This window comes from Neisseria sp. N95_16 (assembly GCF_002551535.2).
Taxonomy (GTDB): domain Bacteria; phylum Pseudomonadota; class Gammaproteobacteria; order Burkholderiales; family Neisseriaceae; genus Neisseria; species Neisseria brasiliensis.
In genome coordinates, this window is the sequence record NZ_PDBT02000009.1 from 1 (window position 1) to 47915 (window position 47915).

General features: G+C 49.4%; 49 protein-coding genes and 1 pseudogene. 20 read left to right on the top strand and 30 right to left on the bottom strand.

What is annotated here, in order from left to right; all coding sequences use genetic code 11:
* From CRG49_RS13825 to pstS, 7 genes are all read right to left on the bottom strand, one after another.
* A partial coding sequence (locus CRG49_RS13825; protein ID WP_157807888.1) for a helix-turn-helix domain-containing protein occupies positions 1–171 on the bottom strand: 171 nt, incomplete at its 3' end.
* A 110-nt stretch (positions 172–281) separates the two neighbouring features.
* A complete protein-coding gene (gene phoR / locus CRG49_RS02375) occupies positions 282–1598 on the bottom strand; it encodes a phosphate regulon sensor histidine kinase PhoR (RefSeq protein WP_095502633.1) in 1317 nt (438 codons plus the stop codon).
* Entirely contained in the window at positions 1591–2286 is a 696-nt protein-coding gene (gene phoB, locus CRG49_RS02380) for a phosphate regulon transcriptional regulator PhoB (RefSeq protein ID WP_095502632.1), read from the bottom strand. The genes phoR and phoB overlap by 8 nt, the downstream gene beginning before the upstream one ends.
* Before the next feature lie 151 nt (positions 2287–2437).
* Complete coding sequence (gene pstB, locus CRG49_RS02385; protein ID WP_095502631.1) at positions 2438–3193, bottom strand: phosphate ABC transporter ATP-binding protein PstB; 756 nt, start codon at positions 3191–3193, stop codon at positions 2438–2440.
* 55 nt (positions 3194–3248) lie between these two features.
* Positions 3249–4091, bottom strand: a complete 843-nt coding sequence (pstA, locus tag CRG49_RS02390) for a phosphate ABC transporter permease PstA (RefSeq protein WP_095502630.1) — start codon at positions 4089–4091, stop codon at positions 3249–3251.
* The gene (pstC, locus tag CRG49_RS02395; RefSeq protein WP_095502629.1) at positions 4088–5047 is read right to left on the bottom strand and encodes a phosphate ABC transporter permease subunit PstC; all 960 of its coding nucleotides are present in this window, start codon (positions 5045–5047) and stop codon (positions 4088–4090) included. Before pstC ends, pstA begins: the two co-directional genes overlap by 4 nt.
* A gap of 116 nt (positions 5048–5163) precedes the next feature.
* Complete coding sequence (gene pstS / locus CRG49_RS02400) at positions 5164–6297, bottom strand: phosphate ABC transporter substrate-binding protein PstS (RefSeq protein ID WP_095502628.1); 1134 nt, start codon at positions 6295–6297, stop codon at positions 5164–5166.
* Positions 6298–6557: 260 nt separating this feature from the next.
* Here pstS and rpsF point away from each other — a divergent pair, with 260 nt between their 5' ends.
* From rpsF to CRG49_RS02435, 7 genes are all read left to right on the top strand, one after another.
* A complete protein-coding gene (gene rpsF / locus CRG49_RS02405) occupies positions 6558–6929 on the top strand; it encodes a 30S ribosomal protein S6 (protein WP_095502627.1) in 372 nt (123 codons plus the stop codon).
* Positions 6926–7228 (top strand): primosomal replication protein N, encoded by a 303-nt coding sequence (gene priB / locus CRG49_RS02410; protein ID WP_195690074.1) that lies wholly within the window; start codon positions 6926–6928, stop codon positions 7226–7228. The genes rpsF and priB overlap by 4 nt, the downstream gene beginning before the upstream one ends.
* A 6-nt stretch (positions 7229–7234) precedes the next feature.
* Positions 7235–7465 carry a 30S ribosomal protein S18 gene (rpsR, locus tag CRG49_RS02415; RefSeq protein WP_054599043.1) on the top strand — a complete coding sequence of 77 codons (231 nt, stop codon included), beginning with the start codon at positions 7235–7237 and terminating at the stop codon, positions 7463–7465.
* 14 nt (positions 7466–7479) lie between these two features.
* Positions 7480–7932 carry a 50S ribosomal protein L9 gene (gene rplI, locus CRG49_RS02420; protein ID WP_095502625.1) on the top strand — a complete coding sequence of 151 codons (453 nt, stop codon included), beginning with the start codon at positions 7480–7482 and terminating at the stop codon, positions 7930–7932.
* 190 nt (positions 7933–8122) lie between these two features.
* Positions 8123–9208 (top strand): lytic murein transglycosylase B, encoded by a 1086-nt coding sequence (gene mltB / locus CRG49_RS02425; RefSeq protein ID WP_095502624.1) that lies wholly within the window; start codon positions 8123–8125, stop codon positions 9206–9208.
* Between the two features lie 175 nt (positions 9209–9383).
* Positions 9384–11408: a DNA polymerase III subunit gamma/tau gene (dnaX, locus tag CRG49_RS02430; protein ID WP_095502623.1), complete on the top strand. Its 2025-nt coding sequence runs from the start codon at positions 9384–9386 to the stop codon at positions 11406–11408.
* A gap of 166 nt (positions 11409–11574) precedes the next feature.
* Positions 11575–11910, top strand: a complete 336-nt coding sequence (locus CRG49_RS02435) for a YbaB/EbfC family nucleoid-associated protein (protein WP_095502622.1) — start codon at positions 11575–11577, stop codon at positions 11908–11910.
* A gap of 152 nt (positions 11911–12062) precedes the next feature.
* On the opposite strand, the gene CRG49_RS02440 is transcribed toward CRG49_RS02435, so the two are convergent.
* Positions 12063–13544, bottom strand: coding sequence for an aldehyde dehydrogenase family protein (locus CRG49_RS02440; RefSeq protein ID WP_095502621.1), 1482 nt, complete (start codon positions 13542–13544; stop codon positions 12063–12065).
* Between the two features lie 451 nt (positions 13545–13995).
* Here CRG49_RS02440 and adhP point away from each other — a divergent pair, with 451 nt between their 5' ends.
* Positions 13996–15036 (top strand): alcohol dehydrogenase AdhP, encoded by a 1041-nt coding sequence (gene adhP / locus CRG49_RS02445; RefSeq protein ID WP_195714669.1) that lies wholly within the window; start codon positions 13996–13998, stop codon positions 15034–15036.
* Positions 15037–15353: 317 nt separating this feature from the next.
* On the opposite strand, the gene CRG49_RS02450 is transcribed toward adhP, so the two are convergent.
* Positions 15354–16094 carry a pseudouridine synthase gene (locus tag CRG49_RS02450; RefSeq protein ID WP_095502620.1) on the bottom strand — a complete coding sequence of 247 codons (741 nt, stop codon included), beginning with the start codon at positions 16092–16094 and terminating at the stop codon, positions 15354–15356.
* 266 nt (positions 16095–16360) lie between these two features.
* Between CRG49_RS02450 and CRG49_RS02455 the strand changes: the two genes are divergently transcribed.
* The 3 genes from CRG49_RS02455 to CRG49_RS02465 all read left to right on the top strand — a co-directional run bounded on the left by CRG49_RS02455 (position 16361) and on the right by CRG49_RS02465 (position 21533).
* Positions 16361–17950 (top strand): ABC transporter ATP-binding protein/permease, encoded by a 1590-nt coding sequence (locus CRG49_RS02455; RefSeq protein ID WP_369832012.1) that lies wholly within the window; start codon positions 16361–16363, stop codon positions 17948–17950.
* A 396-nt stretch (positions 17951–18346) separates the two neighbouring features.
* On the top strand, positions 18347–18649 hold the full coding sequence (locus CRG49_RS02460) for a hypothetical protein (RefSeq protein ID WP_095502618.1): 303 nt from the start codon (positions 18347–18349) through the stop codon (positions 18647–18649).
* A 118-nt stretch (positions 18650–18767) separates the two neighbouring features.
* Positions 18768–21533, top strand: coding sequence for a M16 family metallopeptidase (locus tag CRG49_RS02465; RefSeq protein WP_095502617.1), 2766 nt, complete (start codon positions 18768–18770; stop codon positions 21531–21533).
* An 87-nt stretch (positions 21534–21620) separates the two neighbouring features.
* Here CRG49_RS02465 and guaA read toward each other — a convergent pair whose 3' ends face one another.
* The 11 genes from guaA to CRG49_RS02500 form a co-directional block, all read right to left on the bottom strand.
* A complete protein-coding gene (guaA, locus tag CRG49_RS02470; RefSeq protein ID WP_095502616.1) occupies positions 21621–23186 on the bottom strand; it encodes a glutamine-hydrolyzing GMP synthase in 1566 nt (521 codons plus the stop codon).
* Positions 23187–23392: 206 nt separating this feature from the next.
* Positions 23393–24559, bottom strand: a complete 1167-nt coding sequence (locus CRG49_RS02475) for a nucleotide sugar dehydrogenase (protein ID WP_095502615.1) — start codon at positions 24557–24559, stop codon at positions 23393–23395.
* Between the two features lie 11 nt (positions 24560–24570).
* Positions 24571–25014, bottom strand: coding sequence for a hypothetical protein (locus CRG49_RS13255; RefSeq protein WP_100563017.1), 444 nt, complete (start codon positions 25012–25014; stop codon positions 24571–24573).
* Between the two features lie 34 nt (positions 25015–25048).
* Positions 25049–26872 carry a phosphotransferase gene (locus CRG49_RS02480; RefSeq protein ID WP_198515137.1) on the bottom strand — a complete coding sequence of 608 codons (1824 nt, stop codon included), beginning with the start codon at positions 26870–26872 and terminating at the stop codon, positions 25049–25051.
* 15 nt (positions 26873–26887) lie between these two features.
* On the bottom strand, positions 26888–27124 hold the full coding sequence (locus CRG49_RS13260; RefSeq protein ID WP_198515138.1) for a hypothetical protein: 237 nt from the start codon (positions 27122–27124) through the stop codon (positions 26888–26890).
* Positions 27076–27723: an ABC transporter ATP-binding protein gene (locus tag CRG49_RS13265; RefSeq protein ID WP_198515139.1), complete on the bottom strand. Its 648-nt coding sequence runs from the start codon at positions 27721–27723 to the stop codon at positions 27076–27078. Before CRG49_RS13265 ends, CRG49_RS13260 begins: the two co-directional genes overlap by 49 nt.
* Positions 27645–28835, bottom strand: coding sequence for an ABC transporter ATP-binding protein (locus tag CRG49_RS13270; RefSeq protein WP_198515140.1), 1191 nt, complete (start codon positions 28833–28835; stop codon positions 27645–27647). The genes CRG49_RS13265 and CRG49_RS13270 overlap by 79 nt, the downstream gene beginning before the upstream one ends.
* Before the next feature lie 19 nt (positions 28836–28854).
* Entirely contained in the window at positions 28855–29577 is a 723-nt protein-coding gene (locus tag CRG49_RS02490) for a glycosyltransferase family 4 protein (protein ID WP_229436981.1), read from the bottom strand.
* Positions 29528–30043: a glycosyltransferase family 4 protein gene (locus tag CRG49_RS13465; protein WP_229436874.1), complete on the bottom strand. Its 516-nt coding sequence runs from the start codon at positions 30041–30043 to the stop codon at positions 29528–29530. Before CRG49_RS13465 ends, CRG49_RS02490 begins: the two co-directional genes overlap by 50 nt.
* A gap of 11 nt (positions 30044–30054) precedes the next feature.
* Entirely contained in the window at positions 30055–31293 is a 1239-nt protein-coding gene (locus tag CRG49_RS02495) for a glycosyltransferase family 4 protein (protein ID WP_095502614.1), read from the bottom strand.
* 32 nt (positions 31294–31325) lie between these two features.
* Positions 31326–32504, bottom strand: a complete 1179-nt coding sequence (locus tag CRG49_RS02500) for a glycosyltransferase family protein (protein WP_198515142.1) — start codon at positions 32502–32504, stop codon at positions 31326–31328.
* Between the two features lie 466 nt (positions 32505–32970).
* On the opposite strand from CRG49_RS02500, the gene CRG49_RS02505 reads away from it, so the two are divergent.
* Positions 32971–34098 carry a porin gene (locus tag CRG49_RS02505; protein ID WP_095502612.1) on the top strand — a complete coding sequence of 376 codons (1128 nt, stop codon included), beginning with the start codon at positions 32971–32973 and terminating at the stop codon, positions 34096–34098.
* A gap of 233 nt (positions 34099–34331) precedes the next feature.
* On the opposite strand, the gene arsB is transcribed toward CRG49_RS02505, so the two are convergent.
* The 6 genes and pseudogenes from arsB to CRG49_RS02535 all read right to left on the bottom strand — a co-directional run bounded on the left by arsB (position 34332) and on the right by CRG49_RS02535 (position 37181).
* On the bottom strand, positions 34332–35345 hold the full coding sequence (gene arsB / locus CRG49_RS02510) for an ACR3 family arsenite efflux transporter (RefSeq protein ID WP_095502611.1): 1014 nt from the start codon (positions 35343–35345) through the stop codon (positions 34332–34334).
* Between the two features lie 63 nt (positions 35346–35408).
* A pseudogene (locus CRG49_RS02515) lies at positions 35409–35755 on the bottom strand (hypothetical protein).
* A gap of 191 nt (positions 35756–35946) precedes the next feature.
* Entirely contained in the window at positions 35947–36393 is a 447-nt protein-coding gene (gene smpB, locus CRG49_RS02520; RefSeq protein ID WP_095502610.1) for an SsrA-binding protein SmpB, read from the bottom strand.
* Between the two features lie 96 nt (positions 36394–36489).
* Complete coding sequence (locus CRG49_RS02525) at positions 36490–36711, bottom strand: DUF1653 domain-containing protein (protein ID WP_095502609.1); 222 nt, start codon at positions 36709–36711, stop codon at positions 36490–36492.
* Entirely contained in the window at positions 36708–36950 is a 243-nt protein-coding gene (locus CRG49_RS02530) for a branched-chain amino acid ABC transporter (RefSeq protein WP_232727244.1), read from the bottom strand. The genes CRG49_RS02525 and CRG49_RS02530 overlap by 4 nt, the downstream gene beginning before the upstream one ends.
* Before the next feature lie 27 nt (positions 36951–36977).
* Complete coding sequence (locus CRG49_RS02535; RefSeq protein ID WP_016687461.1) at positions 36978–37181, bottom strand: cold-shock protein; 204 nt, start codon at positions 37179–37181, stop codon at positions 36978–36980.
* A 305-nt stretch (positions 37182–37486) separates the two neighbouring features.
* On the opposite strand from CRG49_RS02535, the gene clpS reads away from it, so the two are divergent.
* The 4 genes from clpS (at position 37487) to CRG49_RS02560 (ending at position 41433) form a co-directional block, all read left to right on the top strand.
* The gene (gene clpS / locus CRG49_RS02545; protein WP_095502607.1) at positions 37487–37798 is read left to right on the top strand and encodes an ATP-dependent Clp protease adapter ClpS; all 312 of its coding nucleotides are present in this window, start codon (positions 37487–37489) and stop codon (positions 37796–37798) included.
* A 3-nt stretch (positions 37799–37801) separates the two neighbouring features.
* Complete coding sequence (clpA, locus tag CRG49_RS02550) at positions 37802–40087, top strand: ATP-dependent Clp protease ATP-binding subunit ClpA (RefSeq protein WP_095502606.1); 2286 nt, start codon at positions 37802–37804, stop codon at positions 40085–40087.
* A gap of 268 nt (positions 40088–40355) precedes the next feature.
* Complete coding sequence (locus CRG49_RS02555) at positions 40356–40847, top strand: DUF4189 domain-containing protein (RefSeq protein WP_095502634.1); 492 nt, start codon at positions 40356–40358, stop codon at positions 40845–40847.
* 100 nt (positions 40848–40947) lie between these two features.
* Entirely contained in the window at positions 40948–41433 is a 486-nt protein-coding gene (locus CRG49_RS02560; RefSeq protein WP_095502605.1) for a DUF4189 domain-containing protein, read from the top strand.
* Positions 41434–41540: 107 nt separating this feature from the next.
* Here the strand turns inward: CRG49_RS02560 and CRG49_RS02565 are convergent, their stop codons facing one another.
* Positions 41541–41978, bottom strand: coding sequence for a YiiD C-terminal domain-containing protein (locus CRG49_RS02565; RefSeq protein WP_095502604.1), 438 nt, complete (start codon positions 41976–41978; stop codon positions 41541–41543).
* A gap of 146 nt (positions 41979–42124) precedes the next feature.
* On the opposite strand from CRG49_RS02565, the gene CRG49_RS02570 reads away from it, so the two are divergent.
* Positions 42125–42514: a hypothetical protein gene (locus CRG49_RS02570; protein ID WP_095502603.1), complete on the top strand. Its 390-nt coding sequence runs from the start codon at positions 42125–42127 to the stop codon at positions 42512–42514.
* Between the two features lie 41 nt (positions 42515–42555).
* Here CRG49_RS02570 and CRG49_RS02575 read toward each other — a convergent pair whose 3' ends face one another.
* The 3 genes from CRG49_RS02575 to CRG49_RS02585 form a co-directional block, all read right to left on the bottom strand.
* Positions 42556–43419 (bottom strand): pirin family protein, encoded by an 864-nt coding sequence (locus CRG49_RS02575; RefSeq protein ID WP_095502602.1) that lies wholly within the window; start codon positions 43417–43419, stop codon positions 42556–42558.
* Positions 43420–43570: 151 nt separating this feature from the next.
* Positions 43571–44233, bottom strand: coding sequence for an NAD(P)H-dependent oxidoreductase (locus CRG49_RS02580; RefSeq protein WP_095502601.1), 663 nt, complete (start codon positions 44231–44233; stop codon positions 43571–43573).
* Between the two features lie 102 nt (positions 44234–44335).
* Positions 44336–45205: a LysR family transcriptional regulator gene (locus CRG49_RS02585; protein ID WP_095502600.1), complete on the bottom strand. Its 870-nt coding sequence runs from the start codon at positions 45203–45205 to the stop codon at positions 44336–44338.
* Positions 45206–45309: 104 nt separating this feature from the next.
* On the opposite strand from CRG49_RS02585, the gene CRG49_RS02590 reads away from it, so the two are divergent.
* The 3 genes from CRG49_RS02590 (at position 45310) to CRG49_RS02600 (ending at position 47777) form a co-directional block, all read left to right on the top strand.
* Positions 45310–45984, top strand: coding sequence for a nitroreductase (locus tag CRG49_RS02590; RefSeq protein ID WP_095502599.1), 675 nt, complete (start codon positions 45310–45312; stop codon positions 45982–45984).
* 129 nt (positions 45985–46113) lie between these two features.
* On the top strand, positions 46114–46527 hold the full coding sequence (locus tag CRG49_RS02595) for a MarR family winged helix-turn-helix transcriptional regulator (RefSeq protein WP_095502598.1): 414 nt from the start codon (positions 46114–46116) through the stop codon (positions 46525–46527).
* Between the two features lie 122 nt (positions 46528–46649).
* Positions 46650–47777, top strand: coding sequence for an NADH-dependent flavin oxidoreductase (locus CRG49_RS02600; protein ID WP_095502597.1), 1128 nt, complete (start codon positions 46650–46652; stop codon positions 47775–47777).
* Positions 47778–47915: the final 138 nt, after the last annotated feature.

Sequence of the window (47915 nt, forward strand, 5' to 3'; positions counted from 1 at the left end):
CTGTTGTGCTTTTCGGTAACAGTAGGTTCCGTTGACGGAATGCCGTCTGATTTCCCGACTGACGGTGGCGGGATGACAACCGATGTTCTGTGCGATTTGGTTTAGGGGTAGGTTGCGGTAATGTCTGGAAATGTAGTATCTTTGGTGTGAGGTCAGTTGTGTGTAGGCCATATTGCAATCTTTCTTGTCAGGAAAGGCAGTATACTACCGCATACTGGCCTTTTCTGTTATTGGAAATTGCACTTGTTAGGCGAATGTAAGGGCCTTTGCTTTATGCAAACCTACAATTTAATGTCAATCGGCATTTCAGCTGCCAATTCAAACAATACGGAAAACGTGCTGCCTTCGCCCAATGCACTTTCCACTTCGATTTTGGTGTCGTGCGCGGCCAAGGCATGTTTGGCGATGGCGAGCCCTAAGCCGGTGCCGCCGCTTTGGCGCGAGCGGCTGGTGTCAACACGGTAGAAGCGTTCGGTCAGACGCGGAATGTGTTCGGGGGCGATGCCGGGGCCGGTGTCACTGACGCTGAAGCGGACATGGTGTTCGCCTTCGGGTTTCAGGCTGATGTGTACTTTGCCGCCTTCGGGTGTGTAGCGCACGGCGTTGAACGCGAGATTGCTTAAGGCGCTGTACAACACAGGCTGAATGCCGCGAATGCTTAATTCCGGTTCGATGTCTTCGGTGATGTGGTGGCGGCCGTCTGAAAAGGTTTTGGTGCTTTCAAACAATTGTCGGCTCAGCAGGCTTAGGCTGATCAGCTCTTTGTTTTGCTCTTGGTGGTGCTGGCTTTCAAGCTTGGATAGGGTGAGCAAATCGTTGAGCAAATCGAGCATGCGGCTACCTTCTTTTTGCATCAGGCTGATGAATTGCTGGCGCTGCTCATCGGGAATATCGGGCATATCGCGCATGGTTTCCAAAAAGCCGTTGATGACGGTTAGCGGCGTGCGCAATTCGTGTGATACGTTAGCCACAAAGCTGGTGTGGCTGGCTTGCACCTGCTCGACGGTGCTGACGTCTTGGCTGATGAGCATTTGGGTGTTTTTTTCAAATGGGCAGCGGGTAATTAGCAGCGTGCGCGGAATCGGGTGATTTTGCGGCACGGCCAAGCGGATTTGTACCTGCTCGGTTTGTTCCATAAAGGCATGAAACTCGGGCAGGCGGATGAGGTTGAGCAAAATGCCGTTGCGGTCACGCTCGCGGTTGAGGTTGAAATGGGTGGCGGAAAGGCGGTTTTGCCATTCGATGCGCATGTCTTTATCCAAAATCATCACGCCGGTGGGCAGGGCTTCGGCAGCGCGGTTGAAACGCATCAAGGCATTTTTCAGTTTGCGCTTTTGCTTGCGGCGGTTGCGGCTTTGCTTGAGCAGGGTGGAAAACACTTCGTCCCAAATGCCGCTGGCAAAGGGAATGGATTCCGGCTCGGGATTTTTCAGCCAGTCGAGCAGTTTGTACATCTGGCGGATGTGCAGCAAACTGATGAAGCTGAGCGTGGCAAAGGCGACAATAAACGCGCCGGACACGCCCCAAAAGGCCAGTCCGGCGGCTGCGGCAAACAAAATGCCGAGTATGGAAGGAATCAGGTAAACGAGATTATTCATTGTTGTTGCCGAAACGGTAGCCGCCGCCGCGGACGGTTTGCACTAAATGTGACAGTTGGGCTTTTTCCAAGCCTTGACGCAAACGGCGGATGTGCACGTCAACGGTGCGCTCTTCAATAAAAACGTGATCGCCCCAAATCATGTCGAGCAATTGGCTGCGGCTGTAGAGGCGGTTGGGGTGTGCCATGAAAAAGTGTAAGATTTTGAATTCGCTTGGGTTGAGTTGCAATTCAATGCCTTCGGTGGTGCTAACTTTGCGGTTTTCTGCATCCAAGCGGATGCCGAAAATTTCTAAAACCTGTTTGCTTTTTTGCGGTGCCATGCGGCGTAGCAGGGCGTTGATGCGGGCGATGAGTTCGCGCGGTGAGAAAGGTTTTGTGATGTAGTCGTCGGCGCCGATGTTCAGGCCCAGCTCTTTGTCGCTTTCCTCGCTGCGGGCAGTGAGCATGATGATGGGCAGGTTTTGCGTGCGGGTCTGGCCGCGCAATTGTTGAATGTATTCGACGCCGGACACGTCGGGCAGCATATAGTCCATCAAGATAAGATCGGGCAATTCGTTTTTCAAAAGCTTCTCGGCATCGCTGACGCGCTCGGCGGTGGCCACGCGGTAACCGGCGGCTTCGAGATTGAAACGAATCAAGGTGGCAATCGCAGGCTCGTCTTCTACAATCAGGATATAGGCGGACATGTTTTTCTCTCTTTGTTGGGTTGCGTTTGGCTTTCAGACGGCCTTGCAATCGGTTTGAAACAGCATACGCAACATGGTTTTCATCAGGCCGTCTGAAAGGTATGGCTTCGGTTTCAGACGGCCTATTATTAAAGCGTTAAGCCATTCAAGTTTAACCGAATTTACCGGTAATATAGTCTTCGGTTTCTTTTTTGCTCGGCTTGGTGAAGATGGTTTTGGTGTCGCCCACTTCGACCAATTCGCCCAAATACATATACGCCGTGATGTCGGACACACGCGCGGCCTGCTGCATATTGTGGGTCACGATGGCGATGGTGTAATCGTGTTTGAGTTCGGTCACCAATTCTTCAATATAGGCGGTCGAAATCGGGTCGAGCGCGGAAGTGGGTTCATCCAGCAGCAAAACTTCGGGCTTGGTGGCAATCGCGCGGGCAATGCACAAACGCTGCTGCTGGCCGCCGGATAATGAATTGCCGCTTTGCTTGAGCTTGTCTTTCACTTCGCCCCACAGAGCCGATTTGTTTAATGCCCATTCTACACGGTCGTCCAATTCGCTGCGACTGAGTTTTTCATACAGTTTTACGCCGAAAGCGATGTTGTCGTAAATCGACATCGGAAACGGCGTTGGCTTTTGGAACACCATGCCGACTTTGGCACGCAGCAGGTTCAAATCGACGTTTTTATCGAAAATGTTGCGGCCGTCGAGCAAAACTTCACCTTCGCCGCGGTTGCCCGGATACAGGTCGTGCATGCGGTTGAGTGCGCGCAGCAGGGTGGATTTGCCGCAGCCCGATGGGCCGATGAAGGCGGTGACTTGTTTTTCCGGAATTTCTAAATTGATGTTTTTCAACGCATGGAACGAGCCATAGTAGAAGTTGAAATCTTTTGTCACGATTTTGGCGGTCATTTTGTTTCCTTAATAGGATGAATGGTGTGGAGGGCGTATCGCCGGTCGGCTGACCTTATGATTTTTTCGCCGCCCCTAAATAGCGTGCCAGAATGTTGGCGACTAATACCGTTACGGCAATCAGCAAGGCCGCAGCCCAAGCCAGTTGGTGCCAGTCTTCATACGGGCTCATGGCAAATTGGTAGATGACGTTGGGCAAGTTGGCAATCGGCTGATTCATGTTGGTGCTGAAAAACTGGTTGTTCATTGCGGTAAACAGCAGCGGGGCGGTTTCGCCGGTGATGCGGGCAAAAGCCAAGATAATGCCGGTCAACACGCCTGCTTTGGCGGATTTCAAGGTCACCATCGTCACCAGCTTCCATTTCGGCGCGCCGAGTGCAAAGGCCGCTTCGCGCAGGCTGTTTGGCACCAGCTTCAGCATGTTTTCGGTGGTGCGAACCACGACCGGAATCACCAATAACGACAGCGCCAACGAGCCAGCCCAGCCGGAAAAGTGGCCTTGTTTCACAACAACCAATTCATAGATAAACAAACCGATCACAATCGATGGTGCCGACAGCAAAATATCGTTCATAAAACGCGTGGCTTGTGCCAGCTTGCTGTTTTGGCCAAATTCCGCCAAATAAATGCCGCACATCAGGCCGATGGGTGTGCCGACCAACAGGCCAAACAAGGTGATCATAAAGCTGCCCAAAATGGCGTTGCGCAAACCGCCTTCCATGCCCGGCGGCGGGGTGTCGAGCGTAAACAGCGTGCCCGACAAACCGCTGAAGCCGTTGCTCAATAAGGTGTAGAAAATCCACGCCAGCCAAAATAAGCCGAATGCCATGGTGACGTAGGCCACGCCCAGATAAAAGCGGTTTTGCCACAAGCGGCGTTGGTAAATGCTGTTGCTCATGATTTTTTCCCTTCAGATTGCTGCATTCTGAGCAATAAGATTTTGGCGAAACACAGCACCACAAAAGTGATGAAAAACAGAATCAAGCCCAAGTAGAGCAGTGAGGATAAGTGCAGCGGGTCAACCGCTTCGGCAAATTCGTTTGCCAGCGCGGAAGTAATCGATACGCCGGAATTAAACAGGCTCGGGCTGATGTTGAAAGTATTGCCAATCACGAAGGTCACCGCCATGGTTTCGCCCAAAGCGCGACCCAAGCCCAAAATAATGCCGCCAATGACACCGGCTTTGGTGTAAGGCAAGACCACGTTGCGGATGACTTCCCATTGTGTGCTGCCCAAGCCGTAAGCCGCTTCTTTCAAAGGCTGCGGCGTAATTTCAAACACATCGCGCATCACGGAAGCAATAAATGGAATAATCATAATCGCCAAAATCAGCGAAGCGGTGAAAATGCCGATACCCATCGGCGCGCCTTGAAACAGCGAACCAATCACCGGAATCGCACCGAAATATTCAATGAAAAACGGCTGAAAGTGCTCGGCAAAGAAGGGCGCAAACACAAACAAACCCCACATACCGTAAATAATCGAAGGAATACCGGCCAATAATTCCACGCAAATGCCCAAAGGCTTACGCAGCCAAACCGGACAGAGTTCGGTCAAAAACACCGCAATACCGAAGCTCACCGGTACGGCAATCAGCAAGGCTAAGCCGGATGTCACAATCGTGCCGTAAATCGGTGCCAGTGCGCCATATTCGCTGGCCACGACATCCCAGTTGGAAGAAGTAAAAAAGCCGAAACCGAATTTTTCAATACTCGGCATCGCGCCCAAAATCAGCGAGAGCAGAATCCCGCCCAAACTGGCCAAAACCAGTATGGCAAAAAAACGCGTCGAGCCGACAAACAGCGCATCAAGCTGCTGCTGGCGTTTGAGTTTCTGTGCGGAAGAGGTTTGCATGAGTGTGCCTTTTATAGATTTAATGAGGCCGGATACGCAGGGTGTGATGTAAAGAGGCCGTCTGAAAAAATGTATTGGCTAAAGAATACATTTTTTCAGACGGCCTGATTCATACATTATTTAGTGAAAACCGCCTGACCGTTTTCATCTTGGATGTTGGCCCATTCTTGACGTACCAAGTCTTTCACTTCGGCAGGCAACGGCACATAATCCAGTTTTTGAGCCGCTTCGTCACCGCTGGTGTAGGCCCAATCAAAGAATGCCAAAGCTGCTTTTGCTTTCGTCGCATCCGCATTTTTCTTGTGCATCAAAATGAATGTTGCCGCCGCCAAAGGCCACGCGTTGGCATCAGGCTGGTTGGTCAACACCAAGCTGAAGCCTTTTACGCTCTTCCAATCCACTTTAGAAGCCGCAGCGAAAGTTTCTTGCGAAGGCTGCACGAAATTACCGGCCGCGTTTTTCAATTGGATGTGCGACATATTGTTTTGTTTGGCATAGGCATACTCAACATAACCAATAGAGTTGGCCACGCGTGATACATAGTTCGCTACGCCTTCGTTGCCTTTACCGGCTACGCCGCTGGCAGCCGTCGGCCATTTCACGGTATTGGCCGCGCCGACTTGGTCTTTCCAGCCGCTAGATACTTGACTCAAGTAAGTGGTGAAGATGAAGCTGGTACCCGAGCCGTCTGAACGGAATACAGTGGTAATATTCGCGTCAGGCAGTTTCACATCGGCGTTTAATTCTTGGATTTTCGGGTCGTTCCATTTGGTGATGGTGCCCAAGTAGATTTCGGCCAATACTTCACCGGTTAATTTCAATTGACCGGCTGCTACGCCTTCAACATTTACCACAGGCACCACGCCGCCAATTACGGTAGGGAATTGAACCAAACCTTCTTGTTCCAATTTTTCCGCATCCAAAGGTGAGTCGCTGGCGCCGAAATCAACGGTTTTCGCGGTAATTTGTTTCACACCGCCGGAAGAACCGATTGATTGGTAGTTGATGCGGTTGCCGCTTGCTTGTTGGAAAGCATTGGCCCATTGCACATAAACAGGTTGTGGGAATGATGCGCCGGCACCGGTTACATCCAAGCCCACCGGCTGCTGCTGACCGTCAGCCGCTTTAGGCACTTCATTTGTTGTTGCCGCCGCACCGGCTTTAGGTGCTTCAGGCGCTTTAGATTCGCCGCCGCAAGCAGCCAATGCCAAAACAGTTGCGATACTTACCACGAAAGCAGATTTTTTCATTTTAGGAGTCCTTGTTAGGAGGGTTGTTTGGATAACGCGGCCAGTTTATCCAGCAAGTATTACAACTTCATGACAAATTCAAGGAAATGTTACAAACTGTTACATCATTCTGAAATGATACAAATCCGCCACGACGCAGCATTTAAAATCATCAATAGCTTGTGTACTCAATCCATAAACGTTATAATCGAATGTTTTCCAACCTTGCCTTTTACTTTTCGCATGGTAGAAGGCTGTTTATGAATCCATAAGGAGATAACATGCGTCATTACGAGATCGTGTTTATCGTTCATCCTGATCAAAGCGAGCAAGTGCCTGCGATGGTTGAACGTTACAAAGCCATGATTACCGAAGCCAACGGTACCATTCACCGTTTGGAAGATTGGGGTCGTCGTCAATTGGCTTACCCAATCAACAAAATTCACAAAGCACACTATGTTTTGATGAACGTAGAAACCACACCTGAAGTTGTGGCTGAGCTGGAAACTGCTTTCCGCTTCAATGATGCCGTATTGCGTCACCTGACCATCAAAACCAAAAACGCTGTTACCGAGCCATCTGTCATGATGGGCGGCGAGAAAACCAAAAACTTGCTGAACGGTGCGGCTGAAGAAGTTGCAGCAGCCGAATAAGATTGAATAATCTTATCCGCCTTACCGCCCGGCTCGCCGAAATCGGCACGCTGAGGTACACGCCGGCAGGCATTCCTGTATTGGATATTGTGCTCAAGCATGAATCATGGCAGGAAGAAAACGGACAACAATGTCTGGTCAAATTCGACATGCCCGCGCGGATTTTAGGTAAGCAAGCTGAAGAATGGCAGTATCGGCAAGGCATGATGGTTGAAGCAGAAGGCTTTTTAGCGCAACGCAGTCAACGCTTCCCGCGACCGATACTCCGCATACAGAACATTAAAGAATATAAAGGTTAAACGACAATGGCTCGTCAATCATTCAAACGTAGAAAATTCTGCCGTTTCACGGCTGAAAAAATCCAAGAAGTTGATTACAAACAAGTTGACTTGTTGAAAGACTTCATTTCTGAAAACGGCAAAATCATCCCTGCCCGCATCACCGGTACTAAAGCACACTACCAACGTCAATTGGCGGTTGCTGTGAAACGCGCACGTTTCCTGGCTCTGTTGCCTTACACCGATCAACACAAATAATTGGAGCTTAGAACATGCAAATTATTCTGTTAGAAAAAATCGGCGGCTTGGGTAATCTGGGCGACATCGTGACCGTGAAAAACGGCTATGCCCGTAACTTCCTGATTCCAACCGGTAAAGCCAAACGCGCTACCGAAGCCAACATGAAAGAATTCGAAGCACGTCGTGCCGAATTGGAAGCCAAACAAGCCGAAATCTTGGCTGATGCTAAAGCGCGTCAAGAAAAATTGGACGGTCAAACTGTTACCATCGCTCAAAAAGCCGGTGTTGACGGTCGTCTGTTCGGTTCTGTAACCAATGCCGACATCGCTGAAGCCATCGTTGCTTCAGGCGTTGAAGCTGCTAAAGCCAACGTACGTTTGCCAGAAGGCCCATTGAAAGCCGTTGGCGAATACGAAGTTGAAGTGGCTCTGCACACTGACGCTGTTGCGAAAATCAATGTTGTGGTGGTTCCTGCTGCCGAATAATCATTGATGAATCGTGATTGATTAAAAAGGCCGTCTGAAATTCAGACGGCCTTTTTTTATGGGTTTTATAAAGGCATTATTTTCAGATGGCCTGAGATAAATCCAAATATTCCACGTTTAATCTCAAAGGGTTTATCTAAGCGCTTAATTTTGTTACACTCAAGCCCTTTCTCACATTTACGGATATCCCATGAAAAAGTCTCTTGTATTCCTTTCCGTTGCCGTTATCGCGGCATTGGCTGCGTGCAGCACATCGAACAAGCCGAGCATCACCCGCGATGCGCAAGCAGTGAAACCGGTGAAGCAAGCCGAGAAGCGTCCGACTTTCGATGCTGCTGCCGAATCAGTGGCGAGCAGCGGTTTCAATGCCAATCCGAATGTGCAGAATTTTATCCGTTACGAAGCCGCTAAAGGCCGCTTGAGCGCTGCCGAATTGCAAAATTTCTTTGATGGTGTGGTGTACAAAGGCAACATCATCAATATTGTGTACCGCCCGGGCACATCGCGCCCATGGTATGAATTCCGCACCGGTAATTCGGGCGCGGCTAAATTCAACAATGGCCGCCAATTCTATGCCGACAACCGTGCAGTGATTGACGATGTGGCGCGCAAATACGGCGTACCGGCTGAGTTGATTGTGGCGATTATCGGCATTGAAACCAATTACGGCCGCAACACAGGCAGTTTCCGTGTGGCCGATGCCTTGAGCACGTTGGCGTTTGATTATCCGCGCCGTGCTGAGTTTTTCCAAAACGAATTGAGCGAATTACTGCTGATGGCGAAAGAAGAAAACCGCGATGTATTCAGCTTTAAAGGCAGCTACGCCGGTGCGATGGGTATGCCGCAATTTATGCCGTCGAGCTTCCGCAAGTGGGCGGTGGATTACGATGGTGACGGCCGCCGTGATATTTGGAACAACATCGGCGATGTGGCCGCATCGGTGGCCAATTACATGAAACAACACGGCTGGCAGACCGGCAGCAAAATGGTGGTGCCTGTGCGCCTGAACATCACGCCACACTTGCAGGCGATTATCGATGAGAAAACCGCGCTTACCCGCACCGTGGCTGATTTCAAAGCCTTGGGGGTGATGCCGCAAACGCCGGTAGCCGACCATGAAAAAGCAGTGTTGTATCGTTTGGAAACCAGCCCGGGTGTGTACGAATATTATTTGGGCTTGAATAATTTCTACAGCGTTTGGAAATACAACAACAGCCGCATGTATGTGACCGCCGTGCGCGATATTGCCAATGCCGTTGGCGCTGCCGGTTTGTAATCTCACTTACGCCAAAACCACTTTGTTGCCGCAACAAAGTGGTTTTGTTTATGGCGGCAAACAATGCATTTGCACGTTTATGCGCCAAAAATGTTAAAATGCATCATCTTTCAATAGGCCGTCTGAAAGAATAGATTGTTCAGGCGGCCTGATTATTATGAAGTAGAGAAAAGACATGGCTTATCAAGTGCTTGCCCGTAAATGGCGTCCGAAAACATTTGCCGATTTAGTCGGCCAAGAACACGTTGTCAAAGCATTGCGCAACGCTTTGGACGAAGGCCGTCTGCACCATGCCTATCTCTTGACCGGTACGCGCGGTGTCGGCAAAACCACTATTGCGCGTATTTTGGCCAAAAGCCTCAACTGCGAGCATGCCGATCACGGCGAACCGTGTGGCGTGTGCCAAAGCTGCACGCAAATTGATGCCGGCCGCTATGTCGATTTGCTGGAAATCGATGCCGCCTCAAATACCGGTATCGACAATATCCGCGAAGTATTGGAAAACGCGCAATACGCGCCGACTGCAGGCAAATACAAAGTTTATATTATCGATGAAGTGCATATGCTGTCGAAAAGCGCGTTCAACGCCATGCTGAAAACGCTGGAAGAGCCGCCTGAGCATGTGAAATTCATTTTGGCGACTACCGATCCGCATAAAGTGCCGATTACCGTGTTGAGCCGCTGCTTGCAGTTTGTATTGCGCAACATGACCACGCAGCAAGTGGCCGACCACTTGGCGCATGTGTTGGACAGTGAAACCATTCCTTACGAAGCCACTGCTTTGCAACTACTGGGCAGGGCGGCGGCAGGCTCGATGCGCGATGCCTTGAGTTTGCTTGATCAGGCGATTGCAATGGGTTCGGGTAAAGTGGCCGAACACGATGTGCGCCAGATAATTGGTGCGGTGGATAAACGCTACCTGTATGAATTGCTGCAAAGTGTAGTCAATCAAGATGGTCAAGCCTTGCTCAACAAGGCGCAAGAAATGGCCGCCCGCGCAATTGGTTTCGACAGCGCATTGAGCGAACTGGCAATGCTGTTGCAACGTTTGGCGCTGATTCAGGCCGTGCCCTCTGCCGTGGGCAATGACGACCCCGAGCGCGAAGCCTTGCTGCAATTGAGCCAAGCCATGAGCGGCGAGCAGATTCAGCTGTATTACCAATGCGCGATTCACGGCAAACAGGATTTGAGTTTGGCACCCGATGAATACGCCGGATTTGTGATGACTTTGCTGCGTATGCTGGCGTTTGCGCCTTTGGCCGCTCAAGCGCATGGCGTGAATGATGTGGTTGAACACACGCAATTGCAGGAAGTGGAACATAAGGAAACCGCTGCAAAAAAGCCGCTGATGATTCCGACGCCGTTTGAAAATCAACCCAATATTCAGACGGCATCAACTGCTGCGATCATGCCGTCTGAAAAAGAACCGCAAGCAAAAGACATTCCGCCGTGGGAGGAGCAGCCGGAAAATGAAACGGCAGAAACCGAGCCGTTTCAGACGGCCTCTGTTTCAAATGAGCTGCCTGCTGTTGCAGAAGAAACTCAGCCGCAACACATTGAAACGGAAAGCATTCCGATTCAACACTCAGCAGAAATTCAGACGGCCTCTGACGAATCTTATCAGCCGTCTGAACCCGATGAAGAAGACATGCCACCGCCTTATTTCGGCGAAGATTCGTATGATTTTGCGGTAGAACCGGATACGCTGCCTGTGCCGCCGATTACGGATGAAAGCGCTGAAACTGATGATGAGGAAGAGGACGAGCCGCAATTTATCGCCGTGCCTGATTTCCAGCCGGAAAATTGGGCATTGTTGGTACAGCGTTTTGCGAAAAAGCTTGGTGCCGCGCAAATGTTGGCGCAGCATGCCGCTTGGGTGAATTACAATCCTGATACGCATTTGATGACCTTGTCGCTCACCAGCGAAGCCAAAGCCACCACCAACAAAGAGCGTTTGGACAAAATCCAAAACGTGTTGGCCGCAGCTTATAATTTGCCGCTGAAGCTGCAAACCCAGCCGTGGCAAGATGATCAAGGTTGGGAAACGCCGACCATGCGCCGCCGGCGTTTGCAGCAAGAAGGGCGGCAACAGGCACAGGATTTGTTGGATGCCGATCCGACCGCGCAGCAGATTTTGCAAACCTTTGAAGCGCAATGGCTGCCGGATACGCTGGAATTAAAGCAAACCAACGAATCTTGATACTAAGGAATCAATACTTGAATCAGGCCGTCTGAAACCGATTGTTGGAAATATACGTTCAGACGGCCTTGAATCCTATTTCATCATTAGCCCGTGCAAGCAGGGGCAAAACCTGATAGGATTCGCCTTGAATAATTTTCTCATACACGCAAATTAGGAGCATACGATGTTCGGAAAAGCCGGATTAGGAGGGCTGATGAAGCAAGCCCAACAAATGCAGGAAAACATGAAAAAAGCCCAAGCCAAATTGGCTGAAACCGAAGTGAGTGGCGAAGCGGGCAACGGTTTGGTGAAAGTAACCATGACTTGTGCGCATGTGGTACGCAAACTCGACATCAGCGAAGACTTGATTAAAGAAGCGGCTGATGACAAAGAAATGTTGGAAGATTTGATTTTGGCCGCAGTAAACGATGCGTCTGCCAAAGCCGAAGAAACCAGCAACAAAACCATGGGCGCGTTTACCCAAGGTTTGCCGGCCGGTATGGGTGATTTTTTCCGTTAATCGGCCAAAGGGTTTGCTCAAAAATAACAAAACCGCTGTTTTGCTTAGGCAGAAACAGCGGTTTTGTTATTGATGAGTTTAAAGAGCGAAATGATAAAAGGCCGTCTGAAAGATTATCTTTCAGACGGTCTCATTCAATCAATCATGGAAAATCAATACATGCCTTCGCGCTCTTCGCGGGTAGAAATGTAGATGTTTTTCACTTGAGTGTAAGCAGCCAACATCATTTTGTGGGTTTCACGGCCGATACCGGAAGTTTTGTAGCCGCCAAACGGTGCGTGTGCAGGCAGGCGGTTGTAGCAGTTTACCCAGACGCGGCCGGTTTCCAAGGCGCGTGATACGCGCAAGCAACGGTTGATGTCTTTACTCCAAACACCGCCGCCCAAGCCGTATTCTGAATCATTGGCCATTTTGATGACTTCTTCTTCAGTTTTGAACTTGATGACAGTCGCTACCGGGCCGAAGATTTCTTCTTGGGCAACGCGGGCATCGTTGTCTTTGGCTTCGATCAAAGTTGGCTCCAAGAATGCGCCACCGGCCAAATCGCCTTCGGCTTTTTTACCGCCGGTAATGATGCGGCAGCCTTCTTGTTCACCGATTTTCACATATTTCAAAATGGTTTCCAATTGGCCGGCGTTGACTTGCGCGCCCATTTGGGTATCGTCTTCCCAAGGCAGACCGACTTTGACTTTCTTGAATTCTTCTGCCAAAGCTTCAACGAATTTGTCGTAAATACCTTCTTGCACGAAAATACGCGAACCGGCACAGCACACTTGGCCTTGGTTGAATAAAATACCTTTTTGCGCACCTTCAAGCGCTTTGTCAAACGGCATGTCGTCGAAGAAAATGTTGGCTGATTTACCGCCCAATTCCAAAGTGGCCGGAATCAACATTTCTGCAGCTGCGATACCGATGCGGCGGCCGACTTCGGTCGAGCCGGTAAAGGCCAGCTTGTTGAAGCCTTTGTGATGCAGCATGTATTCGCCGGATTTCGAACCTTTACCGGTGATCACGTTGAACACGCCTTTTGGCAACACATCATTCACTTTTTGCGCGAAAGACAGCAGGCTCAGTGAAGTGCTGGAAGAAGGGTGCAATACGATGGTACAACCGGCCGCCAATGCAGGCGCGATTTTCCAAGCAGCCATCAAGAATGGGAAGTTCCACGGAATGATTTGGCCAACTACGCCGATTGGCTCGCGCAAAATCAGCGACAAATCTTCTTCGTCCAATTGGGTGGCCGTGCCTTCTTCGCCGCGAATCACACCGGCAAAGTAGCGGAAATGATCGGAAGCCAACGGAATGTCGGCAGCACGGGTCTCGCGGATTGGTTTGCCGTTATCGAGGGTTTCTTGCAGGGCGAACAATTCGGCGTTTTCATCAATGATGTCGGCGATTTTGTTCAAGATTGCGGCGCGTTCGGTAACGGTGGTTTTTTTCCAGGTTTTGAACGCTTCTTGCGCAGCGGCAACGGCAGCATCCACGTCAGCATCGCTGGCATCAACGAATTTAGCCAATTCTTCGCCATTGGCCGGGTTAGTGGAAGTCAATAATTTACCTTCGCTTCCCTTGGTCCATTCGCCGTTGATTAATAAGCCGTATTCTTTGTCAAAAACGTTTAAATCTTTTGCCATGTTGCTGTCTCCTGTATTTTTTAGCAGTTGTAGTTGACTGTAAGCGAAACGCTTAAGGGCTAGCATAGTATTTTTTGCTATTGAGTTCAAGCGTTAAAAATGCAAAGAAATATGAATTAACAAAGCGAAAGAATGCGGAAGAAAATCAATTAATTCAATAAAATCAATTGGTCAGGGATTGAGGCCGTATGAAAAAATAAATTTTATTTAAATATAATCAGTTGCTTGTTCGATTGGAAAATACATCAATAAATATGTTATGTTATAACAAATTTTAATAAATTCAATACGATGCAGCTTGACGGAACTAATTTTGAAGTACATACTTAAATCGTGATGTAACGAGCGAAATCATCATGTGTATGGTTTGTTTATGTATGATTGAATGCGTGCATCCCGTTATTGCAATGAAATACCATTCTATCAGTTAAGCCAAACAAGGAGTGTTACTATGAAAATGCGTGCAGTGGTAGTGAATCAAGCTGTTGAAGGTGATGTAGAAGTTGTAGAGCGCGACATCCGCGAATTGGAAGCGGGCGAAGCTTTGGTAGAAGTTGAATATTGCGGCGTGTGTCATACTGACTTGCACGTTGCTGCGGGTGATTACGGCGAAAAACCGGGTCGTGTTTTGGGTCACGAAGGCATCGGTAAAGTCAGCAAAGTAGCTGATGACGTAAAAAGCTTGAAAGTCGGCGACCGTGTGAGTATCGCGTGGCTGTTTGAAAGCTGTGGCTCTTGCGAATATTGTAATACCGGCCGCGAAACCTTGTGCCGTAGCGTCGTAAACGCGGGCTATACTGCGGATGGCGGCATGGCGACACACTGTATCGTTACTGCCGATTATGCGGTGAAAGTGCCGGATGGTTTGGATCCTGCGCAAGCCAGCTCGATTACTTGCGCCGGTGTGACCACTTATAAGGGCGTGAAAGTATCGAATGTGCGTCCGGGTCAATGGATTGCCGTGTATGGTGCCGGCGGCCTGGGTAACTTAGGCGTGCAATACGCGAAAAAAGTATTTGGCGCACATGTGATTGCTATCGATATCAATGACGACAAACTGGAATTTGCCAAAGAAAGCGGCGCTGATTTGGTGATTAATCCGCAAAAAGAAGACGCAGCCAAAGTGATTCAAGAAAAAGTTGGTGGCGCGCATGCCGCGATTGTGACGGCGGTTTCTTCTGCTGCATTTAATTCTGCTGTTGATGCCGTGCGTGCCGGTGGCCGCGTGGTGGCTATCGGTTTGCCGCCAGAGTCTATGGATTTGTCGATTCCGCGCTTGGTATTAGACGGTATCGAAGTAGTCGGCTCTTTGGTGGGTACGCGCCAAGATTTGGCTGAAGCCTTCCAATTCGGTGCCGAAGGTTTGGTGGTACCAAAAGTACAATTGCGTGATTTGGATGAAGCGCCTGCGATTTTCCAAGAAATGCGTGAAGGTAAAATTACCGGCCGCATGGTAATTGACATGAAATGCGCTTGCGGTCACGAGCATTAATCTGACTTATTTATGAAGATTAAAAGTCGTCTGAATTGTTTTCAGACGGCTTTTTTGTTGGGGAATGAATAGAATCAGGCCGAGATCTTTGCGAGACTAGTCAATTTTTAGAAATCTTTAAACCGTCATTCCCGCGTAGGCGGGAATCTAGGACTATCGGATTCAGAAATATTAACTATATCAGCAGTTTGACGTACTGGATTCCCGCCTACGCGGGAATGACGAGCATAGTTTTCTTGGTTTAAATTAAGTTTTACAAAGGTATCAGGCCGTCTGAAATATTGAATATTTCAGACGGCCTGATTCATGTCATTGAATCAAAACGATTCATTGGCTTTCAAATAGCGCCATTTACCCGGTGGCAGTTTGCCCAATTTCACTTTGCCCATGCGGATACGTTTCAAACCGACCACGCGTAAACCCACCAGCTCGCACATACGGCGGATTTGGCGTTTCTTACCTTGTTTCAAAATAAAGCGCAGTTGGTCTTCATTTTGCCATTCTACTTTTGCTGGGCGCAGCTTTTCACCATCCAAGCTCAAGCCGTGGTTGAGTAAGGCCAAGCCTTTGTCATCCAGCTTGCCACGTACACGCACTAAATATTCTTTTTCGCTGTTGCTGGTTTCACCGATTAGTTGCTTGGCGATGCGGCCATCTTGTGTCAACACCAGCAAACCCACCGAATCAATATCCAAACGTCCGGCAGGGGCGAGGCCGAATTTGTGTTTCTCGCTAAACGCAATGCGGCTGTCGTCACCTTCCCATTGATTTTCGGCAGTAATCAATTCAGCCGCTGCTTTATAGCCTTTTTCCGCTTGCGCGCTGACATAACCCACCGGCTTATTCAGCAAAATCGTCACACGGTTTGCCTGCTGCTCATGCGCCAGTTTGTTTAAATCAATGCGGTCGCTTTCGGTCACTTTTTGGCCGAGCACGGCGGTTTGGCCGTTGACTTTGACCCAGCCTTGTTCGATGTAGCTGTCGGCTTCGCGGCGCGAGCAGAGACCGAGTTGCGCCATGCGTTTCGACAGGCGCATGGGTTCGTTGGTGGATTCCATGGTCTTTCACTTTAAAAAATATTGCCGAATTATAGCATTAACGTGCTTTCCACGCTGCGTGAGAAACAGCGTTTCAGACGGCCTATCAAATAATATGCCGTCTGAAAAATTACATCAAACAACAAATTTTAAGCGTGTATAATCCGCGGTTAATATTCATTTTTATCTACAAGTTTTATAGCAATAATATGTTGACGATTCTCAAACAATTCTATTAGTTTCTCAAAGATTACTGGTTTCGCAAAGACAATCTGCTTTCGTGGCTGATTCTGATTGTTTTGGTTGCACTCGGGTTTGGTGTGGTGGAAATCAATGTCCGTATTAATGAGTGGAGCAAGTCTTTTTACGATACCTTAGAAGCCTTTAAAGCAAAAGAACTCTATGTTTTAATTCAAGAATATTTGGTTTATGTAGCGATTTTTGTGGTGGCTGCTGTCTATCGGGCGTGGCTGCGTAAGCTATTGATTATCCGCTGGCGCACACATTTGACCGAGCGTTTACTGGCCAATTGGTTGCACAAGCGCGCTTATTACCGCATTGCTTTGAAGCAGACCACTGACAACCCCGACCAGCGTATTGCCGAAGACGTGAATATTTTTGTGTCGCGCACGATTGAGCTGTTCATTTCTTTGCTAACTAATTTAGCGCAGCTTTATTCATTTATTGCGATTTTGTGGCGGCTATCCGGCACGCACACTTTTCATATTATGGGGCACAACATCACGGTAACCGGCTATCTGGTTTGGATTGCAGTGGTGTATGCCTTATTGGGCAGTATGTTCACGCAAATCATCGGCCGTAAATTGCATGCACTGAATTACCGTCAACAAAAATTTGAAGCTGATTTCCGTGCTTCGCTGGTGCGTAAAAATGATCATGCCGAGCAAATTGCGCTGTATCACGGTGAGGCGCGTGAACACACAACCTTACGGCAGGAGTTTAACGAAATCATCAACAATTGGCGCGCTTTGATGAACCGCGAGCGTAATCTTGGTTTCTTTACCACCGGTTACGACCGTTTTCCCTTAATGCTGCCGGTGTTGGCAAGTGTGCCGCTGTTTATGGCCAAAGCCATTACGTTAGGTGGCTTGATGCAGATTCGCAGCGCTTTCTCGGCGGTGTTTAATTCATTGAGCTGGTTTGTGTTTGCCTACACCATTCTGCCGGAATGGAGCGCAACGGTGCAGCGTTTGTACCAATTCCGTGAAAACATCTTAAAAGAGCAGGCCAACGATAAAACACCGCCTCAAGCTGACTCCCTTGCCATCAATGGTTTGAATATTTACACCCCAAGCGGTGAACCGATTTTGTGTAATGTAGCAGCCAATGTCAGCACGCAAAAATGGACGCAATTGGCCGGTGAAAGCGGTTTGGGTAAATCAACACTGTTGCGCACCATTGGTGGTTTATGGGCAGATTATGACGGTAACTGGCAGGCGCCGAAGGGCAGTAGTTTGTTGTTGCCGCAGCGTACTTATTTGGGCAGCGGTACCTTGGCTGATATCATCAGCTATCCGTCGCACCAACGCCATGATGACCCTGTTTATCAGCAGTTGCTTGTTGATGTCGGTTTGGAAAAATGGCAAAACCATCTGCACATTGCGCAAAATTGGGCGCAGACCTTATCTGTAGGCGAACAGCAGCGCATTGCCATTGCCCGCGCTTTACTCACGCAGCCGGATTATCTGTATTTGGATGAGAACACATCGGCGCTGGATATGAAGTCGGCGCGCCACTTGCTGAATTTGCTTAAAGCACGGTTGCCGCATACCACAGTAGTGATTGTGAGCCATCAGCCGGAATTAACGGATATGTATGACGAAGTATTGGATTTGACGCCGTTTAAAGCGGCTTAATGTAAGTAAAAGGTCTCAGGCCGTCTGAAAATGTTGATTGTAAGCATTTTCAGACGGCCTTTTGAGTTGAGAACCTGTTTGCACTTGATTAAGAAGTAATATATTGAAATGTAAATCAAATATAAATTATTTAACAAAAATGCAACATATTATTATCTCAAATATTTATATTTAATTGATAAGCAATTCACTAATAGTAAAATTGCATGAATTATTAGCTCAAATATTTTTGATTTTTGAAAGTAATTACCCTGTTTAATCAGTAGGGTAAATATTTTTTTGAGTTAGAGAATAATAAGAACCATTATCTATTTTCAGCGAGCTTGGATGGATATTAGGGTCAAGGCCGTCTGAAAGATTTTTTACATTTTATAGCCTAAAAAAAGAGATTGAAACATGAAACCCAACGCAATCATGCTGGCCTTGCTGCCGGTTTTTGCTGCTTCAAATGGTTATGCTGCGGATGAAGTCCAGCAGGCAGAGCAGCAGGCCAATTTGAATGAAATTGTGGTTTACGGTACGTTTGCCCAAGAAAAAGGCACGCAACGTGTGACCCAAAAAGACATTCAAAACCGCGTAACCGGCAATGGAACCATCAGCGAAGTATTGAAAAACAACCTGAATGTTCAGTTTAGTAATTCCAATCATACCAGTAACACTGCAAACTGCCCCAAACTAAATCAAAGGCCGTCTGAATGATTGCTTGGCTTTTCAGACGGCCTTTATTGCATTGAGATTGATTTATTAATCTATTAAAAACATAACGTTCAGACAATTCAGCCGAATATAGGCCGTCTGAAATTTAAGAAAAGCAACCATGAATTCCCTTATTCCTCAAATCATTCTCACCGCAGCACTTTCAACCGCTGCATTTTCCGTTTGTACCGCCAATACCTATTCCACAGGCCGTCTGAATAATGGCTTGGTTTATCATGTATTGAATGTGCCGTCTGAACCCGGTCGCATTGATGTACGCATTCAAGTGGGCGTGGGTGCCAGCGATGAAAACGGCACCAGCGAAATCGGTGTGGCGCATATGGTCGAGCATATGGTATTCCGCAGTGCACCCGAATTTCCCAATGGGATAGGCGATACTTTGATTGCACAAGGCTGGCGGCACGGTGCGAATTTCAATGCCATGACCAATTACGAGCGAACGCTGTATATGTTCAGCCCCAATCAGGGTGTGAAGCAATTGGATGATACGCTTCACGCCTTATCGGCCATGATGTCGCCGCATGAATTTTCTGCCGAAGATTGGCAAAAAGAGCAGCAGGTGATTGAAGCCGAATGGCGCAACGGTTTGGGTGTGAACGAGCGGATGAACCGCCGCCGCAATGAAGTCAACCGCAGCGGCAGCCGCCAAGCACGTTTTGCCATTATCGGCACACAAGAAAGCATACGCAACACGCCGGTAGAAGTGTTGCAGGCATTTCATCAGCGTTGGTATGTGCCGAACAATATGCAGGTTATGATTTCCGGTGACATCACGCCGAAGCAGGCGCGAGCTGCATTGGAAAAACATTTTGGCCATCTGAAAGCAGGGGCATTGCCTGACCGCAGTGGTGATTATTACGAGCCGAAATTGCAAAAAGGCTTTCACATCGACCAACTGCAAGACCGTGACAGCGGTGGCAGCTTTGTGGCGCTGCTGTTCCGCCAAAACGACCGGCCATCACGCAATTATGCTACCGACAACGGCATCCGCGAGCGCTATATCGACCGCTTTGCCAGCCGAATCTTGGCGCAGCGTGTGAAAAATGAGATTCACGATTTACCCAAAGCCGTCAGTACCATCACCGCCCGCAAAGCCGACATTGGCCGCGAAACGGTTGCGGTGGGCTTTGTCGCTTCAGTCGCACCCGACGGCCATCAGCAAGGCTTGACCGAAATCCTGAAACTTCGCGAGCGCATCCTGCGTGCGCCGGTGACGCAAGCCGAATTTGATGAATATAAGGCAACGTTGCAAAGTGCCATCGAACGGGCGAAAAAGAAAACCACTCTGCCTGAAGCCTTTGGTGATGCGATTCAAACGGTCAGCGAAAATGCCTTTGCCGGTAAGCCCGTTCGTACGCAGGCAGAAAATGCCGCTTTAGCAGCAAAAGTATTGCCGACCATTGCGCCTGCCGACATCAGCGCACGTTTACAGCAATGGCTGAATGCCGACGATAAATCGGTGCAAATCCAAGCACCGAGCCTGACTGAAATCAAAAGTTTTCCCAATGCCGCGCAAATTCAGGCTGAAGCAGATAAATGGCAGCAAGCCGATTTGCCTAAATTGCGTGCCAAAGTCGAATATGGCAAAGGTGTGTTTATTGCCAAACCGATTGACGGAAAAATTGTTGCCGAACAATATGATAAAAAACTCAATATCACGCGTTGGACATTGCAAAACGGCGATAAAGTGGTGGTGTTAAATCATCCTATCGCCGATGGCGAAACCTATTTGCGCGCATTGAGCGAAAACGGCTTCATGAGCCCGAATCTGAATCCGTGGCAATCGCAGCTGGCACAGCAAATCGTGTGGCAGTCGGCACCGCAAGGTTGGCGCAGCGAGCAGCTTGATGATTGGAAAAAACAGCACAAACTCAGCTTAAGCATGAGCATGAAAGCAAATGAAACCAAGTTGGAAGGCAGTGCGCCGGATAAGGCAGCAGAAAATCTGTTCCGTCTGTATCACGCTTATGTGGCCACGCCGCAAGTAAGTGAGGATTACCGCGATGCCATCATACCGATGATTCGCCGCATTCCGATGGAGCAAACATCCAGCCGTGCGGCTAAAGACAAAGCACTGACCGATATCCGCTTTGGCGGCAAAGCATATGCCTCGCCGGGCCAAGCTGATTTGGAAGCAACCGAAGAGACCGAAATTTTGGCGCAATGGCAGATTTTAAGCCGGGCGCCGATGACGTATTATCTGCTGAGTGAGCAGAAACCGAGCCAACTGAAACCCTTGGTGGCAAAATATTTGGCCGCCATCGAGCGCAGGCCGTCTGAAAAGCCGCAACCTTATTTGGCCTTGAGCGGGCAAAAAGTTGAGCGTAAAGCAGTGAATCCGGTTAAGCAGCGCAGTGATGTAGCCGCATGGTTGTTTACCCCGTACGCATGGTCGCCGCAAACCGCCGCGCAGATTTCGATTTTGCGCACACTGGCTTATGAGCAGCTTAAAGCCCAATTGCGCGACAAGGCTTTGGGTGTGTATAGCTTAAAATTTGAAACCTCACTCAATCCAGATAACGACCGCGTGGAAAGTGAATTACGGTTTGCGACCACTGCTGAAAAAGCAGATGAATTATGGCAACTTGGTGAAGCGACTTTGGCTAAATTGCCGCACACCATTATTGAAAAACAAATCGCACCCTTACGCCGCAATTTTATCCAACAGGAAAAAGGCCGTCTGAAACGAGCTGAAACGTGGTTGAACCGATTGGTTTTGAGCGAGCAGCATTTAGGTGATGCACGTTATTTGCAGCAAATGCATCATTTGGCCGATGAATTGACGGCTGAAAAATTGCAGCAAACCGCGCATCTGGTGTGGAATCCTCAAAACCGCCGTGTGTTGATTGCCGATCCGGTTGAGTGATTGGGAAAGATAAAGGCCGTCTGAAAGCATTTGTTGTGAATGTTTCAGACGGCCTTTTTAGTATTTAATGATTAAAAAATCAAATGCCTATTCCCATTCGATTGTGGCGGGCGGTTTGCCGCTTACGTCGTACACCACGCGGTTGATGCCTTTGACTTCGTTGATGATGCGGTTGGATACGCGGCCGAGCAGTGAGTATGGCAGCTCTGCCCAATGTGCGGTCATGAAGTCGCTGGTAACCACAGCGCGCAAGGCCACGACGTAATCGTAGGTGCGGCCGTCGCCCATTACGCCCACGGATTTGACCGGCAGGAATACGGCGAAGGCTTGGCTGGTGAGGTCGTACCATGAGGTGCCGTTTTCATCGGTGGTGTTGCGCAATTCTTGGATGAAGATGTCGTCAGCTTGGCGCAGCAAGTCGGCGTATTCTTTTTTCACTTCGCCCAAAATACGCACGCCCAAGCCCGGGCCCGGGAATGGGTGGCGGTACACCATTTCGCGTGGCAGACCGAGCGCAACGCCCAGTTCGCGTACTTCGTCTTTAAACAAATCGCGCAATGGCTCCAGCAATTTGAGTTTCATGTTTTCCGGCAAGCCGCCGACATTGTGGTGCGATTTGATGGCGTGGGCTTTTTTGGTTTTTGCGCTGGCGCTTTCAATCACATCAGGGTAAATGGTGCCTTGTGCCAACCATTTGGCATTGGTGAGTTTTTTCTCTTCGGCATCAAAGACTTCAATAAATTCACCGCCGATGATTTTGCGTTTTTTCTCAGGGTCGGTTTCGCCGGCGAGTTTGGCCATGAATTGGTTTTCGGCATCAACGTGAATCACGCGCACGCCTAAGTTGCGGGCGAACATGTCCATCACGTTTTTGCCTTCGTTCAGGCGCAGCAGGCCGTGATCGACGAAGACGCAGGTGAGTTGGTCACCGATGGCACGGTGAATCAGTGCGGCGGCTACCGATGAATCGACACCGCCGGACAAGCCCAAAATCACTTCGTCGCTACCGACTTGCTCGCGGATTTTGGCCACGGCTTCTTCGATGTAGTTTGGCATGGTCCAGCTAGGTTGCGCGCCGCAGATGTCGAGCACGAAGCGGTTAATCAGCGCACGGCCTTGCTTGGTGTGGGTGACTTCCGGGTGGAATTGAATGCCGTAGAATTGTTTCTCGGCGTTTTCCATCATGGCAATCGGGCAAGACGGAGTATCGCCGATCACGGCAAAACCTTCCGGTAATTTAGATACTTTGTCGCCGTGACTCATCCACACGTCAAGCGTGTTGGGCTGGCCGTCGAAAATGTCGCGGGTCAGTTCGCTGTCGATGGTTTTCACTTGCGCGTAACCGAATTCGCGTTGGTTGCCCGGAGACACTTCGCCGCCCAAGTGGTGCGCCATAAACTGCATGCCGTAGCAAATGCCCAATACTGGCACACCCAAATCAAACAGGCCGGTGTCGGCTTGGTAGTCGGATTCGTAAACGGAATTAGGGCCGCCTGAAAGAATAATGCCTTTCGGATTAAAGGCTTTGATGTCTTCCAATGGCATGTCAAACGAATGCAGCTCGCAGTAAACATGGGCTTCGCGCACGCGGCGGGCGATGAGCTGGGTGACTTGTGAACCGAAGTCGAGAATCAGGATTTTGTCTTGGGTCATGATGTTGGGCTTTGTGGAATGAAAAGAGAATGCGGCGCAATAAAAGGCCGTCTGAAAAATGGCGATATTGTACCAGTTTCAGACGGCCTTTGCATAAGCAAATCGATGGTGAATAGATGAATTGCAATACGGTTTGAAAACTTTTCAGACGGCCTTGATGAGATGAAATAGGCCGTCTGAAAGTAATTTAGATTCAAGTGCCTGCTTTATAAATCGCTGCCTTTCAAATCACGTGTGTACACTTTGTCGGCGACATTTTCCAAGTTTTCATGCAGGCGGTTGGCCAAGATGATGTCGGTGCGTTTTTTGAATTCGTCTAAATCCTGCACCACTTCTGAGCCGAAGAAATCGCTGTCGTGGTATTCGGGTTCGTACACAATCACCGGTACGCCGTGTTCTTTGATGCGTTTCATCACACCTTGAATGCTGGAGCTGCGGAAATTGTCGGAACCGGATTTCATCGTCAGGCGGTAAATGCCGACGGTGGACGGTTGGTGGCGCAATACGTCTTCGGCAATGAAGCCTTTGCGTGTGCGGTTAGATTCGACAATCGCTGTAATCAGGTTTTGCGGAATGTTTTGGTAATTGGCCAGCAATTGCTTGGTGTCTTTCGGCAAACAGTAGCCGCCGTAGCCGAACGACGGATTATTGTAATGCGTCCCGATGCGCGGGTCGGCAGGTACGCCGTCGATGATGTCGGCGGTGTTGAGGTCGAAGGTGGCGGCAAACGAATCCAGTTCGTTGAAAAAGGCCACGCGCAAAGCCAAGTAAGTATTGGAAAACAGTTTAATTGATTCGGCTTCGGTCGGATTAGTCAAAATAATGGGCGTATCCGGCTTCAGGCTGCAATCGCGCAAGGCTTCGGCAAATTTTTGCGCTGCTTCACCGGTGTCACCCATGACGATGCGCGACGGGTAAAGATTGTCGTATAAGGCTTTGCTTTCACGCAAAAATTCTGGTGAGAAAATGATGCGGTCGGTTTGGAACTGCGCGCGCATTTTGTTGACAAAGCCAACTGGAATGGTGGATTTGATGATGTGGCCGTGGCTGTTGGCTGCCAAAGCGGTGGTCAACACGGATTCGACCGAGCCGGTATCGAAATAGTCGGTTTCGGGATTGTAGTCGGTGGGGGGGGCGACCACGATGTAATCGGCATCGGCATATACGGCAGACGCATCGGTGGTGGCGTGCAGCGTGAGCGTGCGTTCGGCCAAATATACGCTGATTTCATCGTCTTGAATCGGCGAGATTTTTTGGTTAATCAAATCCACGCGCTCTTGGTTGACATCCAAAAGCGTGACGTTGTGTTGTTGAGCAAATAAAACGGCGTTGGATAGGCCGACATAGCCTGCGCCGACAACGGTAATTTTCATGGTATTTCTCGTTATGGTTGTTTGAGGTGGGTATTCAGGCGGCTTTCACACAGCAGCAGCTCGGTGGTATGGCTGCGTTCGTCGAACAAAGTGCTGATGCGGATATGGCGCGCCAATGTTAATGTTGTATATGCTTCCACGGTGTTTGCGACTTGTGGGTTGTAGGTTAGAAATTGCCGTCTGAACGCGCTTTCGTGGGCGCACAATGCATCGGTTTTGCCATAGCGGCGCAAGGCCAGCTCTTGAATATGGGCAAGATAATTGCCGGCATCCAATGCGCCATCGCCGCGGCAGGCCAAATCTAAATCCAGCAGCACCATGCGGCCGGGTGTGCCGTAGGGCTCGAGGATTTGGTCTTGGTAAAAATCGCGGTGTAAGGTTTCAGACGGCCTTTCGGGCAGCGAATCAATCAATGCTTTGCACTGCGTGGCAACTTTGGCAATGCGTTCGGCCAAATGCGGCAGCTTGGTTTACGCTTCGGTTAAGGCTTTATTGAGCCCCCCATTCGTCTGCCGGTTGCCAGCAAGGCAAATCCAAATCGTTACCCACACCGCTTTGATGCAAGGCAACCAAGGCATTGGCAGCGGCTCTGCCTAAAAAGGCCAAGCGGCGGTTTTCCTGATACAGCAGCGCGCTGATGGTTTGGCCGTCGATGCGGCTTTGAAACCAAGTGTTTAATTCAGGCAATAAGCCCAACACTTCCGACACACCGGTTTCAGACGGCCTGTTAAAGCCTTTTTGCCACAAGGCTTGTTGAATGCGTGGCGAGCGTTTGTCCAAGCCTTTGGTGCGGTATTTGCCGATAAAACGCCGATTGCCGTGTTGTTTAGGCAAGGCGTATTCCACCAAAGCGCGGCGGCCGAGTTTGTGATGGCGCAAACTGGCAGAAGCAAGGTGTTCTGCGGCACCGATAATGCCGGCTTGTTGCAGCAGCGGCTGCATTTTTGCGGTATCGAGCAAATCGGCGATGATTGTGTCTTGCACCGAATCGTTGGCGAGCGCAGGGGCAGGCGCAGAAACGGTCTGCTCCGCATCCAGCAGGGCTTGTGCGCGTTGCAGGATTTGCAGGGTGTATTGATCCCAATGCGGACTGCGTTTACGAAACGGCTCGGCGGCCAAGCGCAAGAGTGCCGACGCGGTAAACAGGCGCAAGCCGGCTTCATCGATTTCTTGTTTTTTGCGATAACTGTGCAATAGGCCGTCTGAAAGGCGGTTGGCTTCATGGCGTGTTACCGAACCTTCAATCAGCTGCAATTCCAATCGGGCAATGAAGCTTGCCAAATCCAATAGCGGATGGCCTTGCGCAGAACGATCCCAGTCGAGAATGTGCAGCTTGATTTCGCCGCTTTTTCTGGTGCGGCGAATCACTTGGTCGAGCGAAAAATCACCGTGGATTAACGTGGCTTGTTCCGGTAAATGGGTCAGGCCGCAGGTAATACGGTTTTGCAGCGTTTCAAACCAATCGATGCATTCGGGCAGAATGTGGCGGAAGGTATTGGCTACGCCGTTCACCGAGCGGATTTTGTCAGCCAGCGTATAGCGAGTAGGGTGTTGATAGCTGGTGCTGTGGATGCGCGCCAGCTTTTTACCTAATTCCGCAATAAGCTGATCATCAGGCGCATGGCCTTCTTCCGGACACAAGCTGTCGCCTTTCTGCCAGCGAGTGGCTAAGGTGCAACTGGTGCCGTCGGCGCCGGTCAACACCACACCGCCGTGTGAGACGCCGAAGGCATTACCAATCAACATTTTGCTGAATTCGTCAGGTGTGCTGCTGCGCAAGATGGCCACAGGCACATCGCCGTAGCTGACTTTGGCCACTAAGCGGCACTCGGGTTTGTAGCGCAGAATATTGACTTTGGGTTTCCCTGTTTCAAAAGCAGGCAGCGAGCAGGCTTTGAGCATGCGACGTAGGGCGCTGCTGGAAACCAACCAATCCATTTTGCCGATGGGGCGGTCGTGTATCGGGTGTAGTAGCATGATGCAAAATTCAGGCAACGCTACTGGCGCATAAGCGCCGCCTTTTTTCACCGGCTTTTGGCGGGAAGGTTTGTTCCATGATTCTTCGAAACGCTTGGGCGTCAGGGCCTTGGCGTAATAATGCACACAAGAGCCGTCGCCCAATTCAATATACAAAGTGCTTGCGCAGCTATTGCCGGGTTTGTAACGCAGATATTGAATCTCTACTTTGACGGCATGCTGGAAAGGCTCAAGAGTTTTGAGCTTTTCCAATAGCAATTCCGTATCCAGCAATGCAACCAGCCCGGGTAGGCAGTTGTCGCGCGATACAATCCGTTTATCAGCTTCAATCAGCATGATGGTCCTTCTGGTTTAACTAATCTGCATTTTCCACCAGCCGGCATAATGGCCGCCGAGGGCAAGCAGTTGTTCATGGCTGCCTTGTTCCACGACCACGCCTTTTTCAATGAAGATAATGCGGTCGGTGGTGGCGGCAAACGCCAAGTCGTGGGTAATCACAATCGTGGTGCGTGATTTCATCAATTTATGCAGCGCATTGATCACATGGCTTTCGCTTTCACGATCAAGGCCGACGGTTGGCTCATCCAACACCAATATCGTGCTGCGCTGCGGTTGATGGCCGCGCGTGCAATGGCGATGCGTTGGCCGCCTGAAAGCGAACCGCCGCGCTCACTCAATACCGTGTCGTAACCTTCAGGCATGGCCATGATGAAATCGTGCGCATTGGCCATTTTGGCAGCGGCGATGATTTCTTCGTCTTTAACGTCGCCGCTGTTGTGTAACGCACCCAAAGCAATGTTGTCGCGCACACTCAGGCCAAACAGCAGATTGTCTTGCGGCACCACGGCAATGTGTTTGCGCATGCTGGCGATGGTGTAATTGCGGATGTCTTGCCCATCGATACGCACCGCACCGCTTTTCGGCTCATACAAACGAAGCAGTAAGCTGGTCAACGTGGTTTTGCCCGAGCCGGAAGGGTCGACAATCGCCACGCTTTCACCAGAAAGAATGTGGAAGTTCACGTCTTCCAGCACAGCCGTTTCGCTTTGGCCGGGATCTTGGTAGGTAAAGCGCACATGGTCAAAATGGATTTGACCACGGGTATGGGTTAAATCTTCTGCACCCGGTTTGTCGGTAATGTCTGACTGCTGATCCAGCAAATCGACAATGCGCTCACCCGCCGCCAAGGCTTTTGATAAACGTGCGGTGTATTTGGCGTATTCGCGTACCGACGGAACGAATTATTGAGATACGACATAAACACAATCAGTTCGCCCGGTGACATCAGGTTTTTCAAAACCGAATTAGCGCCGTAAAACAACACAAAAGCAGTCACAAACGCCACCAAAATATCGACGCGGCGCTCCAAACCGGCGGCCAGCTCTTTGGATTTAACTTCCTGCTTGTGGCTTTGGCTGTTGTTGCCTTCAAAGCTGCGGATGGTTTCGTCTTCTAGCGACAGCGATTGAATGGTGCGGATAGAGGCAAAATATTCCGAGGCTTTGGAGGCCAGATTGCCTTCTTTTTTACGCTGTTCGCGGCTGACTTGGTGAATACGTTTACCGGAACGTTTGGTCGTCAGCCATAGCAGCGGCAGCGATGCAATCGCAAACAGGGTCAGCTTCCAATCCAAATACAGCATCACGGCGAGCATGCCGCTCAATACGAAAATATTCACCAACATCGGCATCAGTGCCGTCACCACTGCTTCGCGCAGCATGCCCACATCGCTGACCAAGCGCATGGTCAAATCGCCGTTTTTCGCTTTTGAGTGAAAACGCATCGACAAACCGAGCAAATGTGCAAATAAATCGCTGCGCACTTTGGCCAAAATGCGGCTACCCGCCAGCGATAAGCCGATGGTACTGAAATAGCTGCCGGCTGCCATCAACAGCGCAATCAGAATCACGGCCAAGCCGCAGTCTAAAAGCAGGTATTGCGTGTCGATGGATTCCAGCGTCATGCCGAACATCACGTTTTCGACTTGGATATTATTGACCGCCGTTTCATTGGCAACACCATCGTCGATTTTATCGACGTGTTCGACCACCGACACCAAAATATGGTCAACCGCAAACGCCAACGGCAAAGGTTTGAGCAGGCGCACAAAAGTTGCTGTCAGCAGGGCAAGCAGCGAACCGGCAATCAGCCAGCGCTCGGGGCGGATGTAGGCTCGGAAGCGGTAAGCGACTTTCCACCACGAGCTATTGGCCAAACTGCCGGCCGCATCGCTCGGTATTTTCTTGCGCCACCAGCTGAAACGGCGCGGTTTGTCTTGCTGATTATTGTTGTTTTTCATTGATATCAGTCTTGTGGGGTTATGCGTTTTTCAGACGGCCTGTGGCAGCGGCAATGTCTAAAATTTCGTTTACCACCGCCAGCCAACTGTGTGACTGTTCGGCGGTCAGTCGGGCGGTGTGGCCGAGCTGTTGCAAGCGTTCAGGCTGGTTGAGCAAATCATGCAAACATTGCGCCATGGCTTCAGGGTTTTCCGCTTCGACCAACACCCCATTAAGGCCGTCTGAAACCACGCTTTCCAAATGGCCGACACGTGTGGCCACCACCGGAATACCGGCGGCCATGTATTCGTAAATTTTCAATGGCGAGAAATAGAAGTGTTCCATGTGCGGATAAGGCGCGACGGCGATGTCCATTTTGCCCAACCATTGCGGCACTTCATCGGGCTGCACCGCGCCACTGAAGGTCACGCCGTCTGAAAGGCCGAGGCTGTCGATGCGGTTTTTCATCGATTCATATTCAGGGCCGTCGCCGACAATCAGCAGGTCGGCTTGCGGTTTTTGCGCGCGCAACAAAGCCCACGCTTCCACCAGAGTTGCCAAGCCGTGCCATGGTTTGAGTGTGCCTAAAAAGCTGATGGTGGCAGGCGAATCACTGTTCAGACGGCCTAAACGTTCGGTATTTGCCGCAGCGGCAGGGGCGAAGCGCTCTAAAGACACGCCGTTGGCCACCACATGCACGCGACCTTGGGCTTTAGGAAAGGTTTCTAAATATTGTTTCACACCCGGCGATACTGCAAGCATGGCATCGGCATCGGCAAACACCGATTCGGCAATGGCTTGCGCTTCGTTTTCCAAAGGCAATTCGCGGTGTTTCTTCTGCTCTTCGATTAAAGGTGCGTTCACTTCCAAAATGCCCACGCAGCCGTGTTTTTTTGGCAAACTGCATACCGGCATTGCTCCACAAAGAATAACGCTCGTACACCATATCAAAAGGCGCTTCTGCTTCCAGCATGGCAACCAGTTTGGCATTGGCATCCAAGGCGGCGCGGGCACGGATTTTGGCGGAATCTTTCGGTAATTTATCCAAGCGGCGGATGGTGATGTTTTTCAATTCTTCCGGCACATCGCCGTCTAAGCGTTGCGCGAACAGGGTTACATCCAGTCCTTTTTGCAACATGCCTTTAATCACTTCCTGAACATGCACGGAAGCGCCTTTGGTGCCGAAAACGGGAATGCCGGGGTCGGCACAAATATAGGCTACTCTCATGTTTTGCTCCCTTATTTGGCGGCAGATTGTTGGGCAACGGCATCGGCAAACAATGCGCGTAATTTGGCCGCGTTGCGGTCTTCGTCGTATTCTTGCTCGATGAGCTGGCGGCCGTTTTGTGCCAAAGTGCGGCACAAATCATGGCCATCCAGCAAGCGCTGCATGGCTTCGGCCAAGGCTTGCGGATCGCGTTCTGGTACGCATGAACCGGTGTGGCCGTCTGAAACCAATTCCGGAATACCGGCCACTTGCGTTGAAATCACCGGTGTGCCCAAAGCCATGGATTCGAGCAACACGGTTGGTAAACCGTCGCGGTCGCCATCTTCGCTGATGACGCAAGGTGCAACCATCATATTGGCACCTTTTACCATGCTAATAATATCTGGTTGCGGCATAGGGCCAACCATAGTCACCACATCGCCCAAGCCTAAGGTTTCGATTTGCTCGGCCAAAGGAGCTTGCAATGGGCCGCCACCAATCAAGGTGCAGCGGAATGCGACATTTTGTTTTTTAAGCAAAGCCAAGGCATCCAGCAAAACATCAAAACCTTTTTTCGGTACCAAGCGGCCGACGGCGACAATGTGGCGTTCGCGTGAAGCAAATTCGGTATAAGGGAATTTGTCTAAATCTATGCCGTTGTAAACGCGCACGGCTTTAGCAGCATCTTCGCCGTATTGTTCGCGCAGATAGGCCAAGTTGTAATCGGATACAGTTACCGTCGCAGCGGCATCGCGCATTTTTTTATCCAGCTCGACAGATTCAGCATATTGGAAATAAATGTCCTTGGCGTGGGCGGTAAAGGTGTAGCTGATGCCGGCAAAAATAGCGGCTTGTCGGGCGACGGTGGTGGCTTGCGTGCCGAAGTGGGCATGCAGATGTTGAATACCGCGTTTTTTGATTTGTAAAGCCAACATAATGCTTTGCGCCAATTCATGCACATTGCAGCTGACATCGGCTACATGCTTGCCAAAGTCGGGCAACTCTTTAAAGGCCGTCTGAAACAATTGCCATACTGCATCGGGTTTGTGTTGTTTGTTGCTGTAACGGGTAACCGGCGCGCGCACTTTGGAAATGCCGTCTTGGAAATGGGTTTCTTCCACAGGGCCCAAGGCAAAAATATCGATTTTCAAGTTTTCGCGTTCATGCGCCAAAATTTCATTCACGACAAAAGTTTCAGAAAAGCGCGGGTAGCGTTTCAAAACGTAGCCGACGTAAAGGGGAGCGGTAGCGTGTTCAGTATGCGTATTCATGAGGTTTCGCTTATCAATAGTGATGTTAAAAATTAATGGTTTTCGAGAATGGTGCCAATTTCAGCTGTCACACGGTCAAGGCCGTCGAAGCGCAGGCTGGTGCGGGCCTCGGCTTGCGGTTTGGTCGATTGCATAAAGGCACTCAGCGCATCAGGGCTTAATTCATCAGGATGCAGGCATTCGATGATGCCGTTTTTTGCCAGGCGCGAAGCGCGTATCCATTGCTCGGTGCGCGGTTTAATGCGCGGTACAATCAGGGCGCGTTTGTTGAACGACAGGATTTCGGTGGTGGTGTTGTAGCCGCCCATCGAAATAATGCATTCCGCTTCACGCATGATTTTCAAAGGCTCAGGCACAAAATCGACCACTTTGATGTCTTGCAGCGGCCGCTCTTTGGCCATGGCATGCAGTTGGACGCGTTGCTCTTCTGGCATCAATGCGCCGGTAATCAACAGCCCGCGCCAATTTGCAGGCAGGGTAGATTGCATAAAGGCATGCGCCACTTCAAAACCATCTTGCCCGCCGCCCAGAGCGCACAAAGCAAACGGGCTTTCGATTTCAGAAGCACCGACGCGCAGGCCGCGAACTTCCATGCGGCGGCTTTGATCGAGATAACCGACATAACGCAGTTTGTCGACAATATCGGGCGCAATTTGGTATTCATCGGCGAAGTTGTAGAGATTCGGGTCGCCATACACCCAAATACTGGAAAAATACAGACGGATGATTTCGATGTTTTGCAGCTTTTTCCATTGAGCGCGTACGGCTTCCGGTTCATCAATGATGTCGCGCACGCCCAATACGATGTGCGTGCCGCGGCTGGCCAGCTCGGGGAGAATGTTGTCCAGCTCGTTCATCGCACCGCGTGGCACGTTGTCCACCACCATGATGTCGGGTTTGAAGGCTTCTAAAGCTGCGTGAATGATGTTTTTGCGGATATGGGTCAGACGCTTGACGCTTTTGCCCAGCGAGCGTGGAATGTATTCACCCTTCACCGTTTTGAAATAAGTCGGCAGGGTCACACTATCGGCGTCTTTAGGCAGCTTGAATGCGCCGGATTCGCGTACGCCGGAAATTAATAAAACTTCGGCATCGGGATACGCTTCCAAGGCAGATTGCGCCAGCAGAATATTGCGGCGGATGTGTCCTAAGCCCATTGTGTCGTGTGAATAAAAGGCTATGCGGGGGGAGGTTTTACGGTCTCTTGCCATGTTGAATCATTACTTCAGTTGTGGGGTAAAATTGCCGGCAAATGCGCCGGCAGTATGGTGAAATGCTTGAAAAGGGCGCTAATGTAGCATTAACGGCAAATATCGACCATTTCGATAATTTACGGATTGGTTTGTTTTTCTTAACATTTATGCTATTGCGAGCAACTTGATATTGGCACAGGGCAGCAATCAAAACATGGCTGGCATTAGTCAAACCAGCGTTGCGTATATGGTTTGCATAAACTTTATTGCGCTCGGCATTGTTAAAAGAAAGTAAGACGTAAATATAATTTTTCTTTTCTTAGCAAAACTAAAAATAAAACAGGAAATGATTAAGGTAAATCGTTAAATTAACTACAGGTATTGTTTATTTGTTTAAGTTTGGGTATTTCTTTGTCAATAAAACACAGATAGACTTGCGGCAATTTAACCAGATAGCCAACCTATTTTTAAAGGAATCTCAACCATGAATAAAACGGCACTGACGTTTTTATTATCTGCCGCCATCGCTTTACCGGCCGGCGCGGCAACGGTATTCGAAAGCGATGAAACCGGCACCAAAATCGATTTTGTCGGCTCTGCTCGTATCAAATGGGAAACCACAGCCGATAAAGAAACCGATGTTCGCAAAGGCGAGGTCACCAAAGAAAGTAAAAATCATCCGATTACCAACAATGGCTCACGTTTCGGCTTTAAAGCCAAACAGTCGCTGGGTCATGACGATCTTTATGCTTTAGGCCGTGTGGAATGGCGCTTCCGCGGTAAAGACAGTAACGGTGTCGACCGCCCATCTAACCATGATTTTGACCATATCTACACCCGCCAACTATACGGCGGAATCGGTCATAAACGCTATGGTGAACTGACATACGGTAATCAAACAGTGATTACTGATGATGTGAAGCAAACCGACTTGGCCAACACTTTGAGCCTAAGTGATGGCTTGTTGGCATCAGGTGCGCGCCGCTCAGTTCAATATAAATATGAAAACAAAGAGCAAGGCATTAAAACCGGCGTATTTTATGGTGGCCGTAGCCCGCGTGGTAATGATGGCTTGAGTGAAACACGTAAAGATATTATTGGTGCCGGCTTGGTGAAAACATTTGAAGTCAATGATGGTGACGAATGGAATGTTGGTTTAGGTGCAACTCGCGAGCACTATCGCCAAGAAGAGCCGGTAGACTATGTTCGCACCGCTTATGCGTTCGGTACGGCGTACACATTTGACGACACCACCGTTGGTATCGACATCGAACGTCGTATTCGCAAAGATGAAGAAGAAGCGGGCTATAAACGCACCAATAATGAAATCCGCACGGCGATTTACCACAAATTAACCAGTGATTGGCGCGCTTACGGTATGTATGCTTACAAGACTGAAAAACGTGACCAAGTGTCTTCTTCTGACCGCAAAGAGAAACAGCATCAGTTTATGGTCGGCACGGAATATTATCTGATTCCAAAAGGCGAATTGATTGATGTGAAGACATTTGCCGAAGTGCAAACCACACGTTCTAAGCAATATCGCAATGGTGAATTACGCAGCAAAGAACGCAATTACACCACCGTAGTCGGTTTGCGTGCTTCTTGGTAAATCCTGTTTGATGGGACAAATGGAAAGGCCGTCTGAAATGTTCAGACGGCCTTTGTCGTAAATAGGCAGCAAATATATTGCTTGAGACCGTTGCAAAATCCCTATCTTTGGTACATTTCTTCGTTGTGCGCTGCTCGAAAGCTTGCCTATCTTCATGATATGTCTGCGCTTTCTGTGCTGCTACAACTTTGAACTGTACTCAAATCTAGGGTTTTGCAAACGTCTCTGCTTGATTAGGCTGCTGGTGATCGATTGCGGCGGTTAATCCAGGCCACTAACGACAGCATCACCGGCACTTCTACCAACACGCCGACCACGGTGGCCAATGCGGCGCCGGAGTGCAGGCCGAATAAAGAGATGGCAACCGCAACAGCCAATTCAAAGAAATTGCTGGTGCCAATCAGGCAAGCGGGGGCGGCGATTTCATGCGGCAGGTTCAGGCGCTTGGCAACCCAATGACCGAGAAAGAAAATGCCGTAGGTTTGCACCAGCAACGGAATGGCAATCAGCACAATGATAAACGGCTGGCTTAAGATGGTTTGCGCTTGAAAAGCAAACAACAGCACCACAGTCAGTAATAAGCCGAAAATCGAAAAAGGCTTAAGTTTGGCGGTGAACGAGCCAACTGAAAGGCGTTTTCCCAGCAGTATTTTACGCGTGATTAATCCGGCCAAAAGCGGCAGTAATACATATAAAATCGTGCTGTACACCAAGGTTTGCCAAGGAATGCTGATGTCGCTCACGCCCAATAAAAATCCGGCAATCGGTGCGAAGGCAAAAATCATGATGATGTCGTTGACCGAGACTTGCACCAGCGTGTAATTCGGATCGCCTTTAACCAATTGCGACCACACAAAAACCATCGCTGTGCAGGGCGCGACACCGAGCAAAATCATGCCGGCGATGTATTCTTGTGCCGACTGCGGATCAACCCAAGGCGCAAACAGCCAGCGGAAAAACAGCCAGCCGATAAGCGCCATGGTAAATGGTTTCACCAGCCAATTGACCACGACCGTCATCAGCAGACCTTTCGGTTTTTGCCCGGCATCTTTGATGGCCGACCAATCGATTTGAATCATCATCGGATAAATCATCAGCCAAATCAACACGGCGACGGGTAAGTTGATGTGCGCCACTTCCATTAAGGCAATGTATTGTATGGCTTGCGGAAAGAGGGTGCCGATGATGACGCCGGCGACAATGGCGAGCGCCACCCAAATACTGAGAAATCGTTCGAAAATACCCATGTTTATCTAAAAATCATTAGTGGTTAGCAAAGAAAAAGGTCGAGTGATTCTCGGCCTTTCGGTTTAGTGTGACAAACGGTCGGGATGCTTGGGCATTTTATACGGAATCATGCTGCTGCGCGAGAGCAACAACAGGCAGCCCAGCACCATCATGCCTAAGGCAATTAGTGGCGAATAGGCAAACCAGTATTCAGTGCGCAAATAAATGGCTGCACCAATATACATCAAAATCGGGCCGGAAATAATCGATTGCTTGTTGATGCCATCCATGATCATCACGGCCAATCCGGCTACACCTAAGCCGATGGCAATCAGGGTGGCGGTGGCGGGCAGGATGCCGGTGGTTTTTAAAACCAAACCGCGCCAAACAGAATTAAAAACAAAGGCAGGGCAAGTGAGGCTTGTCGCATGGTGTTTTCCTTCGCAGGATAATGAGTTTTCAGACGGCATTATTATTGTGGCAGAAGCGCATCTTGAAAAGCGGATAAAGTGCAATCTTGCGTGTTTTTGAGAAAGGATTGAGGCGGAATATGTAAAACGCTATCCGCTGCAAATATTTCAGACGGCCTTGAAACGATGTTCAAAGGCCGTCTGAAAAATATTAACGCGTTACTTTCATCAAACGCTGTTTTTCACGCTTCCAATCGGCTTCTTTCAGGCTTTGGCGTTTGTCGTGTTGTTTTTTACCTTTAGCCAAGCCGATTTCCATTTTGATGCGGCCGCGGTTGTAATGCAGATTGAGCGGCACAATGGTGTAACCGGCGCGTTCGGTTTTGCCGATAAGCTTGTTAATCTCGGCTTGATTGAGCAGTAATTTACGCGGACGCACCGGATCGGGTTTGACGTGGGTCGAAGCGGTCGGCAAGGCAGTGACGTGGCAGCCAACCAGATAAAACGCGTCTTTTTTCCAGTAGATATAGCTTTCTTCGAGCTGCACACGACCAGCGCGGATGGCTTTTACTTCCCATCCTTCCAGCACCAAACCGGCTTCGATTTGGTCTTCAATAAAGTAATCGTGAAAGGCTTTTTTATTATTGGCAATACTCATAATGCTGATTCTTGATAGGTTTTCAGACGGCCTATTTTATCAGGCCGTCTGAAAAAGGGAAATAATAGGTCAAAGGCTTTGAGGCCGTCTGAAAATTTAAAACGCTTTCACGAGGGCAAAACGTGCCACCGTTTCGCCGTTGAATTCAACGGTTTCGGCAAACATGGCGGCAGGGCGCACCCATAAACCGAATTCGCCGTATAAAGCGCGGTAAACCACCAATTCTTCTTCGGTTTCGCTGTGGTGGGCAAGGCCGGTGACTTCGTACAGATTGCCTTTGTAATGGCGGTAAATGCCTGCAGGAATAGAATGTTTCATGATTGGATATGGCCCTGGTAAAAAAGGTTGATGTTGGCGATGTCTTGGGTGTGCTGCGGTTTTAAATCGATTTTTAAATCCGCCAGCTTGATTAACAGGCGGTCTTCTGCTTCTGCAACAGCACAGGAAACTTCGCCTTGGCTGCGAAAATGTGCAATTAACTCATCGAGTTGCTTTAATGCACGTTGATAATCGTCCATGTCGTACCCACAATAAAAAATGGCGGGAAATCCCGCCATCACATTACGGCTGACGCCGCGCACTCATTAAGCAGCTTGAATGTTAGCAGCTTGTTTGCCTTTAGGGCCGGTGGTCACTTCGAAAGACACGCGTTGGCCTTCTTTCAGGGTTTTGAAACCATCCATGTTGATCGCAGAGAAGTGAGCGAACAAATCTTCGCCACCTTCATCTGGAGTGATGAAACCAAAACCTTTAGCGTCGTTGAACCATTTTACGATACCGGTTGCCATTGAGAACTTCCTATACTTAAAAATTTAACAAAAACAGCAAATAAGGCAATACGTCAAACCAAAAAGTTTCAAGTTTCTCCCTAAAAACAATATGCTTCTTCGAGTGCCGACTCTGCTTAACCGTCTTTTTACATTCGTTAATGTCTGTAGTCAAGTAATGTTTGGGAAAAAGCCAAAAATTTATTAAAATAGTACAAAATACAACAGAAATGACCCGTTTTTTATTTATTAAGCATAGATTTGCGCATGGTGCGTGATATTGTGCTAAGCCCAGTTTAAAAACGGTTTTGGAGCCATATATATACATGAGCAATAGCCATACTCATCACGAATCGGAAACATTAATAAATGACCGACAAACCCAGCCGCCGAAACGTTACGGCGTTTTCCTGTTAAACGACGATTACACGACCATGGATTTTGTGGTGGCGGTGTTGACTGAAATTTTCATGTTGAGCGAAGAACAAGCCGTCGCGGTGATGCTGCTGGTTCATCATGAGGGCAAGGGCTTGTGTGGCACATACACACGCGACATTGCCCAAACCAAACAGCAGCAAGTCATGCAGCGAGCCAAGGCAGAAGGCCATCCGCTGCAATGTATCGTTGAGGAGGTTTAATCCATGCTGTCATCAGAATTAGAACGCATTTTGCAAGTGCTTTATACCGAAGCACGCGGCGAACACTATGAATTCATCAGCCTAGAGCATTTATTGCTGGTGTTGATTGATGAAAACGAAGCTGTCAGAAACACGCTGGCCGAGTGTGGCGCCGATTTAAAATTATTGTCCGACCAGCTCACCGACAGTGTGACCGAAAACACGCCGCAGATTCCCGAGCATTTGTTGGACAACACCGAAACGCAACCGACTTTAGGCTTTCAGCGCGTGATCCAACGTGCCATGGTGCACACCCAATCGGCAGGCAAAAGCGAAGTTTCGCCGCTGGACTTGCTGGTGGCGCTCATGAGCGAGAGCGACAGCCATGCCGTGTATTTCCTGAAACTGCAATCCGTGAGCCGTTTTGAAATTTTGCGCAGCATTGCGCATGGCGGTTTGAATGCCGCCGCGCAAGAATCTTTAGACGGCCAAGATGCCGAAGCAGGCGAGCAGGGAGAAGAAAAAGGTAATCCGTTGGCCAAATACTGCGTGAATTTGAATGACGAAGTGAATGCCGGCCGCATCGATCCGCTCATCGGCCGCAAACATGAAATGGAACGCTTGGTGCAGATTTTGTGCCGCCGCCGCAAAAACAATCCTTTGCTGGTGGGCGAAGCCGGTGTCGGCAAAACCGCCTTGGCAGAAGGTTTGGCGCATCAGATTGTCAACGGCAACGTGCCGGAAACGCTGCAAAATGCCGTGGTGTATTCACTGGACATGGGCGCATTGCTGGCCGGTACCAAATACCGCGGCGACTTTGAAGCGCGCGTGAAAGCCGTGTTAAAACAATTGGAAAAAGTTGAACACGCCATTTTGTTTATCGATGAAATTCACACCATTATCGGCGCGGGCAGCACCAGCGGCGGTACGATGGATGCGTCCAACCTGCTCAAACCGGCATTGGCCAAAGGCCTGTTGCGTTGCATTGGTGCGACCACTTACGACGAATACCGTACCATTTTCGACAAAGACCATGCCTTGAGCCGCCGTTTCCAAAAAATCGATATTGTCGAGCCGACCGTGGACGAAACCGTGCAAATCCTGCGCGGCTTGAAACCGATGTTTGAAAGCTTCCACCAAGTGCGCTACACCCAAGGCGCGTTGGAAGCCGCTGCCGAGCTTTCCGCACGCTACATCAACGAGCGTTTTCTGCCGGACAAAGCCATCGATGTGATGGACGAAGCCGGTGCGGCGCAACGTATTCTGCCGAAATCCAAGCAGAAAAAAGTCATCGGCAAAGCGCAAATTGAATCGGTGATTGCCAAAGTTGCCCGCATTCCGGAGAAAACGGTGTCGCATGATGACAAACAAGTGCTGCAATTCTTGGCGCGTGATTTGAAAAACATGGTTTACGGCCAAGACGATGCCATCGAAGCCTTGGTCGCTGCCGTGAAAATGTCGCGCTCCGGTTTGGGCTTGCCTGACAAACCGATTGGCAGCTTCCTGTTTTCCGGCCCGACAGGTGTGGGCAAAACCGAAGTCGCCCGTCAATTGGCCTTCTCGCTGGGTGTGCCGCTGCAACGCTTTGATATGTCGGAATACATGGAACGCCATGCCGTGTCGCGCTTAATCGGTGCGCCGCCGGGCTATGTCGGCTTTGATCAAGGCGGCTTGCTGACTGAAGCCGTGAATAAGCAACCGCATTGCGTGCTGCTGTTGGACGAAATTGAAAAAGCGCATCCCGATATTTTCAACGTGTTGCTGCAAGTGATGGACGCCGGTCGCTTGACCGACAACAACGGCAAAAGCGCCGATTTCCGCAACGTCATTCTGATTATGACCACTAATGCCGGTGCCGAAAGCTTGAGCCGTCCGACCTTCGGCTTTACCAGCAAACGTGAGCGTGGTGATGAAATGCAGGCCATCAACAAGATGTTTACGCCTGAATTCCGCAACCGCTTGGATGCGATTATTCCATTTGCGCCGTTGTCTGAACCGATTATCATCAAAGTGGTGGACAAATTCCTGCTGCAATTGGAGCATCAGCTGCTCGACAAAAAGGTCGAAGCCGAATTCACACCGGCATTGCGCCGATACTTGGCTGAAAAAGGATTTGATCCGCAAATGGGCGCGCGCCCGATGCACCGCCTGATTCAGGAAAAAATCCGCAAAGCCTTGGCTGATGAGTTGCTATTTGGCAAATTGGCAGATGGCGGCTACGTCAAAATCGACTGGAACCGCGAGAAAGGTGAAGTAGTGTTGAAGTTTCAAAAAGGTGCAGCCAAGAAAAAAACGCAAGAGGCCGTCTGAAAAAGATTGCTGAGCGGGATTGAAAAGCGGTGAATACTCAGGCCGTCTGAAACAGGGATAATCCGTTTCAGACGGCCTGAGACCTTTGTAAAATCCCCATCTTTGGCACTTTTCTTCGTTATGCGCTGCTCGAAAGCTTGCCTATCTTCATGATATGTCTGCGCTTTCTGTGCTGATATAACTTCGAACTGTATTCAAACCTGGGTTTTTGCAAAGGTCTGACTCTTTCATTATATAATTTAAGCTTAGGCAAATATTGTTGATTAATATGATGAAAATCTTGTTTTCCCTATTTATTTTTTCATGCACACCATTGCTTTATGCTACGGATACTCATGGTTATATTGCATTTTGGCAACACCCCGAGCAAACAGAAATTGTGACCGTGACCAAAACCACTGCGGAGAATGCAAGCGCGGAAGAAGCAAAAGCAGAATTAGATGCATTTTGCCAAGCGCAAGACCGTTTGTGGAATGTGAATACGCAAACAGCAAGCGGTTGCCGGAGCGTGACCGCATTGAATAACTCTTGTGCGGCAGCAGCATGGCCGCGTGCGCAAGGATTATTGAAACATGAAAATGTAGTGGTGGCGCAAAATCCGGCGTTTAGTAAGGTGGCGGCACAGGCTTTGCAACAATGCCGTCTGAAATACGGCAGCGAAGGCGAATGTGCGCTTGAAACCGTATTTTGCACATCTTCAGATGCTTATGCTAAGAAAGGGCGCTTGGCTGAAATGTTGCATAAATTCAAGTTAAAATAAATGAAAATGGTTTGAAAATACATCATCTGAGCCCATAATCACTTTCAAACTGATATTTGTTTTATAATTAAATCTGAATTTAAAATCATCGAGAATCACCATGAAGAAAATTCTCTCAGCATTGCTATTGAGCAGCTTGGCTGCTACTGCTGCGGCAGCCGATACCTACGGCTATTTGGCTTTTTGGCAAAATCCAAGCGACAGCAGCGATGTGTTGCATATCAAAACCACACGCGAAAACCTGAACCAGCTTGATGCCAGCAACGAATTGGCTGCTTATTGTCGTGGACAGGATGCGTTGGCCGGTGTCCAAAAAGATCAAGCTACCGGCTGCCAATCGGTGATGCCTTTGCAAAATACCTGTGTTGCCGTGGCTTATCCGCGTGCGCATAACCGCATGACCACCGAAAATGTGGTGGTCATCAGTTCGCCTTTGTTTAAAAACATCCACCAAACAGCGATTACCCAATGCAGCAAGAAATTCGGCACCGAAGGGCAATGCGCTATTGAAGCTTCATATTGCACGTCAAGCGATTATTACGGCGGTGCGATGAAAACTTTATGGAGCAGAATCAAGTCTTTGTAATCCATAAAATAATTTAGGCCGTCTGAAATCTTAAAGATTTCAGACGGCCTAAATTATTTGAAATAGAGATTAAGCAAGAAAGCGTTTAAATAAGGGGAAAATCCTTTTTAATCCTTCAACGCCACAAATTTACCGACAAACACCGCAGCCAGCTCGCCTTCTGAAAATACGTCAATTTCCAATACCACTTTGCTTTTGCCGCGTTTGGCAAACATATCATTCATGTGCTGCCAGCTTTCGGCGGCAACGGGGCGGGTTTGGATGGTTAAATCGCCGCGGGCAGGGCGCAGGTATTGGGTTTCGCCTTGTTGAATCACGATATTACCGGCCGCTTCGGGCAGATGGCTGTGTACCAATGCCCAGCCGCAGGTGGTCGCACCTAAGGCGATGGAGCCGCCGAATGCGGTGTTTTTATGGTTGCGGTTGGGGATGTGTGGCATGGTGAGGACGACATGTTCGCGATCGGCTTCCTGCACTTGAATCTGAAGCGCGGCGGTGGCGGGGATGTGGGTGTGCAAAAATGCTTGTAATAATTGTGATGTCATGATTGGATTGCCTTACGGTTTGGTATAGAATTTCATGATTAATTAGATTGAAAGATTCAATCTTTAAATAGGTCGCCTGATAACGGAATGTGATGATGTTTCAAATGACGGCGGACATAAAATAAAACAAGCTTCGGAGTCAAATAATGCGGACTTTTTTCGGCGTGTGTTTGTTGGTCATCGGCGGCTGGGTGTTGACGCTTTTGGATATGTTGCTGTTTTTTGATATTTTGGCAGAAATCCGTGGCATGTTGTTTGGCATTTTGGCTTTGTCTGCGCTGGTGTTGATTGGTTTGGGCGTGTTGGCGATGAAGGCGCGGCGTTATTATGTGCTGGGTATGACGCTGTTGCTGTCGTCTTTGGTGATGTGGGCAACGGTTATCGGTTTTGGCATGATTGATTCACACCCGCACTGGAGCCGCTATCTTCCGACGGATTTTACCGAATCATTCAGCAATCTTTCGCTGGCGTTTGCGTGGCTGCTGTTGAAAACCGTGGTCGGATTCGGCTTAGTGTGGCGCTATCGTAAAGCCTAATATTTTCAAGGCCGTCTGAATCGTTCAGACGGCCTTGTTGACTAATCAAGCAAACCAAATTCACCGGCTTTAAACGCGCGGATTTTTTCCAAGATTCCTTCGCGCGTGTTCATCACAAACGGACCGTAGCCGACCACCGGCTCATCAATCGGCACACCACCGAATAAGGCCAGCTTCACATCTTCGTCTTGTGCCTGCAAAGTGATTTTGCCGCTTTCGATTTCAAATGTCACCAATTCGGTCGGCTTAACCATGCGCCCATTCACCGACACATTGCCACGCAAGCTTACCAGCATCACGTTGTGATTGGCGGGTAAGTCAAATTCGGCACAGCCTTGGGCGGGCAGGTCAATCGTCCATAAATTGATTTCGCTGAACGTACGCGCCGCGCCTTTTACGCCGTTGAGTTCGCCCGCAATCACGTTCACTTTGGCATCGTCTTGCGGTACCACCGGAATCTTTTCCTTAGGTAAGGCTTGGTATTCGGGGGCAACTTCTTTAAACTCGCGCGGCAGGTTGACCCAAAACTGCAATTCTTCCAGTACACCGCCGCATTCGCTAAAATCTTTGCTGTGAAATTCTTCGTGCACAATACCACGGCCGGCGGTCATCCATTGCACATCGCCTTCGCGGATAATGCCGCCGCCGCCCGAGCTGTCGCGGTGTGCCACTTCGCCTTGCAGCGCGACGGTGACGGTTTCAAAACCGGCATGCGGATGGCTGCCCACGCCGCGCGGTGCACCGAAGTTGGGAGAAAATTCGGTGGGCACGCCGTAATCGAGCATAAGAAACGGGCTGGTCTGTTTGCTGACTTCGTCCATGTGGGAAAACAGCGGCGACACGTGAAAACCATCGCCCACCCAATGTTTCGGCGGCGCTTGGTAGATTTGTCGAATGGTGCGCATGGTGTTCCTTGGTTTTATTTAAATGATAAAGTGATTATAAGGGCTATTTTAAAGAAAACAATCCGGTTATACGAAACGATTGCTTTCTTTAAAAGAAACAAAAGGCCTTCTGAAACCAATTGTTTCAGACGGCCTTAAATAAATATTTGGATTATTTCACCCAAGTCACCAATTCATCGAGCGGACGGCGGAATTTGTGGGTAATCTCTTTGGCGCGGTAGCCAAATGTACACGCCACGGAAACGCCCCATTCTTCGGGATCAAACAGGCCTTCTTCAACCAAAATACGGTTGACTTCCTTATAATCCAAGCCTTCTACCGGACAAGAATCAATGCCGATTAAGGCCGCGCCGGTCATCATATTGGCCAAGGCGATGTAGGTTTGTTTGCCGGTCCAGTCAAACAGGGCGCGTTCGCTGCCGTAGATTTCAATGTCGTGTTTTTGGAAATTTTCATAAATGGCCACGCTTTTGGCCATTTGCTCATCGGTCAGGCCGCGTTTTTCCAAACCGGCGCGCAGGAAATCGGAATCATAAGTGGCGTTTTTCTTCGCCAAATACACCACCAAATGGCTGCATGCATCCAATTGTCGCGCCATGCCCCAGCTGAAGGGCTTGAGTTTTTCACGCAATTCGGGGTTTTGAATCACCAGAAATTTCCACGGTTCAGAGCCGACCGAGCTTGGCGACAAACGAGCAAGCTCCAACAGATAATTAAAATCTTCATCGCTGATTTTGCGCTCGGGATCGTAATAGCGGCAGGCGGAGCGGAAGGTGAAAGCGTCTAATACTTGTTCTTTAGTGATACCAAACATATTGATTCCTTTACGGGTTTGGAAGTTGAGAAAATTGTTTTCATATTATAGACCTATCTAGGCCGTCTGAAAAAGCATCTCAAAAAGATTGTTGTGTAAAGTTCAGACGGCCTCAAGCTGCTGCCCGACAAATTCCACAAACGCCCGCACAATGCTGGAAGGATAGCGGTGCGCCGCGTAAATCATCGAAATGTCGTAGCGCGGGAAATCCACATCAGCCAAAACTTCCACCAAACCATGCTGCGCGATCAACCGATTGGCCGAATAATCCGCCAAATGGCATACCGCTTTGCCCACGATGGCCATATATTCCAAGGCTGAGCTTTCATTGCAGGCAAACACATAAGGCACAAAATGCACCTGTTTGCCCACCATCACTTTAAGCGTGTTTTCGCCATTGCGCGCCCAACCGGCTACGGGCAAAGCGGCCAATTCGGTCAAATTTTGCGGTGTACCGAATTTGGCCAATAAATCTGGGTGCGCCACCCACTTGGCGCCGACTGACAATACTTTTTTGGCAATAAAATTGTCGCCGTGCAATTCGCCCATGCGGAAAGCCACGTCAATGCCGTCTGCCGTCATATCCAGCACGCGGTCAGTCATGGTGCAATGCACTTGAATCAACGGAAACTGCGCTTGAAATGCCGCGATCCAAGCCAGCACCGGCGTGCAATCGGGTGGGGCGGAAATGCGCAATAAACCTTTCAGACGGCCTTGTTCGGCAAACAAGACTTGCTCGGCGTTAACCAAATTATCCATGCTGACATACACCTGCTCATACAGCCGTTGCCCCGCCATGGTCGGCTTCACGCCTGATTTGAAGCGGTCAAACAATTGGATATTCAGTGATTTTTCTAGCTCGCTGATTTGGCGGCTGATGGTGGCAATTGGTACGCCTAATTTTTCTGAGGTTTTCGACAAGCTGCCGTCTTGCACAACGGCAACGAATAAACGTAGGGCATTGAGATTCATAAAATTTCCGTTTATGGAAGGTAGGTTTCCATTTTAGTGGCTTCTTATTTTGTTTTCAACAAAATAAACTGAACGCCATTGCATTGTTCAATCAAGAGAACGCCATGTTAGATTTTGAAACCACCGTCAAAACCCGTCAGTCTATCCGTAAATTTTTGCCGACCGAGATGACCGAAGCGGAAATCAAACAAATTCTTGCTGATGCGCAAAATGCGCCATCTGCCTGCAATACCCAGCCTTGGTTGGTGCATATTGCTTCGGGCGAAACCTTGCAGCGCTTGCATAAAATCATCGGCGAGCGATTCCGCGAGGGCAAATTCAGCCCGGATTTTGAGTTTGATCAAAGCAAATTTACCGGCATTTATGAGCCACGCTGGCGTAATCAATATGCGCACGTGTTCACGACCAGCTTCGGTGTGCCGCGTGAAGACAAAGCCGGCCGCCAGCCGGTGATCGAGCAAAACATCACCGGCTACGGCGCGGCGCACATGGCGTTTTTGTTTATGCCGAGCGTGGATAATCATGATGTCAACATCGCTGCCGACATGGGCATGTATTCGCAAACCTTTTTACTGTCGCTGACCGCGCGTGGCTTTGGCGGCATTCCGATGTTGTTTTTAGGTTTGTTTGCCGATGATATCCGCCGTGAATTGGGCGTATCCGATGAATATAAATTGCTGCACGGCATTGCCTTCGGTTATCCGGATTGGGAAGCGCAACAAAACAAAACCCATTTAGGCCGCGTGCCGATTGAAGAGAGCGCAGTATTGCATTGGTAAGCGTTAGGCAGGCCGTCTGAAACGTTCAGACGGCCTTTATCATGGTCGCTATGGTTATCTTTAGAAAATTAAATTTTGAACAATATAATGATGTGATAGAATTGTCTTTATTTCATCTAGATAACTGCCATGTACGAGCAACTCAAGCTTTCAAACCAATTGTGTTTTCCGCTTTATGCCTTATCCAAAGAAATCACCCGCCGCTATACGCCTTTTCTGCAAGCGCTGGATTTGACCTATCCGCAATATCTGGTCATGCTGGTGTTGTGGGAACACGGCGAACAAAGCGTGGGCGAGTTGGGCGAAAAGCTGCATCTCGACAGCGGCACACTCACGCCACTGCTCAAACGTTTGCAAGCCAAAGAATTGGTCGAGCGCACGCGCAGCATTGAAGACGAACGCAGCGTCATCATTCGCCTGACCAACAGCGGCAGAGCCTTAGAGCATCAAGCAGTAGAGATTCCCGGAAAAATGGGCACATGCCTGAATTTATCGGCTGACGAAATTGCATTGTTGCGCAAAATTGCGACGCAATCTGTGTAACCATCGAAATCAACTATCTAATCATGGCAAACCATGATTTTGGTTTTATTATTAAATTGTAAAAAATATAATTTTACAAAATTATTAAATTGGCACTCAATCAACGTAGCACAGAGGTATTTATGACTGATTTATTCACCCCTTACCCCTTAAACAACGGCGTAACCATCAAAAACCGATTAGTAGTCGCGCCGATGACGCATTTTGCATCCAATTCTGACGGCACATTGGGCGAGCAGGAAGAGCGATTTGTCGGCAACCGCGCCGGCGACATCGGCATGTTTATCACTGCCGCAACCTTGGTGGCGAAAAACGGCAAAGCGTTTGCCGGCCAGCCTGAAGCCATTGACGAACGTCATCTGGCAGGCTTGAAACAGCTTGCGCAAACCTTGCAAAATCAAGGTGCCAAAGCGATTTTGCAAATTCATCACGGCGGTAAAGAAGCAGTCAAAGACTTGCTCGACGGCCAAGCATTGATTGCGCCGTCCGACCATGAGCCAAGCGGTGCCAAAGCAGCGACGGAAGATGAAGTTTTATCGTTGATTCAAGCATTTGCCAATGCCACAGAATTGGCTATTTTGGCCGGATTTGACGGCGTGGAAATTCATGGTGCCAACGGCTATTTGATTCAGCAGTTTTTCTCGGGCGAATTCAATAAACGCGACGATGCTTGGGGAGGCAGCCTTGAAAAACGCTTAAAATTCCCATTGGCGGTGGTCAATGCCGTGGTAAATGTGCGTGAAAAAAATCAAAAGCCCGACTTCATCATCGGCTACCGTTTTTCACCGGAAGAGCCGGGCGAACACGGCTTGACCATGGCGGATACCTTCGCCCTGATTGATGCATTGTGCAACAAGCCCTTGCAATATCTGCATATTTCACTGTGGGAATTCAGCAAAAAAGCCCGCCGTGGCGCAGACACCAATCTCACCCGCATGGAGCTGGTTCACCGCCAAATCGCCGGCCGCCTACCTTTAATCGGCGTGGGCAACTTGCTCAGCGGCCAGCAAATCCGTGAAGCCTATGCCACAGGTTTTGCCGAATTTATCGCCTTGGGTAAAGCCGTGATGATGAATCCAAATATTGGCACGCTGCTGAAAAACGGCCAAGATGATCAAATTGTCAGCACGCTTGACCCGCAAAAAGCCGACCATTACGGCATCCCAGATATGCTGTGGGGCTTCTGCCAGCAAGGCGGCCAATGGCTGCCGCCTGTTCAAGGACAAGATTGGCAACCGGTGGATTTATAAATAGATTTTTGAATTCAATGTTTAAATAAAAGGCCCTTACATTCGCATTTCAAGTGCAACGCTCAAATGCCATTGGCAAGGGCTGCTGAAAACAGATCACCCGGTGTCTCATAGTCCAATGTCTTTCTCGGTCGGCGG

Excerpts from the sequence above, each read along its gene's own strand:
- phoR (WP_095502633.1), bottom strand. The coding sequence starts at position 1,598 with ATGAATAATCTCGTTTACCTGATTCCTTCCATACTCGGCATTTTGTTT.
- phoB (WP_095502632.1), bottom strand. The coding sequence starts at position 2,286 with ATGTCCGCCTATATCCTGATTGTAGAAGACGAGCCTGCGATTGCCACC.
- pstB (WP_095502631.1), bottom strand. The coding sequence starts at position 3,193 with ATGACCGCCAAAATCGTGACAAAAGATTTCAACTTCTACTATGGCTCG.
- pstA (WP_095502630.1), bottom strand. The coding sequence starts at position 4,091 with ATGAGCAACAGCATTTACCAACGCCGCTTGTGGCAAAACCGCTTTTAT.
- pstC (WP_095502629.1), bottom strand. The coding sequence starts at position 5,047 with ATGCAAACCTCTTCCGCACAGAAACTCAAACGCCAGCAGCAGCTTGAT.
- pstS (WP_095502628.1), bottom strand. The coding sequence starts at position 6,297 with ATGAAAAAATCTGCTTTCGTGGTAAGTATCGCAACTGTTTTGGCATTG.
- rpsF (WP_095502627.1), top strand. The coding sequence starts at position 6,558 with ATGCGTCATTACGAGATCGTGTTTATCGTTCATCCTGATCAAAGCGAG.
- rpsR (WP_054599043.1), top strand. The coding sequence starts at position 7,235 with ATGGCTCGTCAATCATTCAAACGTAGAAAATTCTGCCGTTTCACGGCT.
- rplI (WP_095502625.1), top strand. The coding sequence starts at position 7,480 with ATGCAAATTATTCTGTTAGAAAAAATCGGCGGCTTGGGTAATCTGGGC.
- mltB (WP_095502624.1), top strand. The coding sequence starts at position 8,123 with ATGAAAAAGTCTCTTGTATTCCTTTCCGTTGCCGTTATCGCGGCATTG.
- dnaX (WP_095502623.1), top strand. The coding sequence starts at position 9,384 with ATGGCTTATCAAGTGCTTGCCCGTAAATGGCGTCCGAAAACATTTGCC.
- CRG49_RS02435 (WP_095502622.1), top strand. The coding sequence starts at position 11,575 with ATGTTCGGAAAAGCCGGATTAGGAGGGCTGATGAAGCAAGCCCAACAA.
- CRG49_RS02440 (WP_095502621.1), bottom strand. The coding sequence starts at position 13,544 with ATGGCAAAAGATTTAAACGTTTTTGACAAAGAATACGGCTTATTAATC.
- adhP (WP_195714669.1), top strand. The coding sequence starts at position 13,996 with ATGAAAATGCGTGCAGTGGTAGTGAATCAAGCTGTTGAAGGTGATGTA.
- CRG49_RS02450 (WP_095502620.1), bottom strand. The coding sequence starts at position 16,094 with ATGGAATCCACCAACGAACCCATGCGCCTGTCGAAACGCATGGCGCAA.
- CRG49_RS02460 (WP_095502618.1), top strand. The coding sequence starts at position 18,347 with ATGAAACCCAACGCAATCATGCTGGCCTTGCTGCCGGTTTTTGCTGCT.
- CRG49_RS02465 (WP_095502617.1), top strand. The coding sequence starts at position 18,768 with ATGAATTCCCTTATTCCTCAAATCATTCTCACCGCAGCACTTTCAACC.
- guaA (WP_095502616.1), bottom strand. The coding sequence starts at position 23,186 with ATGACCCAAGACAAAATCCTGATTCTCGACTTCGGTTCACAAGTCACC.
- CRG49_RS02475 (WP_095502615.1), bottom strand. The coding sequence starts at position 24,559 with ATGAAAATTACCGTTGTCGGCGCAGGCTATGTCGGCCTATCCAACGCC.
- CRG49_RS02480 (WP_198515137.1), bottom strand. The coding sequence starts at position 26,872 with ATGCTGATTGAAGCTGATAAACGGATTGTATCGCGCGACAACTGCCTA.
- CRG49_RS13270 (WP_198515140.1), bottom strand. The coding sequence starts at position 28,835 with ATGAAAAACAACAATAATCAGCAAGACAAACCGCGCCGTTTCAGCTGG.
- CRG49_RS02490 (WP_229436981.1), bottom strand. The coding sequence starts at position 29,577 with ATGCTTGCAGTATCGCCGGGTGTGAAACAATATTTAGAAACCTTTCCT.
- CRG49_RS13465 (WP_229436874.1), bottom strand. The coding sequence starts at position 30,043 with ATGAGAGTAGCCTATATTTGTGCCGACCCCGGCATTCCCGTTTTCGGC.
- CRG49_RS02495 (WP_095502614.1), bottom strand. The coding sequence starts at position 31,293 with ATGAATACGCATACTGAACACGCTACCGCTCCCCTTTACGTCGGCTAC.
- CRG49_RS02500 (WP_198515142.1), bottom strand. The coding sequence starts at position 32,504 with ATGGCAAGAGACCGTAAAACCTCCCCCCGCATAGCCTTTTATTCACAC.
- CRG49_RS02505 (WP_095502612.1), top strand. The coding sequence starts at position 32,971 with ATGAATAAAACGGCACTGACGTTTTTATTATCTGCCGCCATCGCTTTA.
- arsB (WP_095502611.1), bottom strand. The coding sequence starts at position 35,345 with ATGGGTATTTTCGAACGATTTCTCAGTATTTGGGTGGCGCTCGCCATT.
- smpB (WP_095502610.1), bottom strand. The coding sequence starts at position 36,393 with ATGAGTATTGCCAATAATAAAAAAGCCTTTCACGATTACTTTATTGAA.
- CRG49_RS02525 (WP_095502609.1), bottom strand. The coding sequence starts at position 36,711 with ATGAAACATTCTATTCCTGCAGGCATTTACCGCCATTACAAAGGCAAT.
- CRG49_RS02530 (WP_232727244.1), bottom strand. The coding sequence starts at position 36,950 with ATGGCGGGATTTCCCGCCATTTTTTATTGTGGGTACGACATGGACGAT.
- CRG49_RS02535 (WP_016687461.1), bottom strand. The coding sequence starts at position 37,181 with ATGGCAACCGGTATCGTAAAATGGTTCAACGACGCTAAAGGTTTTGGT.
- clpS (WP_095502607.1), top strand. The coding sequence starts at position 37,487 with ATGAGCAATAGCCATACTCATCACGAATCGGAAACATTAATAAATGAC.
- clpA (WP_095502606.1), top strand. The coding sequence starts at position 37,802 with ATGCTGTCATCAGAATTAGAACGCATTTTGCAAGTGCTTTATACCGAA.
- CRG49_RS02555 (WP_095502634.1), top strand. The coding sequence starts at position 40,356 with ATGATGAAAATCTTGTTTTCCCTATTTATTTTTTCATGCACACCATTG.
- CRG49_RS02560 (WP_095502605.1), top strand. The coding sequence starts at position 40,948 with ATGAAGAAAATTCTCTCAGCATTGCTATTGAGCAGCTTGGCTGCTACT.
- CRG49_RS02565 (WP_095502604.1), bottom strand. The coding sequence starts at position 41,978 with ATGACATCACAATTATTACAAGCATTTTTGCACACCCACATCCCCGCC.
- CRG49_RS02570 (WP_095502603.1), top strand. The coding sequence starts at position 42,125 with ATGCGGACTTTTTTCGGCGTGTGTTTGTTGGTCATCGGCGGCTGGGTG.
- CRG49_RS02575 (WP_095502602.1), bottom strand. The coding sequence starts at position 43,419 with ATGCGCACCATTCGACAAATCTACCAAGCGCCGCCGAAACATTGGGTG.
- CRG49_RS02580 (WP_095502601.1), bottom strand. The coding sequence starts at position 44,233 with ATGTTTGGTATCACTAAAGAACAAGTATTAGACGCTTTCACCTTCCGC.
- CRG49_RS02585 (WP_095502600.1), bottom strand. The coding sequence starts at position 45,205 with ATGAATCTCAATGCCCTACGTTTATTCGTTGCCGTTGTGCAAGACGGC.
- CRG49_RS02590 (WP_095502599.1), top strand. The coding sequence starts at position 45,310 with ATGTTAGATTTTGAAACCACCGTCAAAACCCGTCAGTCTATCCGTAAA.
- CRG49_RS02595 (WP_095502598.1), top strand. The coding sequence starts at position 46,114 with ATGTACGAGCAACTCAAGCTTTCAAACCAATTGTGTTTTCCGCTTTAT.
- CRG49_RS02600 (WP_095502597.1), top strand. The coding sequence starts at position 46,650 with ATGACTGATTTATTCACCCCTTACCCCTTAAACAACGGCGTAACCATC.